Origin of the sequence: Klebsiella sp. 28 (assembly GCF_018223905.1) — a bacterium.
GTDB lineage: Bacteria > Pseudomonadota > Gammaproteobacteria > Enterobacterales > Enterobacteriaceae > Klebsiella > Klebsiella pneumoniae.
The window spans coordinates 1-53,255 of the sequence record NZ_JAGRQY010000006.1; the positions used below are offsets into that span (position 1 = coordinate 1).

70 protein-coding genes and 1 pseudogene (1 of these 71 running past the window's edge) are annotated in these 53,255 nt (G+C 51.6%); 57 read left to right on the forward strand and 14 right to left on the reverse strand.

Going from position 1 to position 53,255, the window contains the following annotated elements:
• Positions 1-33 precede the first annotated feature (33 nt).
• The 20 genes from KHQ28_RS29035 to KHQ28_RS00820 all read left to right on the forward strand — a co-directional run bounded on the left by KHQ28_RS29035 (position 34) and on the right by KHQ28_RS00820 (position 10,028).
• On the forward strand, positions 34-540 hold the full coding sequence (locus tag KHQ28_RS29035; RefSeq protein WP_015062812.1) for a hypothetical protein: 507 nt from the start codon (positions 34-36) through the stop codon (positions 538-540).
• Entirely contained in the window at positions 533-1,012 is a 480-nt protein-coding gene (locus KHQ28_RS00730; protein WP_052671754.1) for a hypothetical protein, read from the forward strand. Before KHQ28_RS29035 ends, KHQ28_RS00730 begins: the two co-directional genes overlap by 8 nt.
• A 28-nt stretch (positions 1,013-1,040) precedes the next feature.
• A complete protein-coding gene (locus KHQ28_RS00735) occupies positions 1,041-1,451 on the forward strand; it encodes a hypothetical protein (RefSeq protein WP_004206907.1) in 411 nt (136 codons plus the stop codon).
• Between the two features lie 117 nt (positions 1,452-1,568).
• Positions 1,569-1,832: a hypothetical protein gene (locus KHQ28_RS00740; RefSeq protein WP_011154453.1), complete on the forward strand. Its 264-nt coding sequence runs from the start codon at positions 1,569-1,571 to the stop codon at positions 1,830-1,832.
• A gap of 21 nt (positions 1,833-1,853) precedes the next feature.
• Positions 1,854-2,216, forward strand: a complete 363-nt coding sequence (locus tag KHQ28_RS00745; RefSeq protein WP_015062815.1) for a DUF3085 domain-containing protein — start codon at positions 1,854-1,856, stop codon at positions 2,214-2,216.
• A gap of 121 nt (positions 2,217-2,337) precedes the next feature.
• The gene (locus KHQ28_RS00750; protein ID WP_015062816.1) at positions 2,338-2,787 is read left to right on the forward strand and encodes a RadC family protein; all 450 of its coding nucleotides are present in this window, start codon (positions 2,338-2,340) and stop codon (positions 2,785-2,787) included.
• 44 nt (positions 2,788-2,831) lie between these two features.
• Positions 2,832-3,098: a DNA-binding transcriptional regulator gene (locus KHQ28_RS00755; protein ID WP_004187367.1), complete on the forward strand. Its 267-nt coding sequence runs from the start codon at positions 2,832-2,834 to the stop codon at positions 3,096-3,098.
• Between the two features lie 676 nt (positions 3,099-3,774).
• On the forward strand, positions 3,775-3,954 hold the full coding sequence (locus KHQ28_RS00760; protein ID WP_004187364.1) for a hypothetical protein: 180 nt from the start codon (positions 3,775-3,777) through the stop codon (positions 3,952-3,954).
• A gap of 72 nt (positions 3,955-4,026) precedes the next feature.
• Positions 4,027-4,887 carry a DUF4942 domain-containing protein gene (locus tag KHQ28_RS00765; RefSeq protein ID WP_004206911.1) on the forward strand — a complete coding sequence of 287 codons (861 nt, stop codon included), beginning with the start codon at positions 4,027-4,029 and terminating at the stop codon, positions 4,885-4,887.
• Between the two features lie 189 nt (positions 4,888-5,076).
• Positions 5,077-5,415 carry a hypothetical protein gene (locus tag KHQ28_RS00770; protein ID WP_004187354.1) on the forward strand — a complete coding sequence of 113 codons (339 nt, stop codon included), beginning with the start codon at positions 5,077-5,079 and terminating at the stop codon, positions 5,413-5,415.
• Positions 5,416-5,512: 97 nt separating this feature from the next.
• Positions 5,513-5,743, forward strand: coding sequence for an Hha/YmoA family nucleoid-associated regulatory protein (locus KHQ28_RS00775; RefSeq protein WP_004187345.1), 231 nt, complete (start codon positions 5,513-5,515; stop codon positions 5,741-5,743).
• 297 nt (positions 5,744-6,040) lie between these two features.
• A complete protein-coding gene (locus KHQ28_RS00780; RefSeq protein ID WP_011154457.1) occupies positions 6,041-6,277 on the forward strand; it encodes a hypothetical protein in 237 nt (78 codons plus the stop codon).
• 84 nt (positions 6,278-6,361) lie between these two features.
• Positions 6,362-6,772, forward strand: coding sequence for a DUF1380 family protein (locus KHQ28_RS00785; protein WP_015062819.1), 411 nt, complete (start codon positions 6,362-6,364; stop codon positions 6,770-6,772).
• A 61-nt stretch (positions 6,773-6,833) separates the two neighbouring features.
• On the forward strand, positions 6,834-7,139 hold the full coding sequence (locus KHQ28_RS00790; RefSeq protein ID WP_004187339.1) for a hypothetical protein: 306 nt from the start codon (positions 6,834-6,836) through the stop codon (positions 7,137-7,139).
• Between the two features lie 200 nt (positions 7,140-7,339).
• On the forward strand, positions 7,340-7,780 hold the full coding sequence (locus tag KHQ28_RS00795; RefSeq protein ID WP_015058932.1) for an antirestriction protein: 441 nt from the start codon (positions 7,340-7,342) through the stop codon (positions 7,778-7,780).
• 43 nt (positions 7,781-7,823) lie between these two features.
• The gene (locus KHQ28_RS00800; RefSeq protein WP_011091062.1) at positions 7,824-8,108 is read left to right on the forward strand and encodes a hypothetical protein; all 285 of its coding nucleotides are present in this window, start codon (positions 7,824-7,826) and stop codon (positions 8,106-8,108) included.
• Positions 8,109-8,261: 153 nt separating this feature from the next.
• Positions 8,262-8,483: a hypothetical protein gene (locus KHQ28_RS00805; RefSeq protein ID WP_004187336.1), complete on the forward strand. Its 222-nt coding sequence runs from the start codon at positions 8,262-8,264 to the stop codon at positions 8,481-8,483.
• Between the two features lie 71 nt (positions 8,484-8,554).
• A complete protein-coding gene (locus KHQ28_RS00810) occupies positions 8,555-8,989 on the forward strand; it encodes a single-stranded DNA-binding protein (RefSeq protein WP_011091064.1) in 435 nt (144 codons plus the stop codon).
• A gap of 58 nt (positions 8,990-9,047) precedes the next feature.
• A complete protein-coding gene (locus KHQ28_RS00815; RefSeq protein ID WP_015058934.1) occupies positions 9,048-9,359 on the forward strand; it encodes a hypothetical protein in 312 nt (103 codons plus the stop codon).
• A gap of 132 nt (positions 9,360-9,491) precedes the next feature.
• Positions 9,492-10,028, forward strand: coding sequence for a hypothetical protein (locus tag KHQ28_RS00820; protein WP_015062822.1), 537 nt, complete (start codon positions 9,492-9,494; stop codon positions 10,026-10,028).
• 500 nt (positions 10,029-10,528) lie between these two features.
• Here the strand turns inward: KHQ28_RS00820 and KHQ28_RS00825 are convergent, their stop codons facing one another.
• Complete coding sequence (locus tag KHQ28_RS00825) at positions 10,529-10,924, reverse strand: hypothetical protein (protein WP_019725163.1); 396 nt, start codon at positions 10,922-10,924, stop codon at positions 10,529-10,531.
• Between the two features lie 34 nt (positions 10,925-10,958).
• Between KHQ28_RS00825 and mobA the strand changes: the two genes are divergently transcribed.
• From mobA to KHQ28_RS00865, 8 genes are read left to right on the forward strand one after another with little or no spacing between them, the layout of a single operon-like run.
• Entirely contained in the window at positions 10,959-11,486 is a 528-nt protein-coding gene (mobA, locus tag KHQ28_RS29545; protein ID WP_228298259.1) for a plasmid mobilization protein MobA, read from the forward strand.
• Positions 11,473-13,452, forward strand: coding sequence for a TraI/MobA(P) family conjugative relaxase (gene traI, locus KHQ28_RS00835; protein WP_171279082.1), 1,980 nt, complete (start codon positions 11,473-11,475; stop codon positions 13,450-13,452). Before mobA ends, traI begins: the two co-directional genes overlap by 14 nt.
• 13 nt (positions 13,453-13,465) lie before the next feature.
• On the forward strand, positions 13,466-13,966 hold the full coding sequence (locus tag KHQ28_RS00840; protein ID WP_004187320.1) for a DotD/TraH family lipoprotein: 501 nt from the start codon (positions 13,466-13,468) through the stop codon (positions 13,964-13,966).
• A complete protein-coding gene (locus KHQ28_RS00845) occupies positions 13,963-14,742 on the forward strand; it encodes a type IV secretory system conjugative DNA transfer family protein (protein WP_004187315.1) in 780 nt (259 codons plus the stop codon). Before KHQ28_RS00840 ends, KHQ28_RS00845 begins: the two co-directional genes overlap by 4 nt.
• A 10-nt stretch (positions 14,743-14,752) precedes the next feature.
• On the forward strand, positions 14,753-15,916 hold the full coding sequence (gene traJ, locus KHQ28_RS00850) for a plasmid transfer ATPase TraJ (RefSeq protein WP_004187313.1): 1,164 nt from the start codon (positions 14,753-14,755) through the stop codon (positions 15,914-15,916).
• Positions 15,906-16,166, forward strand: a complete 261-nt coding sequence (icmT, locus tag KHQ28_RS00855; protein WP_004187310.1) for an IcmT/TraK family protein — start codon at positions 15,906-15,908, stop codon at positions 16,164-16,166. Before traJ ends, icmT begins: the two co-directional genes overlap by 11 nt.
• 24 nt (positions 16,167-16,190) lie before the next feature.
• Complete coding sequence (locus tag KHQ28_RS29045; protein WP_228298260.1) at positions 16,191-19,493, forward strand: LPD7 domain-containing protein; 3,303 nt, start codon at positions 16,191-16,193, stop codon at positions 19,491-19,493.
• Positions 19,459-19,971, forward strand: a complete 513-nt coding sequence (locus KHQ28_RS00865) for a hypothetical protein (protein WP_011091071.1) — start codon at positions 19,459-19,461, stop codon at positions 19,969-19,971. The genes KHQ28_RS29045 and KHQ28_RS00865 overlap by 35 nt, the downstream gene beginning before the upstream one ends.
• Here KHQ28_RS00865 and KHQ28_RS00870 read toward each other — a convergent pair whose 3' ends face one another.
• Positions 19,972-20,184 (reverse strand): Hha/YmoA family nucleoid-associated regulatory protein, encoded by a 213-nt coding sequence (locus KHQ28_RS00870; protein ID WP_305953721.1) that lies wholly within the window; start codon positions 20,182-20,184, stop codon positions 19,972-19,974. It abuts the gene before it with no gap.
• Positions 20,156-20,566, reverse strand: coding sequence for an H-NS family nucleoid-associated regulatory protein (locus KHQ28_RS00875; RefSeq protein WP_004187465.1), 411 nt, complete (start codon positions 20,564-20,566; stop codon positions 20,156-20,158). The genes KHQ28_RS00870 and KHQ28_RS00875 overlap by 29 nt, the downstream gene beginning before the upstream one ends.
• Positions 20,567-20,633: 67 nt before the next feature.
• Here KHQ28_RS00875 and KHQ28_RS00880 point away from each other — a divergent pair, with 67 nt between their 5' ends.
• The 16 genes from KHQ28_RS00880 (at position 20,634) to dqlB (ending at position 36,791) form a co-directional block, all read left to right on the forward strand.
• Positions 20,634-21,347, forward strand: a complete 714-nt coding sequence (locus KHQ28_RS00880) for a DotI/IcmL family type IV secretion protein (RefSeq protein ID WP_228298261.1) — start codon at positions 20,634-20,636, stop codon at positions 21,345-21,347.
• Positions 21,348-21,355: 8 nt separating this feature from the next.
• A complete protein-coding gene (locus KHQ28_RS00885) occupies positions 21,356-22,507 on the forward strand; it encodes a DotH/IcmK family type IV secretion protein (RefSeq protein WP_011091074.1) in 1,152 nt (383 codons plus the stop codon).
• Positions 22,508-22,518: 11 nt separating this feature from the next.
• On the forward strand, positions 22,519-23,868 hold the full coding sequence (gene traO / locus KHQ28_RS00890) for a conjugal transfer protein TraO (protein WP_015062830.1): 1,350 nt from the start codon (positions 22,519-22,521) through the stop codon (positions 23,866-23,868).
• A gap of 11 nt (positions 23,869-23,879) precedes the next feature.
• The gene (gene traP / locus KHQ28_RS00895; protein ID WP_045405147.1) at positions 23,880-24,584 is read left to right on the forward strand and encodes a conjugal transfer protein TraP; all 705 of its coding nucleotides are present in this window, start codon (positions 23,880-23,882) and stop codon (positions 24,582-24,584) included.
• A 23-nt stretch (positions 24,585-24,607) separates the two neighbouring features.
• Complete coding sequence (traQ, locus tag KHQ28_RS00900) at positions 24,608-25,138, forward strand: conjugal transfer protein TraQ (RefSeq protein ID WP_011091077.1); 531 nt, start codon at positions 24,608-24,610, stop codon at positions 25,136-25,138.
• 16 nt (positions 25,139-25,154) lie between these two features.
• The gene (locus KHQ28_RS00905) at positions 25,155-25,544 is read left to right on the forward strand and encodes a DUF6750 family protein (RefSeq protein WP_015062832.1); all 390 of its coding nucleotides are present in this window, start codon (positions 25,155-25,157) and stop codon (positions 25,542-25,544) included.
• Positions 25,545-25,589: 45 nt separating this feature from the next.
• Positions 25,590-26,084 carry a hypothetical protein gene (locus KHQ28_RS00910; protein WP_004187480.1) on the forward strand — a complete coding sequence of 165 codons (495 nt, stop codon included), beginning with the start codon at positions 25,590-25,592 and terminating at the stop codon, positions 26,082-26,084.
• Positions 26,081-29,131, forward strand: coding sequence for a conjugal transfer protein (locus KHQ28_RS00915; RefSeq protein WP_045405150.1), 3,051 nt, complete (start codon positions 26,081-26,083; stop codon positions 29,129-29,131). The genes KHQ28_RS00910 and KHQ28_RS00915 overlap by 4 nt, the downstream gene beginning before the upstream one ends.
• A complete protein-coding gene (gene traW / locus KHQ28_RS00920; RefSeq protein WP_211777551.1) occupies positions 29,128-30,336 on the forward strand; it encodes a conjugal transfer protein TraW in 1,209 nt (402 codons plus the stop codon). The genes KHQ28_RS00915 and traW overlap by 4 nt, the downstream gene beginning before the upstream one ends.
• Positions 30,333-30,983 (forward strand): hypothetical protein, encoded by a 651-nt coding sequence (locus KHQ28_RS00925; protein WP_004187488.1) that lies wholly within the window; start codon positions 30,333-30,335, stop codon positions 30,981-30,983. Before traW ends, KHQ28_RS00925 begins: the two co-directional genes overlap by 4 nt.
• A complete protein-coding gene (locus KHQ28_RS00930) occupies positions 30,976-33,156 on the forward strand; it encodes a DotA/TraY family protein (RefSeq protein WP_004187492.1) in 2,181 nt (726 codons plus the stop codon). The genes KHQ28_RS00925 and KHQ28_RS00930 overlap by 8 nt, the downstream gene beginning before the upstream one ends.
• Before the next feature lie 2 nt (positions 33,157-33,158).
• Positions 33,159-33,812 carry an ExcA gene (locus KHQ28_RS00935; RefSeq protein ID WP_211777552.1) on the forward strand — a complete coding sequence of 218 codons (654 nt, stop codon included), beginning with the start codon at positions 33,159-33,161 and terminating at the stop codon, positions 33,810-33,812.
• A 56-nt stretch (positions 33,813-33,868) separates the two neighbouring features.
• On the forward strand, positions 33,869-34,117 hold the full coding sequence (gene repC / locus KHQ28_RS00940) for an IncL/M type plasmid replication protein RepC (RefSeq protein WP_015062836.1): 249 nt from the start codon (positions 33,869-33,871) through the stop codon (positions 34,115-34,117).
• 250 nt (positions 34,118-34,367) lie between these two features.
• A complete protein-coding gene (gene repB / locus KHQ28_RS29665; RefSeq protein WP_349809140.1) occupies positions 34,368-34,418 on the forward strand; it encodes an IncL/M-type plasmid replication leader peptide RepB in 51 nt (16 codons plus the stop codon).
• Positions 34,415-35,470, forward strand: a complete 1,056-nt coding sequence (gene repA, locus KHQ28_RS00945; protein ID WP_159174305.1) for a plasmid replication initiator RepA — start codon at positions 34,415-34,417, stop codon at positions 35,468-35,470. The genes repB and repA overlap by 4 nt, the downstream gene beginning before the upstream one ends.
• 1,225 nt (positions 35,471-36,695) lie before the next feature.
• Positions 36,696-36,791, forward strand: a complete 96-nt coding sequence (gene dqlB / locus KHQ28_RS29550; protein ID WP_004206884.1) for a DinQ-like type I toxin DqlB — start codon at positions 36,696-36,698, stop codon at positions 36,789-36,791.
• Positions 36,792-36,841: 50 nt separating this feature from the next.
• On the opposite strand, the gene KHQ28_RS00950 is transcribed toward dqlB, so the two are convergent.
• From KHQ28_RS00950 to KHQ28_RS00970, 5 genes are all read right to left on the reverse strand, one after another.
• Positions 36,842-38,929 (reverse strand): conjugal transfer protein TrbC, encoded by a 2,088-nt coding sequence (locus KHQ28_RS00950; protein WP_171279081.1) that lies wholly within the window; start codon positions 38,927-38,929, stop codon positions 36,842-36,844.
• A 12-nt stretch (positions 38,930-38,941) separates the two neighbouring features.
• On the reverse strand, positions 38,942-39,892 hold the full coding sequence (locus KHQ28_RS00955; protein WP_004187441.1) for a DsbC family protein: 951 nt from the start codon (positions 39,890-39,892) through the stop codon (positions 38,942-38,944).
• Positions 39,893-39,902: 10 nt separating this feature from the next.
• A complete protein-coding gene (locus KHQ28_RS00960) occupies positions 39,903-41,210 on the reverse strand; it encodes a hypothetical protein (RefSeq protein WP_015062796.1) in 1,308 nt (435 codons plus the stop codon).
• Positions 41,210-41,605 carry a lytic transglycosylase domain-containing protein gene (locus KHQ28_RS00965; protein ID WP_004187436.1) on the reverse strand — a complete coding sequence of 132 codons (396 nt, stop codon included), beginning with the start codon at positions 41,603-41,605 and terminating at the stop codon, positions 41,210-41,212. The genes KHQ28_RS00960 and KHQ28_RS00965 overlap by 1 nt, the downstream gene beginning before the upstream one ends.
• A gap of 104 nt (positions 41,606-41,709) precedes the next feature.
• The gene (locus tag KHQ28_RS00970) at positions 41,710-42,093 is read right to left on the reverse strand and encodes a DUF1496 domain-containing protein (RefSeq protein ID WP_045405161.1); all 384 of its coding nucleotides are present in this window, start codon (positions 42,091-42,093) and stop codon (positions 41,710-41,712) included.
• Between the two features lie 79 nt (positions 42,094-42,172).
• Between KHQ28_RS00970 and KHQ28_RS00975 the strand changes: the two genes are divergently transcribed.
• The 5 genes from KHQ28_RS00975 to umuC all read left to right on the forward strand — a co-directional run bounded on the left by KHQ28_RS00975 (position 42,173) and on the right by umuC (position 45,542).
• The gene (locus KHQ28_RS00975; RefSeq protein WP_045405118.1) at positions 42,173-42,826 is read left to right on the forward strand and encodes a CPBP family intramembrane glutamic endopeptidase; all 654 of its coding nucleotides are present in this window, start codon (positions 42,173-42,175) and stop codon (positions 42,824-42,826) included.
• A gap of 92 nt (positions 42,827-42,918) precedes the next feature.
• On the forward strand, positions 42,919-43,176 hold the full coding sequence (pemI, locus tag KHQ28_RS00980) for a type II toxin-antitoxin system antitoxin PemI (protein WP_004187429.1): 258 nt from the start codon (positions 42,919-42,921) through the stop codon (positions 43,174-43,176).
• 1 nt (position 43,177) lies between these two features.
• The gene (pemK-mt, locus tag KHQ28_RS00985; RefSeq protein ID WP_011091027.1) at positions 43,178-43,510 is read left to right on the forward strand and encodes a type II toxin-antitoxin system toxin endoribonuclease PemK-mt; all 333 of its coding nucleotides are present in this window, start codon (positions 43,178-43,180) and stop codon (positions 43,508-43,510) included.
• A gap of 344 nt (positions 43,511-43,854) precedes the next feature.
• Complete coding sequence (locus KHQ28_RS00990; RefSeq protein ID WP_015062799.1) at positions 43,855-44,289, forward strand: LexA family transcriptional regulator; 435 nt, start codon at positions 43,855-43,857, stop codon at positions 44,287-44,289.
• Positions 44,277-45,542 carry a translesion error-prone DNA polymerase V subunit UmuC gene (gene umuC / locus KHQ28_RS00995; protein WP_040027898.1) on the forward strand — a complete coding sequence of 422 codons (1,266 nt, stop codon included), beginning with the start codon at positions 44,277-44,279 and terminating at the stop codon, positions 45,540-45,542. Before KHQ28_RS00990 ends, umuC begins: the two co-directional genes overlap by 13 nt.
• A 22-nt stretch (positions 45,543-45,564) precedes the next feature.
• On the opposite strand, the pseudogene KHQ28_RS01000 reads toward umuC, so the two are convergent.
• The 5 genes and pseudogenes from KHQ28_RS01000 to KHQ28_RS01020 all read right to left on the reverse strand — a co-directional run.
• Positions 45,565-45,771, reverse strand: a pseudogene (locus tag KHQ28_RS01000) (3'-5' exonuclease); the annotation flags it as partial.
• Positions 45,772-45,787: 16 nt separating this feature from the next.
• The gene (locus KHQ28_RS01005; RefSeq protein ID WP_045405123.1) at positions 45,788-46,207 is read right to left on the reverse strand and encodes a hypothetical protein; all 420 of its coding nucleotides are present in this window, start codon (positions 46,205-46,207) and stop codon (positions 45,788-45,790) included.
• Positions 46,208-46,505: 298 nt separating this feature from the next.
• Positions 46,506-46,724 (reverse strand): hypothetical protein, encoded by a 219-nt coding sequence (locus KHQ28_RS01010; RefSeq protein ID WP_015062804.1) that lies wholly within the window; start codon positions 46,722-46,724, stop codon positions 46,506-46,508.
• A 41-nt stretch (positions 46,725-46,765) separates the two neighbouring features.
• The gene (locus KHQ28_RS01015) at positions 46,766-47,449 is read right to left on the reverse strand and encodes a hypothetical protein (protein ID WP_015062805.1); all 684 of its coding nucleotides are present in this window, start codon (positions 47,447-47,449) and stop codon (positions 46,766-46,768) included.
• 14 nt (positions 47,450-47,463) lie between these two features.
• The gene (locus KHQ28_RS01020) at positions 47,464-48,381 is read right to left on the reverse strand and encodes a type II toxin-antitoxin system RelB/DinJ family antitoxin (RefSeq protein WP_045405128.1); all 918 of its coding nucleotides are present in this window, start codon (positions 48,379-48,381) and stop codon (positions 47,464-47,466) included.
• Between the two features lie 526 nt (positions 48,382-48,907).
• Between KHQ28_RS01020 and KHQ28_RS01025 the strand changes: the two genes are divergently transcribed.
• From KHQ28_RS01025 to KHQ28_RS01035, 3 genes are read left to right on the forward strand one after another with little or no spacing between them, the layout of a single operon-like run.
• Positions 48,908-49,264, forward strand: coding sequence for a hypothetical protein (locus KHQ28_RS01025; RefSeq protein WP_045405132.1), 357 nt, complete (start codon positions 48,908-48,910; stop codon positions 49,262-49,264).
• Positions 49,242-49,826, forward strand: a complete 585-nt coding sequence (locus KHQ28_RS01030) for a hypothetical protein (protein WP_015062808.1) — start codon at positions 49,242-49,244, stop codon at positions 49,824-49,826. The genes KHQ28_RS01025 and KHQ28_RS01030 overlap by 23 nt, the downstream gene beginning before the upstream one ends.
• Complete coding sequence (locus tag KHQ28_RS01035) at positions 49,823-50,542, forward strand: hypothetical protein (RefSeq protein ID WP_011091040.1); 720 nt, start codon at positions 49,823-49,825, stop codon at positions 50,540-50,542. The genes KHQ28_RS01030 and KHQ28_RS01035 overlap by 4 nt, the downstream gene beginning before the upstream one ends.
• A 161-nt stretch (positions 50,543-50,703) precedes the next feature.
• Here the strand turns inward: KHQ28_RS01035 and KHQ28_RS01040 are convergent, their stop codons facing one another.
• Complete coding sequence (locus KHQ28_RS01040) at positions 50,704-51,249, reverse strand: hypothetical protein (protein ID WP_015062809.1); 546 nt, start codon at positions 51,247-51,249, stop codon at positions 50,704-50,706.
• Between the two features lie 140 nt (positions 51,250-51,389).
• Between KHQ28_RS01040 and KHQ28_RS01045 the strand changes: the two genes are divergently transcribed.
• The 5 genes in view from KHQ28_RS01045 to KHQ28_RS01065 are tightly spaced (each overlapping or abutting the next) and all read left to right on the forward strand, a layout consistent with a single transcriptional unit that may run on beyond the window.
• Entirely contained in the window at positions 51,390-51,851 is a 462-nt protein-coding gene (locus tag KHQ28_RS01045) for a hypothetical protein (protein ID WP_011091042.1), read from the forward strand.
• Positions 51,848-52,096 carry a helix-turn-helix transcriptional regulator gene (locus KHQ28_RS01050; protein WP_004187394.1) on the forward strand — a complete coding sequence of 83 codons (249 nt, stop codon included), beginning with the start codon at positions 51,848-51,850 and terminating at the stop codon, positions 52,094-52,096. Before KHQ28_RS01045 ends, KHQ28_RS01050 begins: the two co-directional genes overlap by 4 nt.
• Positions 52,089-52,676, forward strand: a complete 588-nt coding sequence (locus tag KHQ28_RS01055; protein ID WP_011091043.1) for a restriction endonuclease — start codon at positions 52,089-52,091, stop codon at positions 52,674-52,676. The genes KHQ28_RS01050 and KHQ28_RS01055 overlap by 8 nt, the downstream gene beginning before the upstream one ends.
• On the forward strand, positions 52,673-53,158 hold the full coding sequence (locus KHQ28_RS01060; protein ID WP_011091044.1) for a hypothetical protein: 486 nt from the start codon (positions 52,673-52,675) through the stop codon (positions 53,156-53,158). Before KHQ28_RS01055 ends, KHQ28_RS01060 begins: the two co-directional genes overlap by 4 nt.
• On the forward strand, positions 53,155-53,255 hold the 5' end (the start) of the coding sequence (locus KHQ28_RS01065) for a hypothetical protein (protein WP_011091045.1). The gene runs 148 nt beyond the window's last position; the window shows 101 of its 249 coding nt (coding positions 1-101); its start codon is at positions 53,155-53,157; the stop codon falls past the right edge of the window. Before KHQ28_RS01060 ends, KHQ28_RS01065 begins: the two co-directional genes overlap by 4 nt.

Here is a 53,255-nt window from a genome sequence, read left to right on the forward strand (position 1 = left end):
CGGTAGCGCCCCGACTGGCGAAGGAGTAAAACCATGCAATCATTCCCCCTGTTCGTTTCCCGTGTCGTTCCTGTGATCACCCTGAGCCATTGTCTGCGGCAGCGGCGCTGGTCCCTGCACAACACGTCATGCCCGATTGACCTGAGATCAGGTTGTCACCTGCGCTCACAGCCTTTCGGCACGCTATCCAGACGGGAAATAAGCGACCGGCCACCGGCTATGCCCCGCGGTTACTGGTTCAGGCAATGCAGCCGGGATGTCATGTTTACGGGGCGCATCGATCAGGCAGATCCTATGAAACAGGTCTATTACAACGAAGGCTGGAGCGGTCCGAACAAGTATACGTTTGAAGTTTATCAGCTGGAGAACGGGCGTTACCGGGCGCTGGCCCGCAAATGGAATGGCAAAATCAACAAGGTGCAGCAGGAAACGCAGTACCTGTCTGACACGCGGGAGGGGCTGAAGCACCAGGACTATCCCCGCACACGCCAGGTGAAAATTTTTCTGAATTCAGACTTCTGGGAGAAGGGTAATGATTAAGATGGTTAGCGTCGTTCCGCAGCCGGAAACAGTGAAGGCGCTCCGGGAAAAAATGGGCATGACTGAAACCGCATTAGGGGCCGTCATGGGGTACGAACTGCGCGCCTGGCAGCGTAAGGAAGCTATCAGCGACGATCTCAGCCAGTACAACAAGACCAGTCTTCGCCCAGGCGAATATAACATGCTGATGCTGATCGCCGGCGTGCATCCTGATTACCGCCTGAACAGGGCATTCAGTCCGGATGATATGGTCAAAGATCCCGCCACGGCCGAAGACGTTCGCCGCCTGCGTCTGGCGCTGGGGCTGAAGCACGCTGAAATTGCAGCGCTGTTTGGCTATAAACCGGCGTCATGGCAGACCAAAGAAAAGGCTGCTCAGCGCGGCGTAAAGCTCAAGACCGGGGAATTCAATTTCCTGTTACTTCTGGCCGGTGAGCATCCGTCACTGCAGCTGGTTGAGAAGGCGAAATAAGGCCCGCGGCGACCAGAGAGGACCCTTTATGATCACCACACGCCGAATGTTAATGCTGTATGCCTGCCTTGTGCCCGTAGCCCTGACAGGGTGTGATCTGGCTGATTATTTCCCGAATGTGCCACAGCCCGTGCCCGTGATTTCGCCCGGCTATCAGGTTGATATCGATGGCCACCCGGTCCGAATATCAGGATTTGATGACTGCCCGCGGGAAAAAGATGAAGCCCGGCACGCAGCTGCACAAGATGAGAAAGGCTGCATTGTGCTGTCTGCAGAGCGTTCCGAGGTGAAGGTCAGACTGTATCAGCCAGCCGGCGCCGTCACCGAAACCTGGCGGATCATCCGGGAAAAAGACGCTCGCCAGAACGATATTATTCGCCTGCAGCGCCCGAACGGTGCGCTTGTGATGCAAAATTTACAGGGGAAAGAGTCTCCTTAAATCAGGAAAATAACAAAATTAACTTGATTTATATGGCTCATTAGACGTATAATAATTACATCGAAAGGCAATCCGGTCTTTCGACGGTAGCGCCCCGACCGGCGCAGGAGTCACCTTATGACTGCTCTCAATTCTCAGCAACAGGCTGATGTTGCCCGCTATATCCGGGAATATGGCAATAAAACCGTTATTTCCCCTGAATGGTCACTTATTTATTTCTCGCTGTGTCAGTGTGAATTACATCAATCGCATGAAGCCATTATTTTTCATAATGGCCGACCTGCAGGGCTATTTCTTCTGAATGAAACAGGCGAGCTCACCGAATTATATCTGCTGGGGTCGCTTTCTGACATTCTCACCGCCGCTGCGGTCAACAAATAGCTTTCAGGGAGTAAATACACTATGACCATGCAATCAGAACTTGTTTTTACTGATCCTATGCTCAACGTCGTTATTGCTGAAGTTAAGCGTTTTAATTGCCCGCTTCTATTTGTCAAAGATCATGGCGTGTATGTGATGGCGGCGAAAGGTGAGAAAAACAGTAATGGGATGCACAATGTCTGTTACGCCAATGGTTTCAATCCGGATACAACGGATTTTGACGAGCTCTGGGACCGGATGCGTGGTGCCTGTGGCGGAGATGATTTTTGCGAATCCCTGGAGCTCGATCCGAGGTCGATTGAACTTCTCAGCCGTACCAAACCCTGCCTGAAAATTATGCTTTCAGAGACGGAACTGGAAGTTATTGCAGGGGGACAGAAATAAACCATAAAAGCCCGTTAAATCGGGCTTTTTTATATATCACTGTATTTACATCTAGGACAAAATGTCCTATTATATATTTGTGGCCGGGCATGGTGCTCAGGTCCCCTAACGAGGGAAATATATGAAATTTTCAGCAGAAGAACTCAACATTATCCGCCAGGCGGACGCCATTATTGCCGGTAAAATTACCACAACGGATTTTATCACCGGCGCCGACGCCGCGCGTTCCTTACTGCGGTTTCGTCTTGCTGCAGAACCACGCGAATCATTCTGCGCGTTCTTTCTTAACTGCCACAACGGCGTGATTGCGTTTGAAGAACTGTTTAAGGGAACTATCAGCAGCGTCACCGTTCATCCGCGTATCGTCCTGCAACGCGCCCTGCATCATAATGCCGCCGCCGTGGTACTGGCGCATAACCATCCTTCCGCTAACACTGCACCCAGCCAGGCTGACAAGCTGATCACCGAGCGTCTGGTGCAGGTGCTGGGGATGGTTGATGTCAAAGTCCTCGATCACCTGATTGTGGGCGGCAGCGATATTTACTCTTTTGCTGAACATGGTCTGATTTGATAACCGCGGCCGCACAGTGGTGCGGCCGGCTCTGGAGGCTTGCTATGGGCAATAAATATACCGTGCCGCTTAACGTGGGCGCGATCCGCGAAAGCTGTTTCCGTCCCGCTGATAAATGGACCCCGCCGACGGGGGATGAACTCCGCTATCTGCTGGAAAATGTGCTCAACCTGAGTCAGGAGGGGCTGGCGCGACATGTTGGCGTGAACGGCAGAACGGTGCGCCGCTGGGTGAACGGAGAAAGTGACATCGCGTATTCCGTCTGGTGCGTCCTTTGCATCGATGCCGGCTTACCGCCGATCTGGAAATAGCAGCGCAAAACACCGACGCGCAAACGTGCTTCCTGTACGTATCGGATATCTGGCCGGGGCTGAAGGCTGACGCGGTGGTTGCCGCCTGCAGGGCAATACGGGCATCGAACCCGTATTGCCCTGAAACGCGCTGAGCCGCTCTCTGGGCGCGCATTTAAAAAAACTGTACCCATCATCGTTTTTATGACTTTGACGAGTCCTGCCCCCTATTCTGGCTCTTTCTGATGTGATCCCGCCCTGGTGTCTGCCAGTTACTTAATTTTGACGCCCGCACAGCGTGTCTTCCTTGTTCATTTCTGCTCAGTTGCCGGCGTTTTCTGGCAGGCCTGCCGTACTAAAACACCTCTGGGCCCCTTCGGCTCCTGCCCGTCGGGCAGTCGTCAGCCACACTCCGCTAGCCAGGCAAAGCCTGGCAGCTCCGCCGAACCCCCTGCGGGGTTTCGGGCTATCGCTAGTGTCTGATGCCTGAACCCCTGCACCATGCCGGCAAAGCACCTTCATCGGGCTGATGGGGATCTGAAAAGCAAAATTTACAGGGAAAGGAGTCCAGGAAAAAACAAAGAAAATTAATCAGATAACGCTTGATTGTTGTGGCTCATTAGACGTATAATAATCACATCGAAAGGCAATGAGGCTTTTCGCGGTAGCGCCCCGACTGGCGCAGGAGTAACAAATTATGAGTAAAGCACTGACCCCCTCCCAGCTTAAAGCTGAACTGGAAACGCAGAAAGATGCGCTGCTGAAGGCGTGCCTGTATGCCCTCAACGAAATCCCTAACCGTCGTTTAAGTGGCCCGTATGCGTCCACGTATGCGCTGGCCGAGCAGGTCAGTAAACTGCTTCAGCGCTGCAAATAATCATTGATGGGCTGGCATTGCCAGCCCTGTTCACCCCTTACGGTAGCGCCCCGCATGGCGCAGGAGTCTGAAATGTCATCTGAAAAAACTCTCCCGTCGGTCGATCTGATGTCCTGCCAGCATGGCGGTGAAGTGATCCCGTCCATTGCTATTGAGCGCATTATCTCGTTGCGGAATGAAGGTATTCGCGTCTATCTCGACGGCATAGACAAGCTGCGAAAAGCGCGCGATCTGATGCAGCAGGCCGGAGGCTGTCAGTACCTGTATGACTACGACAAAGCCGTAGAGAGCGCGATCAAATGGAGCGACACCAGACCAGACCAGGCCGAAACGGCTATTTCCCGCGTTATCGACGGAAAAATCTGGGATCGGCTGATGTCGGAAACCGGCATGTATACGCTGATGAGCAACAAACAACGTCAGGAATGGGATCGGCAGGTGGCAGGCGAAGAAATGCCGCCGATAACGCTGGAGAACGTTATGAGTACGTTCCGGCACCTGAACGCAAGCAAGGCCGATACTTTCACGCAAGGGCTGATTGATATCTTTAAATCCCTGTCGTGGGATTATAAAACCAATAACCCCTGCATGTTTGGCAAGCGTATCATCATCGCGCCGTTGCTCGATGTCTGGCGCAGTGGCTGGGTGCGCTTCAGCTCAGACGGGCACACCAAAATTGACGATCTGGCGCGGCCGTTCTACGTGCTGGACGGGCGTAACGTGCCTGATTACCGCGTTTCTGACGGTGCCAAACTGGATGCCTTTTTCAGTGAAAACCAGTTCAACGGTAAGGTGTTCGAGTGTGATTACTTCAGCGTGCGATATTACAAAAAGGGCAGCGCGCACATTACGTTTAAACGCCCGGAGCTGGTTGAGAAGATCAATAATCTGGTTGCCAGTCACTATCCCGGAATGTTACCCCCTCGCGTGTAATGCAGACGGCAGGCCGCATTTGCGGCCTGAAATATAAACAGGGAAAGGAAGTATTCCCCGGCCTGAGAAAATCATGCCGGGCATGTATTTATTGCTTGATTAATATGGCTCATTAGACGTATAATAATTACATCGAAAGGCAATGAGGCTTTTCGCGGTAGCGCCCCGACTGGCGCAGGAGTAATAAACATGGCTATTCAATCCCTTCAGTTCCGTAACGGCTCCGTTTCTCTTGGTGATGTTTTTGTTTCCAGCTGGGGTTATGAGCAGACAAATACCTGTTTTTATCAGGTGATCGCCCTGCGCGGTAAGAAAACCGCCGTACTGCGCCGTATCGCTGCGCAGCAGGTGAAAGCAGACAGTGCAATGTCTGGCGAATTAAAGCCGGTACTGAACGACTTTAAAGGCGAACCCGTGACCCGTCGTATCTGTGAAAACCATGAGCATCCGTCTGTCAGCATTGACGAGTACGAACAGGCTTATAAGACCGATCCTAACGAAAGCCATTTTTACAGCACCTGGGGCTGACCGCCTGCTACGCCCCGCAAGGGGCGTATAGTCGAAGACTTATTCAACCAAAACGTGAATACTATGCGAAATAACAAGGCGCTCAGGACGCAGATACATGGCGGAAACAGTTTATCAGGCGCGGAGGCGTTTTTACCTTCTCCGTTTTCGGCGCAGTCGTAACCCGGACACACTGGAAAAAATGTACGAATCCATGCGGGATCGTGGACAGGTGCCGCCGGAGGACACCGAGGCTTTTGAGGCTGCCGCCGACCATCGCCGCGCAGAGCTGGCATCGGGACGCATCTGGGATAAGATCCCGCCGCATGTCTGGCAGTATGTAAAATAATCACAGCGCCCCTACGAGGGGCGTTTTTTTGCTTGCATATATGGCTCGTTAGACGTATAATGTTTTTACTGATTCAAATCAGTACCTTCCTAAACAGCCTTACAGGTGCATTATGACCTCTTCTGAAATCCTCCATAACCTCCCTCAGATTATCACGGCCGTGGCCGCCCTCATTACAGCCATTACCGGGCTGATTAAAGTCATGAAGGATAAGGGTAAGGACTGAACCGCCGCAGGGGGCGACAGCCCCCTGCATCGCTAACCGGCAGCGCCCCGACTGGCGCAGGAGTAAAAAAAGTGACAACGCTGCATATTCGAGAAATTCCCACTGATGGCGCGCCGCCTATCTGTGCAGGCCGCTCAATCTCAGATGATGACCTTTGCGCCTCATGCCAGCATCTCGACTATCGCCCTGGGCACCTCAGCGCCTGCCTGCTGTCAGGTTGCGGGCGTGACGACTGGCCTTCAGAACTGGATGCAAACGGCTACAGCGTTGCCTGTAGCAGCTATGAGCGTGAAAAATCGCTTGATTGATATGGCTCATTAGACGTATAATAATCACATCGAAAGGCATCCGGTCTTTCGCGGCAGCGCCCCGACTGGCGCAGGAGTTTTAAAATGCACGGTAACGTAAATGAAATTTGCGCAAGGCTTCTCGATAGTTTTGAACCACAGCAGCGGATCAGCCTTCTGATCTGGACTGCTGAAGATGTCCATGACTGCACCAGTGATATGGACCTCACTGACGATGAGGCCGAAGCCGTTCTGGCAGAAATCGCGGAATGCAGTTCACACAGCCGTTATGGCGTCGGAAAAGATACCGTCTGGAGCCTGGCAAAGCAGGTGCGCGAAGATGCCGCCCGCGATCGAAAGATAGAGGTCAATGCCGAGGCGCTGCAAAAAGTCGTGGCGCTGGCGGCGCAGTTTATCCGGCTGGAAGAAATCCAGTCTGGTGAAGGAGCTGCACGCCGACTTTATCCGCAGGAGTCTGAGGCGCTGGAGTGCATCACGAAGGTGATTAACGGCTAATTCATGCAGTAACGCAGCGAACTTTCACGGTAGCGCCCCGACTGGCGCAGGAGGAAAAAACATGTCCCAGAATGAAGCCTATTACGACACGCTGGCCCTGATTGAAAAGGGGCAATGGTGTTTCGGCAGTATGGACGAAGAAAACGAAGAGCGGGCAATCAAGGCCGCTAAGGCGCTGGCGCTGTTTGCGCGCCTGAATGAGCAGGACTGCGACGGACACCCGGTTTCCGAAATCATCGTTGATTTTATCGCTAACCTGATGCACCTGGGGGAAGCGATAAATTTTCGTGTGCTCGATGAGGAAAGCGCGGTGATCCCGTTGGTCAGGATCGCAGCCGTACACTTTAACGCTGAAACAAAGTCATAGTAATCATGTGAATCAGAAGGGGGCAGGCGTGATCCTGCCCCCAAAAATGGACAGGGGAAAGAGTTCTACCGCCTGAAAATATTCAGGCAGGCGGGAATATTTTGCTTGATTGATATGGCTCATTAGACGTATAATAATCACATCGAAAGGCAATCCGGTCTTTCGACGGTAGCGCCCCGACTGGCGCAGGAGTACAGAAAATGTCTACTGAACTGAATCAACCCGCCATCACTGCACGCATTATCCCCAATAACCGCCGCATGGCCTTTCTGCCACGCCTGTTCGGCGCCTGGTATCTCACAGGTGAGGCCGGTGTCTACAACCACGCACGTTCTCTCTGCGCCGATTATCAAGGCGGTTCCTGGGAGTTCGTCGAACTGTCTTGCGGTAGCGGCTTCATGTACCCACTGAGCGCAGAGCGCTTCACGGTATCGGTTAGCGGTAACTGGTTCGAAGGGGAATTGTCCGCAGAAGCTACCGGTATCGTGCTGACCCTGTTCACCCTGAACCGCATGATCTGGCACGCACATGAAGAAGGCTATCAGCACATCTGCGACATGCTGATCACCCAGCAGGAAAAACTCAAATTATATGCCGACCAGCACGCCGAAGCCGGTTTGATTTACCGCGCGATTGACTGAAACGGCGGCCCCCGCGAGGGGGCCAATACTGACAGGGGGAAAAATGTTAACACTAACTGATATTCGCGCCAGCAATACGGTGCTGGTTACGGAATTTGGCGGCGTGCGTGCTGTGCATTTCTGTCTGCATGAAAAATTAAGCGGTAGCGACAACGATCTGTGGTTTCCGCTTGCCAATGGGGCCGACCTGTTCGAGGCGCTGGAAAGCATTATGTGCATCAATTTTGCCGCTGCTAACGTTGTCTCGCTGGAGTTCCTGCGGCAGAACGGGAAGTGCAAAGACTACCGGATCACCTACAACAAGGCCAAATTCAAGCCATTATGTTAGATATTTAGCATCAATAAATGTTCATATTTGAACAAAATTAAATAAAAAAATACGCCTGATGAGTTGATAAAATGGCTCATTAGACGTATAATTATTACATCGAAAGGCAGTTGAGTCTTTCGCGGTAGCGCCCCGACTGGCGAAGGAGTTGAAATGAAAGAAGCAGACCAAAAAAAAGTGAATGCCGTAATGGCAATTGCTGATTATCTCGGTGTAAAAAATCAAATCGAGGTGATTGAATACTCAGCCGAATCAGTGCAGGTTGAGTGGCGAAATCCTAAAACAAAACAGCTTATTCATCGTGATTACACTTTTGCAAATTCCTTTGTAAAAGACTTTGAAAAAGCCCTGAAATCGAACGTGAAGTTTTACTGATAAAGAGGGGGAGAAATCCCCCTTAATCCTCCCATTTTTTACTGATAAACATCAAATATATGAGGTGTATTATGTGGAAACGTGGCGAAAACAAAGTGATTCTGATGGGGCGTGCTGGCAAAGATGCAGAAGTGCGTTACACCCCAAACGGAACGGCCATTGCGAGCCTGACGCTGGCTACAGAAATCAGCTACAGCGACAACGAAGGGAAGGAGCAAAAAGAAACGGAATGGCATGATATTGTCATTTTTGGAAAGAAGGCCGAAGCAGCTGGGAAGTACTTCAAAAAGGGTATGATGCTGTATTTTGTCGGGCGCATTCGTAATAACAAATGGCAAGGGACAGACGGCAAAATGCGCAGTAACAAGGAAATTGTGATCGATAATAACGGCGAAATGCAGATGCTGCCGGGAGCTGGGCCACGTAACACCAGTGCTGAAGGTCTGGGAGGCACTGAAAATCATGATGAACCGCCGTTCCCGGATATGAATGATTACCCGCAGTGAGTATTTGAGTTAGAACGGCCCGCAGGGCGCGGGCAGCCAACCCTGAAGGGGGGGGAGTATGAATATCAGTGAACAATATCGGGTGGCTGTCGTCAGTACCGGCCATGTAAAAAAAGAAGACGCGGAGCTACTGGATAAGGTCTGTAACGATGACTTGTCCGGTCAAGGTTTGTTCTGGATCGAGAAAAATCGCTATGGGTGGATATTGCGTATTTCTGCTACTGAACAATGGCGTGTGGAATTAGCCAGGGCGGGGATCAGTGCAAGTGCTTTGGATAATATAGCCGCGTTAAATGGTGCCGGGTTCGACTGGATTTGGTTTGACCGGGATGCAGAACAGGTGCCAGAACTGACCGTTTGGGAGTGGTAAACCGGTTAAAAATATGCCTCGAAAAGGGGCATTTTTTTCTTGCCTGCAATGGCTCATTAGACGTATAATAATCGTGAAGTTTAAAAGTGGATATTGATTAAAACGCTCTGTAAATAACGTGGAGAGAATATTATGGCGACCTTATACCCTTATGAGGTTTATACCCTTATTGTGTCAGAATTAATCGTAAGCCATTTTAATGATGTCGCTATGGTATATCCGGGAAGCGAAGAAATTAAAAAGAACTACGACAGTGAATTAAGTGCTGTACAGGTTGTTAATGGCATCAGAGAAAAACTGATTAAAGATGGTGTTATACAGTGCGAACAGTGCCCACTGCTATCCGAGTGGGATGAGAACAAGGTTATCAACCAGCTAATTAAAGATTACCGCCTGATTCTCAATCGTGACTATGAACTAAACCGTGTTCGTCAGCAGCTGGCCCCGGAGCTGATCGCACAGATAGAAAACTGGAAAGAGCAGAAGTATTCCGATTCTGCGAAGGAATACGAGGTGCTCTATGAAACCATCAACATCAACGGAAAGGAGGTTACAGGCAAACTAAACGTAGTTGCAGTAAGTCGCTTTGATGCTGTTTTCATCGTAGGGCAGCGTCACGCTAACGATAACTTTTTGGTTCTGGATGTGAAGGAGGTGATGAATCATTGAAATCCAGAAAAGGTGCCGGATTGCGCCAACAATCCGGCTGGGTAGGCAATTTAAATTGTGAGGTTCAAAATGCCGTTGTGGATTATACACTATGCTGAAGATGTCGCAAACGGAGTGCAAACAAAGTCGCATCCGATGAACGCAGCGCAATGGGATCACTTCCGTTTCTGGTTGGCAGTGTTCCGGCGGATTAAAGAAGCCGCGATGTAATCTGTAACTGTCTCAGGGGCGCTGTAAGCGCCCCTTTTTAATATCCGTGCCCGGACTCCTTTCCCTGTAAATTTATCGGGATCTAAGGCGGATCGTGGTCCTGAACGTGCGCACCATTGAGCGCTGCATCGCAGCGGAACCGGAAATTTTTTTCCGGCCAATGAGTGCCCTTGTCACCGGAACGGTGACAAGTATGCACGCTCAATTACACGAACAGGCAGCACCCATGCCCGGCCTGTCAGGCCGGGAGCTATATCATAATGTTGGATGCTATATGCGAAAGGTGAAGGTTAATACTGCGGACCTGAAGCGTCAGGATTCTGAGCGGTAGAGCTATTTTGTGTGCGCTGCTCTTCGTCAACTCCAGTGATTTTTTTTCGGCTGTTGCTGGTTCTTTTTTTTCCAACTCGTCCGGCAGTAATGTCCTTGATATCACGTAATGTAACGTCTGAAAAACCCGCATCGTTGAGGAATTTCAGTATCTCTTTATCTTCATATCCTTTCGAATCTTTCAGCTTCTTGATGTCAGACTTAAGCTCGTCGAGTACGTGCTTTTTCTCAAGCCTTTCTGACGTCACATCAGGCAAGTCGTCGAGAATGCTTTTGAATTTTCCGATGTCCTCACTGCTATAAAATGCTTTCTTTTTTGCAGGCATATGCCCTCCCAATAATGTCAAAATCGCCATGCCGAACCGGAGAAAATCGACCCAGGCTATTCGGGTGATTTTACATGATGCCCGGCACGATTCAATTGCTCTGCCTGCCAGGCCTTTCGCTGCTGGCTTTCAAACCTCGCCGATGGTAGAATTCAATCAGGTATTTAAGTACGGGACAAGATGTGTTTTTGGAGTACCGCCGACACGCGGCGGCCGTCCAAAAACGTCTTGGTCAGGGCAAGCCCCGACACCCCCTAACGAGGTTAGCTATCTGATGAGCCGTAGCGAGAGCAGAAAAACAGACGATCGAATCCAGGTGAGATGTTCCACAGAAGTGAAAGCTAAACTCACCGAAAAGGCCCATGAAGCAGGGCTTAGTCTTAGTCAATATCTTATCAAATCTGGGCTTGGAAAGCGCATTCAATCGAAAGGCAATTACAATGCACTTGCCGCTCTTGTAAAGATAACAGCCCTTCAAAAACATCTGTTTAACGAAGGTTCCGGAGTTCATAGCAAGGAGTATTCAGAGATTCTGATCGAGGTCAAAAAGGCCGCACAGAAACTGCAACAGGAGATGGATGGTGATACCTAAAATCATTGAGGGCCGAAGGGACAAAAAGTCCAGCTTTGGTCAGCTGATTAAGTACATGGCAGACAAGCCGTCTCAGGAGTTGACTGATACAGTTCAGCCTACTCCTGAGACGGCTTTGGCTGTTAAATCAGATATGTTCGAAGGGTTAAACAATTACCTGACCCGTAAGCAGAAAGTGATCAGCACACCGGTGGATGTTGAGCCAGGTGTACAGCGTGTTGTGGTTGGTGATGTTACCTGCCAGTACAATACCTTCTCGCTCGATGGTGCAGCACAGGAAATGAATTCAGTTTCTCAGCAAAGCACACGCTGTAAAGATCCAGTTATGCACTATGTTCTCTCATGGCCTGACTATGAAAAGCCGAATGATGATCAGGTTTTCGATTCGGTGAAGTTTACACTGGCATCGATGGGCATGTCCGATCACCAGTATGTTGCTGCCATCCACCGGGATACAGATAACCTGCATGTGCATGTTGCTGTTAACCGCATCAATCCCCAGACATATAAAGCAGCCTCATCGAGCTTTACCAAAGACACTCTTCATCAGGCGTGCCGCTTACTGGAATTGAAGAATGGTTGGTCCCATTCAAACGGTGCATATGTGGTTAATGACCGTCAACAGATTGTCCGGAACCCTCACAGCAAGAAAGAGCGGGGCAACTGGCGCTCACTCGATCGCATCAACAAGATGGAGAATAAAGAGGGGGTTGAAACGCTCTATCGCTATATCGTTGGTGATGAACAGGTAGGCGGTAGTCGTCAAAACTTGATCCATGTTTCAGCTGGGCTTCGTGAAGCCAAAAGCTGGGATGATGTGCATAAGACATTTGCAGACATCGGTCTTCGTGTCGAAAAAGCACAGGGGAAAAAGGGCTACGTCATTACCCACGAACATCAAAACCAGAAGACGGCTGTTAAGGCGAGTCTGGTATTTAACAAGGCGCAATATACCCTGAAGTCGATGGAAGAGCGCTTTGGTGAATACCAGCCTTCACATATTGAACCGGCCAAAGTATCGGTATTTAAAACCGCATATACCCCTGGTGCTTATCGTCGAGATGCCAATAAACGTCTGCAGCGTAAAATTGAGCGTGCAGAAGAAAGAATGCTGCTCAAGGGTCGCTATCGCGCCTACCGAAACAATTTACCGATATATTCTCCGGATAAGGATCGCATCGCCGATGAATACCGGAAAATTGCCCAACATACCCGGTTGGTGAAAAATAACGTCCGGCATTCTGTTTCAGATCCTCATACCAGAAAGCTGATGTACAACCTGGCTGAGTTCAAACGCCTGCAGGCGGTTGCCAATCTGCGTCTTAGCTTGCGTGAAGAACGCAACGGCTTCAGGGCGGCTAACCCACGGCTTTCTTACCGGGAGTGGGTCGAACAGGAAGCACTGAAGGGTGATAAGGCAGCGCTCAGCCAAATGAGGGGCTTTGCCTATTCCTCCAGGAAGAAGGAGAAGTATAAACAGCAACTGGTTGAGCAGATCGGGTTCAACCGTACCTTTAACGCCATCACCAGTCATGATCGTGATGATGTGGCCGTAATGGCCTCAGCACGTCATGGTGTCAAGCCACGGCTTTTGAAAGACGGTACTGTTATCTTTGAGCACGACGGTAAACCGGTAGCGGCTGATCGTGGTCATATTGTGCTGACAGAAAGTAATGGAATCGACAAAGAGAAAACGGCTGACCTTGCAATTGCATTAACGATTGCTGGTAAAGCCAAATCTGTTCGTGTTGATGGTGACGGCGAGTTTAAGGAACTGTGCTGTAATCGTATCGTCGATGCAGCTGTGAACCACAATCACCCTGTCGCGCAGGGCATTACCTTCACAGATGCCGCTCAGCAGGCGTATGCTCAAAACGAGAAACATCGTTTGATTCGTGAGCAAAATAATAGTAAAAATGAAATGCAATTCAGAAGTGAAAGCGACGACAAATTCAATCCGAAGTAAAATGGAGTAAGAAATGAAAATCAAAATGCAAACGGTCCTCGCGGCCGTTTCTGTGTTAGCTCTTGCCGGGTGTGCCTCTCAAAGCGAAAAGGAAAAACAAATCTCTGCACAGCAGCTGGTAGATCAGGAATTGCGTGAGCAAGCCATTAAGATAAAACTCGCACAGGATGAGCTTTACCAGGCTGGAGCCATTAACAGGACCCGTTACAAATTCCCTACCATTATCAATGCAAACAGTCAGTATGTTCGTGTGAGCTGGCAGGGTGATGCTTACGAATTACTGGAGCAACTGGCTAAACAGCGTGGCCTTCAATTCACCAGTCAGGGGATCAAGTTACCGCTTCCACTCAATATCGATGTTGGTGGTTCGAAGGTTACGTTTGAACAGTTGCTGACCCTGATCCGACAACAAACGCAGTACCGTGCCACCATCAACCAGAAACCCGGTGAACTGCAGCTGCTTTACCTCACACCATCGAAGAAAGGTTCATTCCTCAGAGGGACCCGCCCATGAAACTTAAACTGATCGTGCTTCTGACGTTACCGCTGCTTGCTGCGAACGTTGCACGCGCGGACGACTCCGATGTTAAAGGCCTGGATTACTACATGGACCCGCCAAGCCAAAGTGACGATGAGGCCGATGTTACTGGCAGTATGCTAAACGACGCAGCGCACACCATTGGATTTCGCGGCGGAAAGGCAGAACGCGCTAAAGAAATTCGCGCCGCGCTGGAAAATCAGCGCAGCAACCTTGATTACATGTATTCGTTCCAGCCGCTGATCTCTTCTGAAGGCTACCTGCCTCCGGTCATTGCTGAAGCTAAAGACGTTGCACACATTACCAATGAGCAAATCCGAACGGCCAACCGTGCCTATGACATTGTGGTGCCGGCACGCTTTGTCAGTAACCCACCGACCTGGAAAAGCTATCTTCTGACCGGGCTGATGGCGCAGCGGATCGAATTGCCTGAACCGGCTGCAATGCCGAAGGACGGGAAACAACGTGATATCTGGAAAAAAGCTGTCGCGCTGGGCTGGTCTGACGGTCGCCAAAAAGCTGATGAGATATTCACTGCTAATTTCAATCGCCTCACACGGGATTACACCGGCATGTTGCGCTACAGCACGCTACTGCAGCAGGGCATGATTAAGGCTCCAGTCATCACACAGCAGCAGCAAACAGTTACAGGGGATAAAAACCGCCTCATGCTGGGCGATAAAACGAAACGTATGAAGCAGCAAGCTGAGTTTGACATCAACAAACGCAGCTGGAAACCGACCATACGTTAAGGGGCAGTAGATGGAAGCATTCAATTTTGGTCCAACGCTGACGCCCCAGACGCTGGAACGTTTTCTCGTACACTGCTCAAACAATGAAGTGTCCGATATTCTGTTGCAGGGCGGAGATAAAATCTGGGTAGAACGTCATGGGCGCCAGTTGCCCATGACATCTTACCCGCTCGACAACCTGGAGCTGGAACGTACCGTTGATAAGGTGTTCGGTCAGGAGATCAAAGGGACGCTGAAAAGTGCTGCGGTCGTTAATACCGCTATCCAGCTAAGAGGTGATGAAGCGGGCACGATTGGACTCGGCCGCGGCGAAACCCGCCGGTTCCGCGCGAACTTTACTCAGGCCGATATTTATAAAACAGAAGCGGCAATGTCTCTGACACTCCGTGTTCTGAATGAGGTTATTCCTCAGCTTAAACAAATGGGTATTGAGCCGGACCTGTTTAATTCTCTGTTGCCGGCTGCCGGCCTCGGACTGATATGCGGCGAGACGGGATCGGGCAAGTCAACCCTGATGGCCAGCATCTTCCAGTATTGCGGTGAAACGTACCAGGACCGGAAAATCATCACGGTTGAAGATCCCATCGAGTATCGCCTGGGAAGTCGAGACTGGATTGCTCCGGCGCCGGCACAGTCACAGATTGGGCGCGATATTGATTCCTTCCACAATTTTATCACTCTCTCCGGGCTCCGTCGTTCTCCGAAGATTATGGGGGTTGGTGAGCTCCTTAACCGCCTGTCATTTGAAGCTGCTGTACTGGCAGGTAAATCCGGCCACTTTTGTCTTGGCACACTGCACGTCAAAACGGTCGGAGAAGCCATTTCCCGATCATTGCAGAACTATCCGCCGGAAATGCGTGAAGCTGCCGCCTTTGACCTGCTGAGTATCCTTTCTTACATCATCGTGCAACGCTTGCTTAAAACAAAAGACGGCCGGCGCAAGGCTGTCCGTGAATATCTCGTCATTGATAACAGCCTGCGCCGCAAACTCTATGACGTTGATTACAGCAAGTGGGGCCGCTACATCGACGACCTGTTGATCGCTGAAAACCGCAGTCTGATTCAGAACGCCTGGGCAATGCACCAGGAAGGTTTGATCGACGAAGCGGAAGTCATCGAGGTCGCAGGATATATGGACTATCTGGCGTTAAAAGAGGGCAAGTATGGACATTAACAAATGGCGTTATGCCGGCCGGCCACTGACGGTTTTTGGTGTGCCTGTTATCTCGTTTCTTGTGTACTTCATCTGGTTTCCGTTCCCGTCAGTAAAAACCTTTGTTATCTGCACCTGTGTGGTTCTCTTTTACTTTCTGCTGGCCATGATGGGCTACACGTTACCGGTGCTGTACCAGGTCATTCTCCGGGTTATCCGCGGGAAAAAACTTACCGGGCGGCCGTGGTGGTACCGGCGCTCTCAGCGATAACACATAACTACAGGGGTAGACAGTATGGCGAAACCTGAAATTGCAACTGAAAGAACCCGTCTGAGTATTCCCTTTGACGATCGCCAACGTGCAATACGTGCGGCCGGCAAACTGGCTGATGGCAGTAATGCTCTGGACTACGTGAAGGAAGAAAAGGTGTGGTATGCACAGCCGGGGGCCAACCTGAGCCGGCTGAAAGAGTGGATTTTTGACCCCAATAAAGTGATCGAAGAACCGCCCCTGGATATTCAAGCCATTGAAGATGAATTTACGGCGTGGCTTGAAGAGCGCGGTGCCATTATCAAAGACCCCATAGAGTTCGATGGCCAGAAGCATTATGTCGATACCGTGGACGGTAAAGCTGGTTCAAGAAAGGGGGTGTATGCCGCCTTTCTGGATGGCCGACCTGCAGGGTGGTACAGGGACTATAAGAACGGTGGTGAAATTCAGAAATGGGTATCTACCGGCGCAGCCCCTAACCCTGAACAAATGGCCATGCTCCGTGCTGATGCTGCGGCAAGGCGTGAACAAAGAGCTGCAGCGCAAGCGGATAAGTTTGATCAGACCGCTAACCGGTTGATGGAAGAATATAACCGGCTTCCGGATGCCACGGGAGATCTGGCATACCTGAAAAACAAACAGGTCATTGCCGCTAACGGCCTTAAAGCTGATGAGCGGGGCAACGTTGTGATCCCTCTGTTTAATGCTGATGGCGAGTTCAGGACCCTTGAGCGCATCTGGTCCGACGGTAGTAAACACCTTGAAAAAGACGGCCAGGCATGGGGGAGTTTTTTCGTTGTGGGTGGTCAACTGAAGGATGGTGACAACCTGCTTTATGCCGAGGGATATGCGACAGCAGCCAGTATCAGCGAAGCCATCAATCAGCCTGTGATCATGACGGTTAATGCCGGCAACATGGTGGAAGTTGCTGGCCGCCTGAAAGACACCTTTCCAAACAGCACTCATTACTTCCTTGCTGACAATGACATTTATAAAGACGAGAACGTTGGGCTAGAAAAAGCGACAGAAGCTGCAGAGCTGACTGCCGGCCATGTTCTGGTCCCTGCCTTTAGCAACCCGAAAGAAGGGCTTACTGACTACAACGATTTGCATGTCTCTGAAGGGCTGGAGCAAGTCAGATTGCAGGTAGAAGGAGCCATTAATCAAATGAACAGGGTAGACACTATGCCGACTGATAACCCGAACATTACTGACGTTAATCACAGCTCGACTGACAGCGCTGCCGTTGCAGATCCTGAAAAAGCCGCGCCGGTGGCCAGCGCCCCTGCAGCTGCCGAACCGGAGGAAACCGCGCCGGTGGCAAGCGCCCCTGCAGCTGCTGAAGCGGTGGAAGCCGCGCCGGTGGCCAGCGCCCCTGCAGCTGCTGAACCGGTGGAAGTCGCGCCGGTGGCCAGCGCCCCTGCAGCTGCCGAACCGGAGGAAGCTGTGCCGGTGTCCAGCACCCCTGCAGCTGCTGAACCGGAGGAAACCGCGCCGGTGGCCAGCGCCCCTGCAGCTGCCGAACCGGAGGAAGCTGTGCCGGTGTCCAGCACCCCTGCAGCTGCTGAACCGGAATACACCGCACCAACAGATCGAGACGGCGATGATGAAGAGAGTAATAGCGCCAGTGATCTTGAGGCGTATGCCGCTATGATGGCCTTTGGCGGTGAAACAACTGACTCCGCTCAGCAAAAGCCTGAAAGGATAGCGCCCAGCGAATCTGTAGCTAATACCGCCCCGGCTGAAAATGAAACCGAGGAGAAGAAAAAAACAAACGAAGAACTGGAAAACGGCATACGCTGGGCAACCAACGATAATGCAGAAACGCCCCCAAAAGAACGTATAGACCTGGAAGGGTTAATTGCCCGGTTTGGGTACAGAGCAGAGAAAGACTATACGGCGTATACGCTTGATGGACAGGATGCGTTTTACGATTACGGCTCACATCTGCGTATGGCTACCCCTGAAGCCAGCCAGAGTGACGAGATGATCCTGGCGGCCGTTCTAACCGCGGATAAGCAACATCATCGTGGTATTGAAATCACCGGCAGTGACGAATTTAAAGAGCGAGTGTTTAACCTTATCAGTGAATACAACATTGAGGTGAAACTGACTAACCCAGAACAAAGGGTTAAATTGCTCGAACTCAAAAAAGCAAATGAAACAGCAAAAGAAACGGTAAAAGAAAATGTTGCTGATTCAAATGCGAATAAGCAGGAAGGGGCAAACGAAAAGACAAATTCATCAGTTCAGCAGAATGGAATGCGCTGGGAAGAATCGGCCTCTGTGCAGCCGAAGAAGCAGAATGCATCTGATACTCAAAAGGAAGATAAAGCTGCAGGTGAACCCTGGGAGAAAGGCGTTATCGTCGCGCATGGGCGTGCTAAGTATGAGTGGAAAGAAGATGAATCCATGAACTACTTTGTCACCCTCAAAAATGAACATGGAGAGAAGACACTCTGGGGGAAAGACCTTGAGAGAGCGGTTAAAGATGCTGGTGTAGACACAGAACGTCTTGTTACAGTCAGAAAGCTGGGATTTGTGGATGTTGAGGTGAATGCACCTGTCCGTGATGAAAGCAACAAGATCGTTCGTTATGAAACTATCCAGACCAAACGTAATGAGTGGGAAGTAAAGCCAGTATACCCACAGCCAGCAGCTGGGAATGAACAGGCCTATAAGCCTTCTGAACTGGTTCCGTATGATGCTGCAACCTTCCAGAAGCTCCGCACAACAATTCAGCAGATTACCGGTGTTGATCTCAGCCGTGAGGCCGTGCCTGAAAAAGAACTGTACTGGTTCCTGCCTAATGGTAAGCCAGCTCCAGAAAGCATGACAAAGCCCACAGGCTATAAACTCCCTCAAGAGTCAAAAACCGCGGGTACACCTTTGCTGATCGCACCGCATAAAAAAGGCGAACGCCCGGATTATTTCCTTGTTGAGTCGCGTAAAGGATTCATGCAGGGGATCGCAAAGGATAAGGAGTCCGGTGAGTACCATAGCGTGATTGGAAAAGTGAACAAGCGTATTGATAAAGACGGAAACTGGAAAACGTATATGACTCTTTCAGCAATCAATAAAAATGCCGAAAGTGGAATTGTTTTGCATGGTTATGGACATGTAGATCAGGGGGGTAAAAATTTGCTTTACAAAAACACAATTGCAAATGAAAAACAGCCTCAGCATTTACAAGCGGCCTCAGATGAGGTAAAAAACAAAACAGTAATGAAGCAGCTTTTTCATCCTTCAAATGCTGCAAAAAGAAAAGATGATGAAAGGAGAGAACAGACTCATGCACCAGTCGCAAAGTCAGCGCCTCGGCCATAAAACAAAAACCCTACTCGTTGCAGTAGGGTTTTCCTGCATTTCTGTGAGCTCATTTGCGGCAACACAGACCTGTGCAGCATACGAACTGGCAAAAGCTGGTGCAGATGCTGCCTATAAGCAGGAAGTGGAAAGGATTAACAACGCCGCAAAAAGCGAATCCAGTACGTCTGATTCTCTCGGACAGTGCCTGGGGTCGCTATCGGTATCACTTAAAATCCCACAGTTTCCGTCTATCAGCGACATTATTGATAAGGTGAAGGATGAGGTATGCAATACGGTTAAATCGAAGATTAATGAGAAGTGGGGGAGCCTGACTAATACGACGCTGGACCCGTGGTCAACGATTTCATCCCGACTGCCAGATACGTCAGGTATCCTACCCAACGCATCTTCTAAAAATGTGCAATTAAACAATCCGGCAGCTGCGAGTGGAAGTGGTGAGGATGCAAACAGTGATGCATTCCCGTTCCATTTGTAACTACCGGAAGAGTCCTTTCGGGATTTTATCGAATAGCTTGCCGGTTCGTATTTCAACGCGGCGGTGTTCCGCCGCGGTTAGTAAACGCATAAATTCTGTGGCAGGTAGAACATCACGTTTTGAGTCTACATACGTATCAAGCGAATCTTCATTCATGAAACGTCTGACAGTATGCAGCCAGTCTTCAGCTGATTTCATATTTTTTGAGCTCATCGTCGCTCATCTCGGCAAACGCTGCAGGTCGGCGACCTTTTCCTGTCCAGGTTATGGACTTTCCATCAACTTCTATCCGGTACTTCACTTTTCCAAAAGTGGATTTACTTTTCGTGGACGGACCAAAGAGATTTTCGAAGATCTGGAGAGCTTCATCAGCCGTAATATTGTGTTCTTCCATGAACCGCTTTGTGGCTGCGGCTTTCTCTTCAGTGGCCTTCTGTTCTTCCTTAAATTTCTCGATCATTCCCTGTGCAATGTCGGACCACATATTAATGAGTTGTTCAAGGTTTTCTGGCGGAATTTTGCGCAAAACGGCGGTGGCTTTTCGTCGTTCGCACATGATAACTGCACAGGATTCGTAATCATTATGTTCGCTCATGTATACCTCATTGTTCATTAACGATCTGCGTGATTTTCTAACACAAACTTTTGAAAAGAGAAACTCTATGAAAACACAAAATGGTGAAAAAATTATGGATCAAACTGACTCGGATCAAAACTCAGTCGTTGATGATGACAGCAACGCCCTTGCTCCAGCTCTTGCTGAAGAGAGTAACCGAACGGTGCAAGAAATCGTATCGAAACATGGTTTAAAAGTAATTTTGATTCAGACGCTAATCATATTAGTCGCAATCATTATCATCGGTCTTCAGGGTTACTGGCTTCACCAGAAAAAAACCAAATATATTGCAACGAATGGGGGCATGATCACAGAAGTTCATCCAACCGATGAACCCGCTTACACGGCGGAAGAGGTGATGGACTTTGCCAACCGTACAATGATCAAATCGCTTTCACTGAACTTTGTGAATTACGAAAACCAATTAACCAGCGTCCGCGGCGATTTTAGCGCTGAAGGGTACGTTAGTTTCCGTAAAGCGCTGTCCGATAGTGGGCTGCTGAAAGATATCAGTGAAAAACGTCTGAACGTAAAACTTTCCACAACTCCTGGAACCCTGATCACGGAAGGTCTTATCCGTGGCACCAAAACCTATGCCTGGCAATACCGTATTCCGGTGACTGTTCAGCTTGTTGGGCAGGCTCAGGACTACAGACCGCAACCTTACGATTTGATGGTTCAGGTACGCCGCGTAAAAGAAGACGAAGATCCACGGGGTATTCAAGTAGCACAGGCCATTCTCAAACCCCGGAACTACTGAGGTCAATCATGAAGATTAAACTGTTAACTGTACTTATGGCCGCACTGTTTTCGGCAAATTCTGTATCTGCAGCTGATGCGCCGACTGGTAATGGAGCGCCGCAGCAAACGGCGCCAGCTGTGCCTGGTGGTGATATTGCTCAATGGCAGCAGGCCAGTTCCGGGTTGCCCGTAAATCAGCAGTCACAGGTGCAACAGCCTCCACAGCAAACAGCACAGGAACAAGGTCAGCAGCAGGCGCAAGGCCAACAACCACAGGCACAGGCCCAACAGCGGCCAACGACTGCACTGCCTCCTGCACCCATGCCGCAGATTCCTCCACCACAGCAGCAGGTGACTCATGTTAATCCGCAGACACTGGAAGAGTTACCTGCACCTGTTCTGCAGCAGATCCAGCCTATTACCCCTGGTCAGGTGCGGTCGGCCCGCAGCGCAATGGAAGATATGAGCGCGGCGGCCAAAACCTCACCATTAACGCCGATCCCACGAATTTCAAGCCAGACGGTATCACTGTCAGCTGGCGCATCCATTCCGCAGGTACGGGTATTTCCAAACCAGGCAACGACAGTGACGTTTTCAGATGCAACCGGACACCCCTGGGTATTAGGTGCCCCTCCATATAATTCGAGTCCCTGTGCTTCAGGTGGTGAACTGTGTGTTGGCTATATTCCAGGATCGGCGGTATTCACAATCCAGCCGACCAATGCCTATGCCAGCGGGAACATCACAGTGCTTCTGAAGGGGCTGGCCACGCCGGTCATTATTAACGTGAAGGGGGCAGAACCCTCCGTTAAATCAAAAACCGTTGATGTTGATTATCGTCTGGATCTCCGTATCCCGAAGCGCAGTCCTGACACACCGGTTTATACCGCTACGCCTGAGAAAAAAATCTCACTGTATGACAAGCAGCTGCAGAGCGTGCTCGATGGCATCCCGCCTGAAGATGCTCAGCGGTTGAAACTTAAAAACGCGCCAGGGAGTACCAAAGTCTGGCAGATCGGTGATGAGCTCTACGTCAGAAGTAACATGCAGCTGCAGGATGAGTTTGAAAAAACGCTTTCCGCTATCGATGGCACACATGTTTACGTGCTGCCGGCAACACCAGTGCTGACTTTTTCTGTTAATGGTCAGGCGCGTGACGTTGAAGTTGAGCTGAATTAAGGGGAACGACGATGGCTACAGATAAAGGTAAAGAAACCAGAAAAATGATGCTCTACGTCGGTGGTGCTGCTGCAGTGGTGGCGCTTCTGGGAGGGTACTGGTTGTTTGGCTCATCAGATGAGCCGGCAACGGGTGGGTCGCAGGTGAAAGCCCAGGGGCTGGAAGGGAAAACTGGCAGGGAAAAAGCTAATGATCCCCAATACAACAAGCTGCTGAATGAGTGGAATGTTGATAATTCAGATAAAGCGGCTCTCACAGGGGATAGCTTCATCTCCACGTTGTCAGCCAGTAATCCGGTGGCCGTTGATTACGGCACCAAAGCACCGCCACCAAAATATTCGTGGGAATCGTCAGCAAAGCCGTCGGGCGATAACAGTAAGGCGAATGATGCTGAGCAGAAAGAGCGTGAGCGTCAGGCTAAAGCGGTGGCTACGTTACTGCAGAAAATAGACCAGGCCAGAACACCAGTTGTCACGGGTGTTGCTCTTGCAACCCCTCTGGGAGCAGAAGGAAATGACAAGAACGGCGGTACCTTCTCAGGGTGGACCGATTCGGTCTATCCGCAGAACAAAAAGCCGGATGCTGAAAAACAACAGGGGGCGAAGAATAAGGCCAAAGATAAAGGAGCCCGACTTGTATCGGCTTACACGCTTGTGCCGGCAGTAATGGATACGGCGATGGACAGTGACGATCAGAACAGTATTGCTATTGCCCATGTTCCAACTGGAGCGCAGGCCGGCGCCAAATTCTATTCTGGCCAAAACCGTCTTGCCGGCGATGGTATTCGAATTCACTTCACCGGCATGGAGCTGAACGGAGTGCAGTGTAAGGTCGATGCGTATGGCGTGGCTTCCGACTCGTTGCGCGCGGCCGTTTCCTCAAATGTAAATAACCGCTGGTTCAGCCGTATTATTCTGCCGGCTGTCGCTAACGGATTAGGCCGAACTGGTCAGCTGTATGCGGACAGCAATTCGCAGATGATTATCACTGACGGCGGGAACGCATACCGCTCAACTGGCACACCGAACGGGAAGGCTGTAGCCGGTACCATTATTGGCGGGATGGGTGAACAGGCAGGGCGTGTCCTGGCTGACGATGCAGCCCGTCTGCCGGTGAAGCAGGTTACGGTTGACCGTAATCAGCTCATAGGCATCCAGTTTGTCGCGCCGGTGTATGAAAGCGACTGTGGCGAGAATATGGAAAATGCTTCTGCAGAGCAGGCGCAGCAGCAAGCTACTCCGACACTCACCAGTGTGCCGCCTCAGCAGATGCCACAACCACCGGCTCCAAATTACCCTCAGCAAAACTTTCCCAGCTACCCCGGCTACGGGTATGGCTCCAGTAACCCGTATTACCGTTAAGGAGATTGATAATGAATCTGTTTGAAGAAGACAATAAAAACGAAGCAGCTCCTGCCCAGGAACCGGTGTCTGCCAAGCCTGCTGAAAAGCCAAAACCAACAGTGACGCCAGCAGCAAAAGCAAACAAAAAGCCGCTTAAGATTAGTGACTATGCATGGATTGGTGGTATCGCTGTCATAGCTATCCTGCTTTTAGTCTGGTTGTTTGGGGGCTCCGATAGTGACACTGCGCCTGCGGCCGGGAATGGCACGATCCAGTCTTCAGGGCAACGTCAGAACGTACAGGCTGCCCCTGCCGGGCAGGATTCTGGTGACTTCCGCGAGCAAATTTCCGGGATTTTGCTGCAGCAAAAGGAACGGCTGGACGCGATAGAATCAACTTCTAAAAATGGAATGATGATCCTTTCCAGTCAGTTACAAAGCGCTAATGAACAAATCAAAAATCTGAACAATCAGGTTCAGGAACTGAAAATGAAAGCCGCTGGTTATGGGCCTTCATTTGGTAATCAGAGTGGAACAATTTCGGGGGCAACGTCGCAGGCATTACCTTTGTTGAGAGGTTTTTCAATTAATGATTTATCTGGCGATATTGCTTGGGTAAAATACAAAAACCAGACGTATGCTGTGAAGGTCGGTAGTCAACTTGGCGGAGTCACCATTACGGGTATCGATACTGAAAATAGAATCGTTACTACAAGTAAAGGCCTTATCCGCTAAACAGGACCCAAAAAGGCGAAACTATGGATTTAGAATCGGTATTAATTCAGGTTGCTAACGGTGGTCAGGAACCGCTGACAAGGCTAATCATAGGTGTCGCTGCAGTCGTTGGGATCATTGGTGTTATTGGATATCTGATGAGCCTGCGGAAGCAGGCCAGGCATTCAACAAAAGGTGTGGAAGTTGGCAGAATTTTTGCCGGTATCATCTTCTGTGTATGCCTCATCACGTTGAAGGCACAGATGAACTCAGGCGGTGCCACTTTAGGATTTGGCGATGTTAGCTTCGGACCCGTCAGTTATGCGAGCGAATCTACGTTTGGCATGGGAGCCGCAGCAGTCAACGCAGTGCTGGGGATTGTTAGAATTCTCGGCGCATACTTTTTTTATAGGGGTATAAAGGGGTTGAAAGACTCTTACCTTGAGGGCCATACGGAGCTGTCAGCTTCGGGTACGAGAGGGGCATCCATTGTGAAAATTGTATGTGGACTACTTCTGATGTTCGATACACAAACGCTCGATGCGTTGCAGAGCACATTAAACATTCACTGGTAATCAAAAAGGATACTTTATGAAAATTGTTAAACTTATCAAAGACAAGGCATTATCTGCATCCATCGCAGCGTATCAGCTGCGCGGAACGGTGGCAAAATCGTTAGTGGTATTGCCGCTGGCATTACTGAGCAAAGAGGCTGCGGCTGAAACGACTATCTGGGAGAAAATCAATACCTTCACGGAAGGTCTTGCCAGTACCCAGCCTGGTCTGATTACCGGCGGTAAAGTCATTGGTGTTGTGTTCTTTATTGTCGGGCTTGTTTCTCTTTTCCTTAAAAACAAACGCGGGAAAGATATCAGTGGCAGCTTCATCTTCTGGTCAATGGTTGTTGGTGCCTGCCTGGTCGGCCTGACCGCATGGATCTCTTCTGTTGGTTCAACTGTTGGCGTTGACGCAACCCTGTAATGTCCCTTCGGCCCCGCCTTGCGGGGCCAATATCGGAGTTCCCTCATGAAAGATTTTAAGCTCACCAGGAATGAACAACCTGCCAGATGCCATGTGTGCGGGATAAAGAGCAAAGATGTTTTCTCCCTCGCAGAAGATGGACAGAAAGAGAGAATGCTTTGCTCTGTATGCCTGTCGCTCGAACATCCGGAGAAAATGAAACTAGAGACTCAAACCGGACTTCTGCTGAAGAGAAATACAAACCGAAAACTCTACAGCCTGCTGTTTCGTTCAATTGCAAAGGCGGAAAAGTCAACGGACGATTCTTACCGAGAAAAGGCGCAGAAACTTAAACAGATATTGCTCAGCACAACTGACGTAGTTCTAAACGAAACCGGCAGTGATGATGGATACGATTTACTGCACCTGATAAAAAAACACCATCAGTTACTTCCCATGAATTTTGACGATGAGTTTGTCACTTCTGTTGCAGAGTCAGACGAATTGCCGGATGTAAGTGACTGGAATGAAATTTACAAGGGTAAGAGAGGTTTTAAATGATTTCTTTCTTTGAGGATGTGATCGAAGGTATCTCACGCAATCTGACATCAAATGACTCGTTAAAATACTGTGATTTGACAACGGTTGTAGGGCTTACGTCGCAGGATCGCATTGAGCATCCTGAAATCAGGGCTCCGTACATTCTGACCACTAAGAACAACGATTTTCTTACCGTTATTGAGGTTCAGGGCGCTAAATCATCGTTTGACGAGAAGTCGTTTAATGACTTCATCATGCACCTTTCAAACTCCTTGTCGAATTCCTTTATTAACAGCGGCCATAAGTTGTCTGTGGTGTTCGAACGCGACTTTACCAAGAACCAGGAAGAGCTGAATAATGTTTATAAACCGCAGGTAGCAGCAATAGAGCGTCTGCAGATAGACATTAAAGACCTGATCGCCGATGACGCAAAAAAAATCGCCGCTCATTACAGCCGTGAACGCGCTTACATCGTGCTGTATACCTCGAAGGGGATGATTGCGAAGGATGAACTTAAAAACGAACAGGCAAAAGCTGCCGGCGTACTGAAGGATATCCCGCAGACGCGCTTCAGTCAGAACCCAATCGAATTTCAGCTTGAAGGTTTGAAGATCACGCATGACGCGATGCTGTGGCGCCTGATTGGTATGCTTCAGGGGGATGATGAATCGGGAATGGGGCTTCTGGTTGATGTCCTTGATGTCAAACACGCTGGCGCAATGATGCGTCAGATGCTGTTCCGGAATTCAACATCAGAAAACTGGTACCCTCGCACGCCGTTTGACCAAAATCTGCGAATTTATGGCGCCCCACGGAAAGACAATATCGACTCCGTGCTGCCGCCGCGGCTGAATATCCAGATCATGGAAGGGGAACTGGAAGAAGATGGTGGCCTGATTTACTGTGATGGTAAGTATTACGGCTCTGTTGCCCTTGAGTTACCACCACTTCACCCTGTCAAATTTAAGCAGTTATTCAACGCGATTAACCGGAAAATCCCGTACCGGATAAAATATGACTTTATAGGCGGGGGCAAAAAAGCACTGTTCTGGCCATCAGTAATCATATCTTTCCTTCGTTTCATTCCCTCACTCGGTAATATCGCGCGTGATATGGATTATGTCCGGGCCCAGAGCGAAACCGATCCAACGGCTATCATGGCCATCAACTTTGCCACCTGGGGCGACACTAAGGATGAAGCCAAACGCAACCTGGCGGCTTTAACTAAGGCGATTGAAGGCTGGGGTGTATCAGGTGTGTCCAAGACATATGGCAATCCAGGTAGCGCACTGATTGCATCCGTTCCGGGGCTGACCACGGCCACACCTGGCTCATTGCATTATCCGCCGTTGAGTGAAGGCTTGCGGATGTTACCTTTTGAACGTCCGGCCAGTCCCTGGCATGGTAAAGGCAATATCAACTTCATCACGCTCGATGGCAAGCTGTTCCCCTATCAAATCGCCAGTCCCCTGCAGGAGAAATTTACCGATGTCATCACCGGTGTTCCAGGTTCCGGTAAAAGCGTGCTGGCCAACCGCCTTAACCTGAGTTCGATTTACCGGGCTGATAAAAAACTGCCTTATCTGACCATCATTGATAAGGGCTACAGTGCAAAAGGTATCGCCGATCTGATTAGCGCTGAGCTGCCGGCAGAGAAACGTCACCAGATTGCCAGTATCACCCTGAACAATGACGAATCGCACTGTATTAACATCTGCGATACGCAGTTAGGCTCAAGGTATCTGACGCAGTTTGAGGAAGTATTCTTAAAACAGATGCTTAACGCATTCTGTATTGACCCGGCAATTGGCCAGCCGCCAGATGCAATGAGCGTTGGCCAAATAGTCAGTAAAGTTGTATCAAACGTATACAAAGCAAAAGCTCATACCAATGCAAATCCGTTTAAGTATAACGACCCGGTTGTTAATGAAGCATTGAAAGAATCCGGACTGGATAAAGAACTCGGTGAAGACTGGTTTGAAAAAGCTAAATGGTGGGAAGTCGTTGATAAGCTGTTTGCCAAAAAATATCTTCATGCTGCGACGGTTGCTCAGCGTTATGCTGTACCAACCATTCACGACTTTATTGCGGAACTACAAAAACAAGAATTTAAAAGCCAATACGATGACGTAAAAGTCAATGGGAGCGAGCCTGTTGTAGGCTTCGTTACACGTTGTTTCCGGGCTGCTGCTGCTGAGTATGCTATTTTCTCTGGGATCACGGTTTACGATTTCAGCCCGGAGACTCGCATTGCGATCCTGGATATGCAAAACGTCCTCGGTGACAGAACGACACCTGCAGGTAAGCTCAAATCCGGCATTATGTATCTTTTTGCGCGCCAGATGGCTGTGCGTAACTACTACCTGCCTCAGTCCGCAGAAACCTTCATTCCAGCTTTACCGGAGCAGTACAGGGCTTATCACCTGGCGCGCATCAGGGAACTCTCAGAAGAGGTTAAACATACCTTTTATGATGAGTGTCATAACTTTGCCGGCATCGACTTCATTCAAAATGCGCTGAATACCGCTGACCTTGAAGATCGTAAGTTCAACGTTCGTACCGCGTTCTCGTCTCAGTATCTGAGCCATATGCCTTCGAGCGTGCTTAAAACCATGAACAGCCTGTTTATGATGCGCCTGACGGAAGGCGATGAAGAGTATCTGAAGCAATTAGAGATCAACATACCTGCCGATATCCTGCGTCGTTTCAGACAACTTCCGCAAGGGGTTTATCCGGACGGAAGTGGTACTGCATTCCTCGGTATTTTTAAAACAAAACGTGGTCTTATTTGCCACATTCTGAAAAACACATTAGGACCAAAACTGCTTTGGGCTTTGAACTCATCTGCAAAAGACAGAGCGCTCAGAGATGTGCTTTATGAAGAGCTGGGAACGAAAAAAGCAAGGGAAGAATTAGCAAATAGATTCCCTATGGGAAGTGCATCAAGTATCATTGATGAAATGGTGGTCAATCAGGGTGGTGAGCGTGATTCTGAAGAAGAATCACAAACTATGGCGATGAAGCTCGCTAAAGAAATCATTTCTGATGTGAGAAGGGGATTCAGATGATAAAAATCGGAAACGCAAAACGGTCAGTGATGGCCGTTTCAATTCTGGCCTTCAGCGTACAGTCAGCATTTGCCTATACGGTCAACGTTAACAGCAGCATTCCCATCTCAACGCAGGTTATGCCGGCGTTGAGCACAGCTAATGGCCTGTTAGGTAATATCCAGGCCACGCTGATTAACATTGGTACGGCAATCAGCCAGCAGGGCGATCGCCAGGCAGCATTAATGCAGCAGGTGGCTGAAACTAACCGACAGTTCGAAGTCGAGCAAAAACGTAATGACCGGCTGCTGCAGGCACAGGATAAGTACCGTGTTCCGGATGATATCTGTGCGCAGTCTATTGGCGGTGGCGCCGCGGGGGTATCCTATGCGGCCGCTGGCGGTCAGCGAACGCTGGGAAGCGCCAGTTCTGCGAAAGATGTTAAGGCTATTTTTGAAGTGCCGGCACGCGCAACCGACGTGGATGCATCTTCAACGGCCGAAGTTCACAGCCAGTACTGCGACAGTTCGGATTATGCTGCATTTGGCGGGACTTCATTCTGCCCAAGTGTATCTGACATGCCGCGGGCAGATACGTCGCTGAGCTCGTTACTTTATGGCGCCGGCAAAGAAGGCAAGGCACCTGATCTGACGTTTACAGATGAGCAGACAGATGCGGCGCTGCGCTATATGAAAAATACCGCGTTGCGCAGTGCTGGTCGTCAGCTGAGTCGTGGGGAAGTTAAAGGCGCCAGCGGGCGAATTTACCTGGGCATGATTCAGCAATACCAGGCGCTCACCGACGCGGCCGCACAACCTCAGATGGAAATGATCGCCAACTCCAAACCGAACCCGGCCACTGATGCCGCGCTTGCAGATGCGCGCAAAGTGCCGGAAGTCGAATCCTATTTCCAGGCGACGGCCAGTAACAGGGCGAAACAGCTTAACCGTATGTCTGCCAGAGAGTTTGAGGAATTCGAAGTAGGTCGCCGTTACAGCAACCCTGCTTACCAGGCGACGTTGACCAACAAGAACACCGAAGATTTGATGCGTGAGCAAATCAATATCGCCAATCTGAACAACTGGTTAGTGCTGAAAACCAAACAGCAGCTGGAGAAACAAAATGTGCTGCTTGGCCAGATCCTGGCGAACGATGCATATCAAACATACAAACCGATGCTGGCAGCACAGCTGGAGAGTGTGAACGCAGGAGTATCCAGAAAATGACCGACGAAAATAAAACAGGGGATAAAGACACAGCTAAATCAGGGAAATTAAAAAAAGGGCTTGATGTTGTAACAGGAGTCAATGACCTCCCGGAAGGGAAGGCTAAACGAACGATATATTATATAACTGGCATCAGCGATATATATTTCATTATCGCGTCAGTAAAGCAAACATTCAGCCTGCTCTTTCAGCGGGCTTCATTCGTTAAGAAGCAAATAAAAAACCTTGATGGTCCACCTGTTGATTCTGATGCAAATCAGCCGTTCGCCGAAGTTATGAAACGGAGCAATAGACCTATATCAGAATTGTTGGATAAGGCCAGTTTATACAAGAAATACTGGCTTTGTTGTTTTTTTGCATTAGTCCTCATTCTGCTTTTTTTAACGTCTGGTTATGCCAGATTGCTTCTAAATGGCTCACCAAACATGAGCTTGTTAAGAGCAACTCTCACCTGTGGCGTCCTGTTTGCTGCGGGGATCTTTGCTTTCATTAAGGCTCTCACATGTGAGTTCATGGGGTGGCAGTTACGAAACCAGGCTCACTCCGATGCAGAGCAAGGTACGTTACGTTATTTCCTTAATGATGGGGGAGTGCGTAATACATTTAATTTTTCGCAGGCTGGTCAAGAGCGGGGGCCACATGAGTAAATTAAAAAGGTTGCTTCTATCTCTTTTCGTTGTGGCGTCGCCTTCGTATTCAGCGGATTTGGGGATTGATGGCATAACTGAAGCGGCTAAACGTTCAGGTGACCTATCGCGCCAAATGTTACATACCGTTTTTGGTGAGGTAGTTAATAATCCGTTTAGCCCTTCCGGCGATGGCTTGCTTAATAACGTTTTCTTCACTGTCAACGAAGTTATAGCGATTCTTGCCCTCGTCTATATGGGGATAATCAGCATTAAGAAACTTCACCAGGCAGGTCAGTTGGGAAGTTTTATTGAGGGTGATGGCAACAACGCATTCAAAATTGTTAAAACGACTTTTGGGTGGTTGTTGCTTGTACCTACCGTTGTCGGTTGGTCTGTGGCGCAGCTGCTTTTTCTATGGTGCGGTTCAATCATTGGCGTAGGATCTGCCAATGTTATTGCAGACAAAACGGCTTCGGAATTAGCGAGTGGTAAAGCTGTCTATATAGCCCCTGTTATGCCAGAAATGGCGTCTGTTGCAAAAGGGATGTTTGAAACAAACCTTTGTGCTTTGGGTGTAAATCAGGGGATTGCTCAAATGGAGGCTTCTGGCCAACATTATGAGAATAATGCCAGAATGCAATACCAAACAGGTGATAGCACATATTCGATATCTGTAAACAACGGCTCAGCTGTATGTGGGACCGTTTCGCTCCCACAACGTCCAGCAGGATGGACTTCTATCTTCGCTAGCGGTTATGCGGATTCCGTCTACAGCGTTCAGCAACAAGCTACGGACACGTTGTGGGGAAAAATGAAGACTGCTGCAGAACAGTTTAATGCAGCATATATGGCAAAAATGCGTTCCGGGGACGGTGAGCTGCCTGATGTTGAAAGCGCGATCCAGACTGCTGCGCGTGATTATCAACTTCAGGTTCAACACGCTGCTAATTCAGCAGCCGGTGATGACGAAATTGTTCAAAAAATGGAGTCGGATATCAAAGAGAAAGGGTGGCTATATCTTGGTGTGTACTATCACACATTAGCTACTGCGAATACCGAGATGAAAGATGTTGCTAACCTGAAGCCGGTAGTTTCAGGAATGAGTAATGATGGCGATATCGGCTCTATCGATTACTTTAAAGGCTTGTTCCAGGCTTACCATTCTCAACTGAAAAATAGTAATTATACGCCGCCTCTTGGCACCGAATCTAACGCACTTGCAAGGAACATTGATCAAAAAAGCCTTGAAAATGCCGCCACAACTGGAGACGGAACGTCCCTTATTACAAAAATTTTCGACTTCAACGTTACAAACTGGCTTGCAACGAGTAACTACGGCACTGGTGATGGTTACAGTGACGTGACCAACCCTTTACTCAAAATGAAAGCTATCGGCGATTACACGTTAGGTGTAGCTGAGGTTGGACTCGCCAGTTGGACCGCTATCAATGTTGCAGTGAAGGTTTCAGAAGGGAAGAGTCTACCCGGTTTTGCTGCGGGAATGATGAACAAACTTACAGGGATTCGAGATGCTATTGCAGGCGTATTAGAATCGGTTTCGTTCTTGGTTTACCCGCTGTTTTATAGCCTCTTTGGTATCGGTCTTGCGCTGTCTATCTGGCTGCCGTTTATACCGATGATTTATTGGTTTGTAGCTATGGCAGATTGGCTGGTTACGCTTATGACAGGTGTATTGGCGTCTTCCCTGTGGGCAGCTACCCATATCAATATTGGCCAGAGTAATGATGAGCGGAGTACATATGGTTATGTGTTCCTTATCGATGTAATGATTCGGCCGATGCTCATGGTAATGGGGTTTATTTTTGCTTCACTGGCCATCGTAGCTTTGGGAACGGCGTTAAACATGATGTTTAAATTCGCTATGGAACAGGTCCAGTCTGACTCTTTCACTGGCCTGCTGTCATCGATCGGATTTTTGATGTTATATGCAAGGCTTTGCACAGGTATGGTGGCTCGCGTATTTGCACTTCCTGCGAGGATGCCGAACTATGTTATAAACTGGATTGGACAGAAGATGAACGATTCAGTGTTGGGTGATATGCAGAACCATGTTCATGACATCTTTGCTGCGTTCGGTCGTGGAGCCAAAAATATGAACCGTAACAACCCTAAGCAATTTAATCCTGACGCAGGTGTAGATAAGAGCAAGGACGGCATCAAAGGAGCTTAAATATGAATGCGTTATCAAACACTGACTTTAAGAAAATTAGTAACAATGCGCGTCCTAAAAGGCTTGGATACTACGCATCATGGCTCTGGATGATGTTTGTATTCCTCTTTCTGTTCGTTAGCGCTTTCGTGTTTCTGAGCGGCTTATACTGGACGATTAGAGACGGTTCAATTCAGGAGCACTGGTTTAGTACAGTCAGTATCTTTGTTATCGATGCAGTGCTGATCTGGATGTTGAAAAAGGACTTCAGGAGCCGCAAGCTCTACCAGGTAACTGCTTCAATGAAAAACTCTGGTTTCTTTGAGCCTCATAAGGACTGCGAGCACTATGACCTGGCCCGGAGGACTTACATAGGCTTTGACTTCAGTACTGGAATCATAGGAGTAGCATCTCTGTATGCCACATCCAGTATTAAACGTGAGCGGCTATTTTTTGAAGCCGAAACAGTCGAGTCATGGGAGTCAGTCGGCAGGGAGTTAATCATAAACCTGCGAAATACGGGGCTTACGACGATAACGATCATAGCTCCAAATATCAATAAAGCGTACAGGGATATGGAAATCATCTGTAGAACGCATAAAAATAGGGATGAAAACTATCAGCATCTGAAGAGTAAACTGACAGACGCTGGATGGTTCATAAACAGCAATTATTGAGTTTAACCCGCCGAATATGGCGGGTTTTTTGTGTATACTCAGGTGGTTATAGTCGTATGCTGTGGGAGGAAGTAGTGAACAGAGTTACTGAGCGCCAGGAACAGAAGAGTAACCCGGAGTTCCAGAGAGAGTACCGGAACCGTATCCGGGAAACACACGACCAGTTAAACCTTTATCTCCCCAAAGATGCAAAAAGAATGTTGATAGAGATCACAAAAGTGAAAAAGCTCACTCAGGCTGAAGTTATTGAATTTCTTGTTAAAAGCTATTATGACGGATTAAAATTTGACGATTCGGAAGAGTGATCTTACTATGTAAAAGCGGGTTCGCAGGTATTGCCCCGCTTAGAAACGCATGATATGTTAAGCGGCGTTTACATAACCTTACGGGGTTATTACAGAATTTAGCACGGGAAGAGCGGCCCGGAGATGTACCGCTTGGGGAGTGGCAGGAGCCACAAAAAGTAAAACCCCCTGATCCTATCTCAGAACTTTGGCCGGCTCAGAATAGAATCAGGGGGTGCAAACTGCCCACTGGCAGAAAGGATTATAGCAAATGCATACCCTATTGCAATACAGCCCGGCCAATATGTGCAGGGGCTGGTGAATCAAAAGAATCCATACCTACAGCTTTCTGACATTGAGTCAGTAGAAGGTCTTTCGCCGGAGTTCATCTCCTGGCTTGAAAGCCAGTCCCCTAAAGAATCACCCCAGCAGCTGCTTCTTGATGAAGCCACCAAACCCGTGCGCAAAACCCGCCGTCGTCGCGGTACGCACTCAACGGCGTGTCTCTGCCCGGAACCCAGCTGGTACCGACCGGACAATTTCAAAAAGCTCCCTGGCCAGCTTGGCCATGCCTACAACCGCCTTGTTCGCCGCGATCGCAAAACCGGCGCGTTAAGTCTGCGGATGCGGATCAGCCGCCACCCGTATTTTGTGCAGCTGCGCGAGCAGGCCGGCCGGAAGCGGGACTTCCGCCCGGAGCGGGAGAATCTGCTTGATGCCATCGTGCCGCTTATGGTCAGCACGGTTGACCGGGCAACTCATATAGACACTATCAACCTCAGCAAAATGGCGTGGCAGCTCAGCGAAAAGGACAGTGAAGGGAACGTGATCCGGAAGGTGACGGTTCCGCGGGTTTGCCGGCTGCTGCAGCACATGATGGAGTACGGGTTACTGGAGCTGCCCGAAGGCGTCACATGGGACCCGTTTAACCGCAAGTGGTTCCCCAAGCATGTCGTGCTGACGGAACGGCTCTGGAAGATAATTGGCGTTGATCTCGATAAGCTGTATGCGGAGCAGGCCGAACAGGTGGCCGCTGAAGCGGCAGGCTGGATAACCCGCGATGAGCATGGTCAGGCGGAAGAAATCTCTGTCAAAGCGGCGCGCCGGCGCTGGTATGAGAATATGATGCACGCCACACTGGTTCGCCGGCGTGAAGCCGCTCAGAAGGCTAAGCGCGAGAAGAAGCTGAAAGCACTGGCAGAAATGCCCTATGACGACCGGGCTTACGCCATGTCCGTTCATCTGATACGGACGCTGCCGAAAGACGAACTGCACGCGCTGTCGCCTGATCAGTTTACCCAGCGAGTACGCAGCCACCTGTATCAGCTCGATCTGGGGCTGGAGAGGGAAGCAGGCCCCCCTGCTTATCACTGATTTTCTCCCCCTGTAATTTTCTAACCGCCGCCAGGCGGTTTTCGTGCTGGCCTTCCGGCGCGACCTGCTCAAATTTTCTCCAGTTTTAACGTGTGGCCATCGTGATTTTTTGACGTTCTGGCGCCGCCGGTGGATAACCGGCAGCGAAATCACCACTATCCACAGTTATCCGCAAAGGAGGAAATAAAGTCACCTGCAATCGTGGTCAAAGCAAGCTGCAATACACTCTTAACTTCTTTAAAAAGATGTTTATTCAATAAAGAGATCACTGTTATTCAGGCTCAATTTTCTGTGGATTATGGGAATATGCCTGGCCTTTCAGCGCCGCTATGCGGCACGACGGCCAGAATGGTCGCTATGCTCCCAGGTTAGCACCCGGCAAATGCCGGGCAGGGTGGCCAGCAGAAACCTCCAGTGCGGATTCTTCTTTGGCCCACCGTGCTTTTCCCCGCCGAGCCAACGGCTCGGCAGAAAAAAGCATGATGGATGATGTAACTAAGAACACCCCCGTAAGACGGCAGGGCTGCGACACGCACCCCTGACGTCAACGCTACTACCCACGCGCCCGGTGCGCCGCTAACGTCACACCGCCCGCTCGCAGTAGCCAGGGGGTAATGTGGCCACAGAGCCATCTGCAAGGCAGTCAGGCAGGAAAATCATCTGCTATGGCGTGCAATGCCTTTCAGGCAATCAACGCCAGTGTCTGCTGTCAGTTTTAAAATTAACAGGGAAAAGAGGATAGATTTAGCCGCGGTTATCCACGTCAGCCGCTTGCAGGCGCGTTAAAAAGGGTGAAGACAGGGGAATGTTGCTCTTTTTGAAGTGAAGGCCACAGAGAGCGTTTTAGGCGCTTATTTGAGGAAATGCGATTTCTGCCAGGATGGAGGCACAAAAAAACCCGACTGGTGAGATCGGGTTTTTATGTTTTGCCCCGGATGGAGGCGGGAACAACCAAAACAATTGACGGTTAAATATTACGCCATGAGTTCAGTAAATGCAAACCACCCGGAATAGGGTATACTGCGCGGGTCAATCTGTTGACGTTCTTCTCCAGCCCCCCGCTTACGCGGCGTGAACGGATTAAAGCCCTGGTTGAAAAACAGGTGGTGCTGTTTCAATGCCCTGGCTGGAGTGGGAACGGCCAAAACAATTGACGTGAGGTAGCCGCTGTGACAGGCAGTGTAAGGGCGATCAGCGGTGTTCCTGCTCTGTATGGAGCAAACGGATGATTAACTTGTTAATCGTCGTTCTGCGGGCGGTTGTTGCAGTGTCTAACGCTGTGATAGCGGTCCTGGAGCTGATCCGGCAGTATTTTGACTGACCGGAAACGTAACTAAAGGCGGGGGGACCACTCCCCGCCTTTTAACAGGGTTACATCTCGATCATCGGGAACAGATCGTCTTCCTGGTGGTAAAGCACGTCGTCCGTTTCCGTTCCATCAAGCCATTCAGCGAACAGTTCAAACAGGCACACCGACATTTCCTCCGGTGAAATTGCGCCACACTGCAGCTCGTAGAAGACCTCAATTTTTTCCAGCAGGCTGTTGGCCGCTTTGTCGTACCCGAACAGCTTGATTGGCGGGAAGTGCATTGCATCCGGGTTCGTTTCCGCCAGTTCATCATCCTTGCGTTCCGGATAGATGCTGTACAGCGTCGCCGGCGATGGCGGTAATACCTCGATAAAGCGGTTTATCCGCATCGGCAGCTCGCTGGAAAACTTCTCATTGTCCGGAATGTAAAACGCGGCGCTGCGTACCAGGGCATCCTGGAAAGAAATTACCCCCTGACCTTCGGTCTGCTTACGCAGCTCACGAATGTTCACGCGGTCCTTTTCACGGATTTGGTACAGATCCCCTTCCCGGACCGTTTTGGAAAACGTGCCGTGTTCCGCTTCCTGCCCGGAGAGCTCTGAATAATAGTCCTGGCCGACGGTTTCGCGCAGTATTTCAAAGGTTTTCCGGTCTTCAATCGACTCAAAATATTTCACGCGGGTGTTGGCGATCAGCGAATCCACCTCGCCGTTCGCGCCGCGGGCGAGTGACGGGTGATCCTGGGAGGAAAATACGCCCATTTTTTCCAGTGAACGCATCTGCGCACTCAGCGTATCCATACCGCTGGTGAAATACTGGCCCAGCTCGTCATAAATAAGCCCGTATGGCGCCTGATTATTCAGCGCGTGAGTGAGCAGGACTTCCTCTTTTTTCCCTTCCAGCTGGTAGCCCAGGTCCTTACTGATGGTCATTCGCTGCAGCGTCACATATAAACGGCCAAGCGTGGCCGCTTCACCGCGTGACAGCTCCAGCGACGGGATCATGACGATGAGAATGCGGTCATTGTGGAAAATATCGTCCATCCGGATATCGCCGCTGTCTTCCGGAAAAACATGGCCATAAGTTTCATTGAACAGGGAGAGCGTCTTCAGGAACTGACGGCTCATGTAGTTATGCTGTTCGAAGGCGCGGGCTTCCCACGTTTCCGGGTATTCCGCGTTGGCCAGCAGGAAGCCTGGTGTATTTTCCAGATAACTTTCCAGCGCGGCGTAACCCTCGCTGTGCCAGCCGTTTTTCTTTGCCTCAACGTACAGCGCGGCCATTGCCGGCAGCGACATGTTTTTCTGAATAGTGCGCTGTGACAAAAGCAGTTCGCCGCGGGCGCGCTTATAACACAGGGCATTGATCAGCGCCGACATCATGGCTTTTGCCGTATCCTGCCACTGTGCCGAATCCCCGCCCACCTGGGGGAGCATGGATTCCATCAACTGGATGATGAAGGTCGGCGGGGCAACGCTGAAGAGGTTGACTGAGTTGGATTGCGCGGGGATGCTTTCCTGCTTCACCAGGTTCACGAACCTGTCAATACTGCCGGTCAGCAGGTTGAGGACGTAATAATCATCCTCACGGCCGAAACGGCGCGCCAGCGACCAGGTGGCGAAGGCCAGCTTGTTATCTGCTTTACCGTCTGAGAGGCAGTAGCCACGGCACCACAGCAGGAAGTTAACGATAAACCCATAGAAGGTTTCGGTTTTACCCGACCCGGTGGTACCAAAAAATACCATGTGGCGCAGCAGGTCCGTCATGTTCAGCCACAGCTCGCGGCCGAACAGGCGTCCCCGCTCATACCCGACATATAAAATTCCCTTCGCTTTCTTTCGCTCCCGGACCTTATGCGGGATGCGAATGGGCCCCAGACGGTATTCCGCCTGGGTTTCCGTGGTCAGGGTGTCGTCGAACATTTCGCAGTCTTTCGGCATTCGCAGCGGTGGCCGGAATTTACGATCCGTGAATGACACCATCAGCGGCGGTAGGATGAGGATGCTCAGCAGCATGGTAAAGGGGAGAAACAGACCCAGCACGGTCAGTATGGCCAGCAGGCCAAACTGTACGTTCGGAGTGAGGAACCACTCCATGAACGAACCATCCGGGCGGATGACTTTTTTACTGTCTACAGATTCCTGTTGCATAGCGGCTCCGGGTTATTCTCCTATCGCCTGCTGCAGGCGGGCATCGTCTTTGACGACGGAAACCGGGATCACATCACCCGAATCGGCAACGATGGACGGGGTGCCGATAAACCCGAATTTCGCAAATGCCATATTGTTCGCGTCAACCAGGCGGGCGCCGGTGGTATCCGGGGCTGTTTTCGGATCGTCAATTTTCGGGTTCATGGTGGTGTATCCCATGTTAATCGTGTCTTCCCAGCTTTTCAGTCGGGTATCTTTCCCGGTATCAAGTACAGGAGCGGCGCGGACCATCGAGCGCAGGTCGCCATAAACGGACACGGGGAAAATCTCGACGTTATAGCGTTTGCTCAGTTCCTGCAGTCGGGGTTCCAGCGCGCGGCAGTGCGGGCACATCGGATCGGAAAACACATACAGGGTGTGTTTATGCCCGGTTGAAAGCGAGATCGTAAAGCGTCCGCTGGTGACGGCATCTTTCAGTGACAGCAAGTCGTTATCAGTCAGTTTTTTAGGGGCTTCAGGTGCTGCCTGAACCTGCAGCTGCTCCGGCGCAGTGGCAGGCTGCTGCAGACCCGGCGCGGGAGCATACGAGTTTGCCTGCAGTGGCTGTGCCGGCTGATGCATATTCATCAACGCGCCGTTGATGGAGACGATAAAGCCCAGCGCGGCAACTGGCCAGAAGATAAAGTTAGACAGCCGGCGCACGGCATTGAGTCCGCGCTGCTGTTTCAGCTTTTTACGGATATTGTTCAGCGCCTCGATGGCCTGATATTCGTTTTCAAAGCGGAACAGCTGCACCGCTTCACCAGAAAACGTATTGTGCGTCAGGATGTGGCCGCTGCCGGCATCATGGCCAAGTCCAAAATGACAGGCTGACAGGGGGAAGGAGTGCAGGGCTTGTTCCTGGTAGTTTCCGTCAGCGGAAAGATAAAGTGTGTTGCGATCGGTTTTTACGGTGAGTTTCATACTTCCTCGCTTAGAGTTCCAGGTGATCGGGACGGGTTGCCGGCTGAGGTTTAGCCGGCGTCGGTTCATCGTCTGTCAGTCGCAGACTGTTGTTCGGGGTGTCGTGCGGAGCTGCAGGCGGCGTAGCCGGCTCGTCTTCCGCTTCAGCGTCAGATTCAAATGCAAATGGCGGTATAACATCTTCCTGCCAGTGAGCGACCGGAATGGCGGGATCGCGGCGGTCAATATGGCGGTAATGGAGCAGATCCAGCTCAAGGCCCAGCACGGCCGCCCGCACGGTCGGCGGGAATTTCGCCGCCTTTTCTTCATCGAGCGTCAGCCGGTAACTTTCGCACTGACTCCAGGCAATAACGCCACCGCCCTCAATGAAGAACTTCCCGCGGCCGGCGCTTGAAAGTGCATACCATAACGTGCGGTCCACGCCTTTCAGCCACCGGAAATTTGCGGATGGCAGCTGCAGGTCATCATCGAACAGCGCGTAGAGTAGCGAACGGGAGCTGCGGCGCCCCTTTGCAAATTCTCTGAACGCTTCGCACTGGCTGGCGACGGTCCAGAGCCCGGCGGCCAGCGAATAATCAGGGAAGCCGTCTTTGGTCCGCAGGCAGGAACGGTTGAGATCGTCGAGAATGGATTTAGCCGTTGGCCGGTCGCCCATAAACCGCAGATGTACAAACGAGGCAGCGAGTGCTTTTTCCCAGGGCGCCAGGGAAAGGGCCGCCCCTTCGGGAGCCAGGTTTACCTGTGACAGGAAGACCTTATGTGCGGCTTTTTTACGGAGGCGGCGTTTAGCGGTATCAATCAGGTTATGTTCCTGGGCAAACTCAACAGGTGACTGCGCGCTGCGTGCTTCTTCCGGATCTTCATTCAGCAGCAGCTGATCGAGGTGGCCAAACCGGGCGAGGATATGGGCGATCCCCGGATAGTTTTTTACCATCACCCAGGGCAGGTTCCGGATGGTCAGTTTACGGGTCAGACGGTAGTAAGGATTGCGTGAGATAACCCAGACGAACAGCCCGATGATTAAAATGAACAGGGGAAAGAGCACGCTGGCCGTGTCGTTCATCACGCTGATAAAGTCCCACAGCGAAACCTGGTGGTTATACCGCGCCGCCGACAGCAGCATGTCCCGGCGCTCGGCCGCATTACCCGGTGTAATGGCGTCCGGCAGTACACCGTAGATCCAGTAAAGCAGGCGACAGGCTCCGTAAATAACATAATCACGAAAGCCAAACCACATCACTGTGATCATGATGAGAAGGGCCCCGATAATCATCAGGCCATCATCCCCTCCCCCTTTCCGTTGTGGCTGGTTTTGCATCAGAACCTCAGAGAATTTTGGTAAACCTTCCCGATATACCAGGCCTTACGCGCCGGCGTGTTGGAGTGATAGCGGCCGACACCCTGCCAGAAATCCCCCCCTTCGAGAATGATGTTGTATTTGAGGATGTAGGCACTGGCCATTGCAGAGGCGCAGAAGTCATGCTGCAGCTGCTCCGCTTTTACGCCAAAATCGGACGCCAGCTTATTCGCCCAGATGGTGTTTATCTGGAATGCGCCGTAATCGTAAGTGCCGTTTTTGTTTTTATTTTTCATTCCCGGTTTTCCGCCTTCAGTCAGCCACAAGGCGAGGAATCCACGGAGAGGAATGTGATAAATCTGTGCTGCTTCAACCATGCAGGTTGGCAGCGGGATTGAGGGCGGGGCATCAACCATAACAATCTCCTAATGATTTCTATTTCGAGTAAAAAATATACCATCAAAAGGAGATTTTTTTAAATCATTTTGGTACGGATAATTGAGAGGCTGTCAAAGGGATTTTATTTGCCTTCGACAGAGACAATATTGCCCTCGTTCGCATTTTCCCATGTCGGGATTTCGCCACTCAGCGTGCAGCGGAGTGTTTCTTTTCCGACGGTAAGTAGTGCGCCACTGCTGTAGTAATGACTTTCATACAGGCAAGAGGTTTTCTTTTGTTCCGGGGTCAGTGTAATACCGGCATCCTGATCCTTTGCCAGCAGTTGTACAAGATGTTGGTTTGTCTGTACCTGCTCACCCAGAATGCTGCTCAGTAAAGAATCGGTTTTCGGCGCGGATACGCTCTGAGCAAAGGCACTGCAACTGATTACGGATGCAGCCAGAATAAGAGCAATCTTCGTGTTGAATTTCATTTCACTTTCTCCATTAAAAAAATCGGCAATCATTTTCTGGATCATTTAAATTAAGTCTGAAAACCGGCCTGAGTGTCAAGCCGATTCTGTTTAAAAATTAACAGGGGATAAAATGATTCAGTCACGTAATAAATATCTGCAGTTTATGCTGGTTCTGCTGGCAGCCTGGGCCATAGCCTGGGGAGCCCTGTTTGTCATGGGGCAAACCGTTCTGCTCTATGGGCTGGGGAAAAATACGCTGTTCTTCATTCATGGTGCTGTTCTGGTGTACCTGCTGTGTGTGTTCCTGGTTTACCGTCGCTGGGTCGCACCGCTACCGGTTGTTGGCCAGCTGCGTAACGTTGGCGCGCCGTGGCTGGTCGGTGCGATGGCCGTGGTGTATGTCGGAGAATTTCTGCTGGGTAAAGTGCTGGACCTGCCCGCTGAGCCGTTTATGACGAAACTTTTTGCCGATAAATCCATACCCGACGTGATCCTGACGTTGCTGGCCATCTTTATCCTTGCACCGCTGAATGAGGAAACGCTGTTCCGGGGGATCATGCTGAACGTCTTCCGTTCACGGTACCGCTGGACGATGTGGCTGGGGGCACTGATAACGTCATTGCTGTTCGTCGCCGCGCACAGCCAGTATCAGAACCTGCTGACCCTGGCAGAACTGTTCCTGGTGGGGTTGATTACATCAGCTGCCCGGATCAGAAGCGGCGGCCTGCTGCTGTCGGTATTGCTGCATATGGAAGCAACCGCGCTGGGTTTACTGTTTGGCTGAAAGTTATATTTTTATTAAACATTGCGCGTTAAAGCCTGGTATGTTTTTTTAGTGGATGTTATATTTAAATATAACTTTTATGGAGGTAAAAAATGCATACCACCCGACTGAAGAAGGTTGGCGGCTCAGTTATGCTGACCGTTCCACCGGCACTGCTGAATGCGCTGTCGCTGGGTACAGATAATGAAGTTGGCATGGTCATTGATAATGGCCGGCTGATTGTGGAGCCGCACAGACGCCCGCAGTATTCACTGGCTGAGCTACTGGCGCAGTGCGATCCGAATGCTGAAATCTCGGCTGAAGAACGTGAATGGCTGGATGCGCCGGCGGCTGGTCAGGAGGAAATCTGACATGGAAAGAGGGGAAATCTGGCTTGTCTCGCTTGACCCTACCGCAGGTCATGAGCAGCAGGGAACGCGGCCGGTGCTGATTGTCACGCCGGCTGCTTTTAACCGCGTGACCCGTCTGCCTGTTGTTGTGCCCGTGACCAGCGGAGGCAATTTTGCCCGCACTGCTGGCTTTGCGGTGTCGCTGGACGGCGCCGGCATACGTACCACCGGCGTTGTGCGTTGCGATCAACCCCGGACGATCGATATGAAAGCCCGCGGCGGCAAACGACTCGAACGGGTGCCAGAGGCTATCATGGATGACGTTCTTGGTCGTCTGGCCACGATTCTGACTTGACCCATTGTTTCGACAGAGAACCATCATGATGAAATCAGGAAATTTGATAAGGTATTTGTGGTTTTTTATCTGCGTTGTCACATGCCTGGTGATGGCGTATTTATGCAGCATGGTTAATCCATATGATGACAGAACTTTGTCCTCCGCCTTTACCAGCTTTCTGAGGCCAATCGGGGCCGGGTTTGGTACGGCGATTGTCCTTATCCTGGTCACTCGCATTGCGCAGGAGCTGCGGTGTTTCTGCAATAAATAAAAGTGTGCCGGCCCGATATTTATGCTGGCATTGCCTGTTTCCTGAAGCCTGCAATATACTGTATATAAAAACAGTTATTGGAGGCTGAATTATGGCGCTGGATCTCGTTTATCCCCGGCCTTCAGTGGAAGGCGACGCACTCCCTTTTTTTGCCGAACCCGTTGCGGCCGGCTTTCCCAGCCCGGCAGCAGGCTATGAGGCCAATGAACTTAACCTGCATGATTACTGTGTGCGGCATCCGGCCGCGACGTACTTCTTGCGTGTGTCCGGCGATTCCATGCGTGATGCGCGCATTCATGATGGCGATGTGCTGGTCGTCGATCGGGCAGAAGAACCCCGGCACGGCAGCATCGTGATTGCCAGCATCGATAATGAATTTACGGTCAAGCAGCTGCAGCTCCGCCCTTACCCCTGCCTGATGCCGCTGAATCCGGCTTTTCCGCCAATCAGGTTTGATCCGGAGGCGCTGCAGATATGGGGTGTGGTTACGTTCACTGTCATGAGACACCGCCCGTGTACGCCTTAATCGATGTCAATTCGATGTACTGCAGCTGCGAAGAAGCGTTCCGCCCTGATTTACGAGGGCGCCCTGTGGTCGTTCTCAGCAACAACGACGGGGCGCTTGTTGCGGTCAATCGCGCGGCGAAAGCGCTGGGCGTGCGCCGCGGGGAGCCCTATTTCCGCTGCCGCCGCCTGCTGGAACAGCATAACGTCGCCGTATTCAGTTCCAACTACACCCTTTACGCCTCATTCTCCGCCCGATTTGCAACCGTAGTGGAAAGTCTGGCGCCGCGGACGTTTGTTTACTCAATTGATGAGCTCTTTGCTGATGCGTCTCACATGGAGGGCGTGATGTCGCCGCAGGCGTTTGGCCAGCTTTTGCGGGCTGAAGTGCTGCGCCAGACAACGCTCACCTGTGGAGTGGGCGTCGCGCCAACGAAGACGCTGGCCAAGCTGTGCAACCACGCCGCAAAGACGTGGCCTGCCACCGGGGGGGTTGTGGCGCTCAGTGATCCTGTGAGACTGAAAAGGCTGATGAGCCTGGTGTCGGCCGGCGATGTGTGGGGGGTTGGCCATCGTACCGAAAAAGGGCTGGCGACAATGGGGATCAAAACGGCGCTGGCGCTCGCAGAGATGGATATCCGACTTGCACGCCGGCTGTACGGTGTGACGCTGGAACGGACCATCCGTGAGCTGCGTGGCGAGGCCTGCTTTGCCCTGGAAGAAGGTACCGGCGCGAAACAGCAGCTTGTTGTATCCCGCTCGTTTGGATCGCGGGTCACGCAACTGGCGCAGATGCAGCAGGCGGTGACTAAATATGCCACACGGGCAGGGGAAAAGTTGCGCCAGGAAAACCGTCTGGCGAAGGTGGTAACGGTCTTTATCCGCAGCAGTGCTTATGACGCCGGCGGTGTGCCCTACAGTAACCAGGCTACGGAAGTGCTTTCCGTGCCAAGCCAGGATACACGCGACATCATCGCCGCGGCGCAGCTGGGGCTGTCGCGTATCTGGCGTGAGGGTGTGCGGTATGCAAAAGCCGGCGTGATGCTCAGCGATCTGCAGGGACATGAAACCCAGCTGGATCTGTTTGCGCCGGCTGCAGTGCGGCCGGGCAGCGAAAAACTGATGGCCACCATCGACAAAATAAACAGGGAAGGAAGGTCAAGGGTCTTCTTCGCCGGGGAAGGTATTGATCCGGAATATGCCATGCGCCGTGAAATGTTGTCTCCGGCCTACACCACGCAGTGGAAGGATATTCCCGCGGCGTTTATGCGATAACAGCGATGTGCAGGCCAGTCTGTCAGGCCTGCAGCCGTTCCTGCTCCTGCAGCAATGCCAGATGGTATGCGGCAATGGCGTTCACCACCCCGGCCGTCATCCGTGCATCGGCGATCGCCGAGTGTGCCTCCCCTTCCCAGGTCAATGCTGCCTGACTGGCCGCGCTGGCCAGCGAAATGGTGCCATAGCGATTGGTGGCCCCAAAATACCCTGCAGCCAAAGTAACTGCGTCGGTAATAATGAATTTAAGGCTGCGCGCGTAGCAGTCGAAAAAAGTGACGAGCCAGCAGGGCTATAGTCGTTATGGTCAGCACGATATTGGCGATGGTCAGCAGCAGATGCAGCAGCGGCCAGGGTTTTGAATACGCCACCAGGCGGATAATGAACTGGCTGGCCAGTGTAGTTCCGAAGAAACTGGCGACACAGTGCATGATGCGCAGCTGACGCCGATCGGACAGTACCGGCAGCACCGCCCGGTACAGGCGGTAGTATAAAAGTACAGGGAAAAGAATATAAAAAAACAGACCACTGACCACGCGCTGCCACTGCGGTGCCCCGGACACCGCGACCTGAAGATCGACCATCTGGCCGACCGTAAGCAGGAACAATGAGACAAAGAGCAGGCTCTTAGGTGAGTTGAGTACCGTAGGTATAAGGTTTTTCATGGTGGTTTTCCTGCTGAAATCGTTGGAACCGGCCGTTACCAGTTTTTTACTATTCTGCGCCAGCAGAAAATGATGCTGCCAATACCCTAAACGATCATGGCTATGTTGACTACCGGGAGGCTGGCAAACGCCACGAAATCATCATGAGTGACCGGTGATATTAAGTTGCTAATGGCCGAAATGATGAGCAACACACTCACGACGAGTAAGCAAACCAGCCAAAAAGACCTAACCAATCGCAGTAAAAATAATTGAATCATTCATTACATTCCTCTTTGCTTTTCATTGGGTTACAAATCTAACCTTCATTTCGGTGTGAACGTAATATGTACCAGGCTTCTTTTGCCTGGACAACGGCCCAGATCCAGACGAGAGAGGACACAATGCACAGCCCTGTCATGTTCCAGAAATGACCTGTAGTATATTCATGGCCATGAAGCAGGAGGCCGGCGCCGGCCGCCAGGCTCATGACCAGGAAAAGGATGGCTGCGCCGGCGTGAAAAATGATGCTGAACATGTAAAACCCCCTTGTGGCGACGGTATCGCCAGTCTCTGTTATTAAATGGTAGCCGCCTGCAGGTCGTCTGCCTGCATCATGGTGTCAATCAGGGCGCCGGCGCAGGCAATATTCAGGCACGTCATGTTCGATTTCAGGGCTGTCATCATGTTCGCGCTGCTTCTTTTCAGAAACGGCTGCAGCGGACCACGATAGCCCTGTGAGGTCACGATAATCAGCTGAGCGGCCGCATCACGCAGTGCCGGCACGCCGGCCAGAATATCTTCCTCAGCTGCGCTGATATACACGGGTGAACCGGCGATCACAAAGCGATCGTCCGGGCAGCGTTGCATCAGCTCAGCCAGGGAAGCGCAGCGGCCCGCCAGCGGGGGCCGTGCCGTCAGTGAGCCCCAGACGGTCGCCGGCGCGAAGGGCATGGCGTGAAACGTTGCTTCATACGCGACCGCCGGATCGGTATGGTGGCGCAGCCCCAGACCGGCCGACATGGCCCACAGCTCGATGCCCGGCCACCGCGCCGCGATACCGCGGGCGCGCAGCCAGTGTGCGCCCCGGTAAAGATCTCCCGTTTCCAGCACCCTGCCAGGACGGCGGGCGGCCTGGGCGATCAGCCTGTACCAGCCGCCAAAGGCGTCATTAAGGGAAGCGTCGCCCGGAAAAACGGTATCCTCCACGCTGCCCGCCTTGCGCCGGGTACAGGTGGTGATGAGGTGAAGATGTTTGTTCATTCAGGCTCCCGGCCCTAATCCTGCCCCGGCCGTGCCGGCTGGATTTGACGCAGTATTGTTGTTGCCTGCCATCCCGTAAACCCGAAGGTATCGGCCAGTTCGCCGGGCAGTGACGCGGCCAGGCGTGGCAGTTCGTCCGGGGATTCATTATGAAAGACAAAACTGACCCCCTCATCCCTGATGCGCGACATCAACATCGCAATAAGCCGGTGCAGCCCCTCATGGCTGGCGTGTTCAGTGACCTTTTCAGTAAACCGCCGGGGATTGCTGCAGCTGATGCCCCGGTCGGCCAGGAACGCCAGAAAGCGCTGCAGGAAACCGGGGAGATCCCTGGCGGCCAGGGCGGGTTTCAGCACCGCTTCTGCCTGGGCCTGTGTGAAGCCAAACGCGGCCGCCAGCTCAGGGGAAAAGTCCGGCGTGTCAGCGCTGGCCTCAAAAATGACGCCATCGTTTATGGCCTGCTGCATGTCCGGGGGCATATTCCCGATCATATCTTCACGCTCGCCCCATGCACGGCCGGCGCTTTCGGTCAGTCTCTGTGGATCGCTGCAGCTGACGCCTCGCTCCGCCAGGAACGTCAGGAAACGCTGCAGGACGGTGGCGCCGATCTTGCCGGAGACGGGCGTTTCCCCGGAGGGATAGAAGACCCTGGCGTTGGTGTTGTCCAGTATGGTTTGTATCCCGGCTCCATACAGGGGGTGATGGTGCCTGTCGGGGATGACCGGCTGCGGCGCATCCTCCGTCACCACCCGGATCTGCAGCGGCATCCGGCCGTGTTCGGCGATGAAGCGGTAAAGCTGCTCCACCGCTTCCGTGGCGGTCATGCTCATCGCCTCCAGACGCAGTTCGGCCCGTTTCTTCAGCTGCTCATCGAGACGCACGGTCAGCTGGGCGCTTTTGGCCCGCTTTTTACGTTCAAACAACCCGGTCATGCTCCTTCCTTTTTGTACAGTCATCTGGCTTTACATAATGTACAGCCATTTGTACCGCACTTTTACGCGCGGGACCACATTTTTTCACCGTTGCGGTTTAGCGGTATTCTCCGCAGCGCCGCCACTTATCCCCAGTTTCTGTGGATAACGCTATATGTAGTGGCTCAGTCAGCTGGAAACGGCACAAGATATGGTGTCCGCGCCGGCAGCCGTGCGGCCGTTCCCCTGCCTTCCCTTCCCTGTTGATTTCGCTTTTTCCGGTATTTACGTTTTTTCCGCAATCACGGTGCCGGCGAAAAGGTATTTTCCGGTGGTTGCGGGCGCAAAAGTCACAGGGTGAAAAGATAAGGGCGCGAAGCATTCCGCAATATAAACCGCGTGACAGTCACGCCAGGTGATGGCTACCCGCGGGCGATTCTGTCGATTTAGCTTTTAGTGCTAAATCTAAATATTTATAATTTACGCATGAAACCTAATTTATTAGAGTTTGGTTATTCAGTAAACAACAGAAAACGGAGTGAACGAGATGGAATATGAAGCGTACAAGGTTCGCGGTTACGGCTTCGGACTGAAAAAAGAGATCACCGGCGTGCTGGGGCGTTACCCCACCCTGGAAGAGGCGCAGAAGGTCGCGGATGACTACACGCAGGCCTGCCTGCCGGATAACCTGCCGGACCGCTACGATATGGGCATGGTCCGGCCGGTCGCTGCCGGCGAACCTGCCGCCCTCGATCCGGACGTGTTTCGCGGTCCGGGCGCGCCGTTCCTGATGGATGCCGGCCAGATAACCACGGGTCACACGGTATGCCTGGGCAAAGCGGCGGATGGAAAACGGTTTTATTTTGGCGGGGAGCATTCCGATGGCCACCAAACATATAAATGATGAGCTCTGGAATCGCATTGAGGCGCTGACCGTCAAAGCTAACGCCAGGCATGGGTTGTTACGGCCGATTAAAGAGGCTGAAGTACTGCATCTTGTCCTTCAGCGTGGCCTGGAACTGCTTACGGACGACGATCTGCTGCAGCTGGGCAAGTACCGGCGGCCGATAGGATTTGTGCTGCGTCGTCCGGGCGTGGAAATGGTGAAGCTGGATATGCTGAATATGGCAGATGCGGCAACCGTTCTTCTGCGCAGTGGACCCGCAACGCTGTGCATCTGGAGCCGCGACGATATCCTGCGCGAGGCCAGTGAAGCGGTGCTCCGCGAACGGCTGCCGGATGCAGCCCTGCTGTCGGAGGGGGATGACCGGGCCCGGTTCCAGACGCTGCTGCCCGGATTCTGGAACGCCGCGCACCGGGGCGAAACGGCCGTGATTTCCCTGCGTGCTGACAATGCGGATCTCGCTATTGCACGCATCACTGACCTGATGTGCGAATCCCTGCTGGGTTATAAGGGGCAGCGGGCATACCGGGCGGGTGAAAACGAACAGGGAGAAGAGTCATGAACATGCGAGGCATTCTTTTTGTCCTGCCGCTGTGCGCCGGGCTCCTGGCGGGCTGTGATAACAAACAGGAAGCGCTGCAGTTTGAAGCCGCCCGCACGGCGGCGCTGAAGGCCGATGATCCGTTTCTGGCGCTGGACTCGTTCGAACAGCAGTCCGGCGACTACGGCCGGGACTGCGACTCGCTGGGGGCATTTCTGTTTGGTAATTTTGCTTCCACGGATAAAGCATGTCGGGCGCGGGATGAGGCCACGCGGGATATGGTCCTGAAAGCCGTAGAAAAGGGTTCCGTGCCGGCACTGGTGTTCCTGTTTGACCCAGGCAGCAAGACGCCGGATGTGTATCCGCGCGATATTGACCCACAGAAGGCCGGGCAGGCGGCTGAGCGGCTTGTTGCACTGGCAGAGTCGGCGCCGGTGGACAGCAAAAATCAGGCGCTGCTGATGCGTGCCGGCGATGTACTGCAGGCGGGCCAGTACGTTCTGCAGGATTCCCGGAGAGCGGCGGCCCTGTACGTCAAAGCCTGGCAGGCAGGGGATCAGCGTGCCGCGGACGAGCTGGTCAATGTCTATCACTTTCTCAAGGACAGCCGGCGTACCTACTTCTGGGCGGTCCGGAGCAAAGACGTGCAGCAGCTGGACAATCGGGCTGAGCTGACCGGAGATGAGATCATTGCTATTCAGAAACTGGCTGCGGACAGTTCACGGACCGACATTTGATGAAATGAATAAGGATATACAAAAGGCGTCCAACTGGTGAGGAAGGGCGCCTTTTAATTACTAGACATTTTTACTACTTAACTTTCTGTCGGAGTAAACGGAAAATTAATCTGTTAATCACTGCGAGTATAAATCCCCGCTAAGCGTGGTGCAACTCAGTATCAGAAATGACCGCCGGTGGTTGAATCCAGTGCCCTGAACAGGCTTTCCTGGGCTGCTTCCAGCAGACAACCTGGCAGACGGAGTTCATTTACGCGGTAACTCTGCCCGGTCTGTGTGGTCACGGTGAGATAATACTGATCGTCAAACTGCTGACCAGCACCGATATGCACGATGGTGGCCGTGTCGATCCAGCAGAGGTTTGTGCCTTCCGCGTCCTCAAGTGGTTTGATTCGGCCTTTCAGCCACTTCTGCGGGCGACCCGGCCGGCATTTGATCGTGATGCCGTGCTTATAGCCGCGGGTTCTGGCCACAAAGGCCGCTATTTTATCTTTATCCAGTTCCTGCGCCGGGGTGAGCTTACTGAAACTGGACGGAGAGAAGTTATACTGCAGTTCTTCAAACAGGTTCAGGTACGTGGCTTCATCATCCAGGTTGTCCCCGCGTACTTTCAGCATGGAGCCCCAGATCCTCTCCATTTCGCCCCTCAGCGCCAGTTTAACCGCCTCAAATTCTTCCTGATGTTCATCGTAGTAGTTGATATCCATCGCGTCTCCTGTTGTGTTTATGGCGAATTTGCGGAATTAATATACATAAAAAATGTTCAAATATGAACATTTTCAGGCTATAAATACAGGCAGATTATAACAGGCCAGTCCACCAAGATTCGGCCAGGAGCTGAGTACGCATGATAAAGAAACCACTTATTGCCGGCATCATGCTGGCTGTGGCGCACACCGCCGGCGCTGCGCAGGGTGATGATACCGATCTGCAGCAGATTTATACCGAGGCGGGCATTCAGGGGATATGCAGCGCCGGGATGCTGGCTGTGCCGGAAGGGGCCAGGGATGAAGCTGTCCCGCAGAACGTCAGACACCTCCTGGTTCAGTGTGCCTATTTCGACGAGCAGCAGTTGCGCCGGCGTGCCGGCCTGCCGGCTCAGACATTTAGCCACTGGCGTGACCGCAATGCGGTCCTTAATCTGTCGTCTGACCAGGCATCTGATGCGCTCTGGCTGTCAGCGTGGCGTGATTTCCGGGCACAACTGGCCTCGGCCTACCCGGCCCCGGCGGAAAAAAAGGCACAGGGGAAAGAGGCCGTACCCGCCGGCACGAAGCCCGGCACTGAGCATGGGAGTGCGGCGGATTGACCGGTTTTGACTTGATCCTGTGGCGACGGGGCCTGAACTGGACCCAGGAGCGCGCCGCGGCTGAGCTCGGTATCAGCCGTACCAGCCTGGTAAAATATGAGGACGGTGAGACAGTACCCCGGACCATACAACTTGCCACCGTCGCGCTGACGCTGAAAGCGGAATGGCCCACCCTGAAAACCATGAGCAAAGACAGGCTGCTGCGGCAGCTGAAGTATGAAGTGCTGAGGATCGATAATGAATGAGTTTATCCATGTTGTCGGCTCATTTATCCTTGCGGGTATCCTGCTGTATGGCCTCTGGCAGGGTACACGGCGACGCCGGCGCCGGCATGAACGGAAACAGGCCAGTGCGGTGCGTGTGATCGATAAAATTAATACGTTCCCGCATTTCGGGCAGAAAATTGCCTATCTGCGCAAGATTGACCCGTTTGTGTTCGAAGAGCTGCTGCTTGAAGGCTTTGAACGCCGGGGCTTTGAAGTGATCCGTAACCGCCGGTATACCGGTGACGGCGGGATTGATGGCCGCGTGAAGATTGATGGCCAGACCTGGCTTATCCAGGCCAAACGCTATACCAGCTATATTGCCGTTGGCCACGTCCGTGACTTCAGCGACCTGCTGAACGCCACCGGTGCCCGCGGTTTTTTCTGCCATACCGGCAAAACGCGCGAAGGCACCAAATCGCTCATTCGCGGAGACAGCCGCATGATCCTGGTCAGTGGCCAGAAGCTGCTAGACCTTATTGCCACCGATGCGCCGTTTATCCCGTATCCGGGATACCGGCCACCGGCCGAAATGGTTCATCCTGAACAGGAGACAACATGAAACTGAAAGGATACGTCGCCGCCCTGCCGGCACTGCTGCTGACAGGGTGCGCCATGCTCCCCGGACAGCCCACCGATTATGACCGCTTCTGTAACGTCTCAGGCATCGCCAGCCACGGCGAAACCTACCGTGTCAGTGACAGTCAGGATTTCTGGTTAACCCCGAACGGCCGCTATCTCAGCCAGGCTGAGTACAGCAGTCCGGCAGATACGCTTCAGAAACTGACGGGCGTGGTCAGTGGTGAAGATCCTGACCAGGTGCGGAAGAACGCCGTCAGGGTAAGGGTGTTCCGTGTTGAAAGTGAGAGCGCCAGTAAAGGGGCGTGCCTGCCCGTGCGTTATGACGATAAAAACGCGCGGCGGAAAATGGATTCGCTGACTAACGGCCGCCGTATGATGGTGTACAGTGAAGATGAAGGCCAGTCTGGCCAGCAGATTTACAATAACAGCCGCGGTGCCGGCTTCAGTTACAGGTTGCTATGAGTGGATTGAAAGGCCGCCGTATCAGTGCGGATATGTTTGCCATAATGCTGAAGATATCTGCCGGGCAGCTGGTTTTTGCAGCACGGCATGACAAGCC

What these genes read in the sequence shown, in the direction of transcription:
- KHQ28_RS29035 (WP_015062812.1), top strand. Translation starts at nt 34, where the DNA reads ATGCAATCATTCCCCCTGTTCGTTTCCCGTGTCGTTCCTGTGATCACC.
- KHQ28_RS00730 (WP_052671754.1), top strand. Translation starts at nt 533, where the DNA reads ATGATTAAGATGGTTAGCGTCGTTCCGCAGCCGGAAACAGTGAAGGCG.
- KHQ28_RS00735 (WP_004206907.1), top strand. Translation starts at nt 1,041, where the DNA reads ATGATCACCACACGCCGAATGTTAATGCTGTATGCCTGCCTTGTGCCC.
- KHQ28_RS00740 (WP_011154453.1), top strand. Translation starts at nt 1,569, where the DNA reads ATGACTGCTCTCAATTCTCAGCAACAGGCTGATGTTGCCCGCTATATC.
- KHQ28_RS00745 (WP_015062815.1), top strand. Translation starts at nt 1,854, where the DNA reads ATGACCATGCAATCAGAACTTGTTTTTACTGATCCTATGCTCAACGTC.
- KHQ28_RS00750 (WP_015062816.1), top strand. Translation starts at nt 2,338, where the DNA reads ATGAAATTTTCAGCAGAAGAACTCAACATTATCCGCCAGGCGGACGCC.
- KHQ28_RS00755 (WP_004187367.1), top strand. Translation starts at nt 2,832, where the DNA reads ATGGGCAATAAATATACCGTGCCGCTTAACGTGGGCGCGATCCGCGAA.
- KHQ28_RS00760 (WP_004187364.1), top strand. Translation starts at nt 3,775, where the DNA reads ATGAGTAAAGCACTGACCCCCTCCCAGCTTAAAGCTGAACTGGAAACG.
- KHQ28_RS00765 (WP_004206911.1), top strand. Translation starts at nt 4,027, where the DNA reads ATGTCATCTGAAAAAACTCTCCCGTCGGTCGATCTGATGTCCTGCCAG.
- KHQ28_RS00770 (WP_004187354.1), top strand. Translation starts at nt 5,077, where the DNA reads ATGGCTATTCAATCCCTTCAGTTCCGTAACGGCTCCGTTTCTCTTGGT.
- KHQ28_RS00775 (WP_004187345.1), top strand. Translation starts at nt 5,513, where the DNA reads ATGGCGGAAACAGTTTATCAGGCGCGGAGGCGTTTTTACCTTCTCCGT.
- KHQ28_RS00785 (WP_015062819.1), top strand. Translation starts at nt 6,362, where the DNA reads ATGCACGGTAACGTAAATGAAATTTGCGCAAGGCTTCTCGATAGTTTT.
- KHQ28_RS00790 (WP_004187339.1), top strand. Translation starts at nt 6,834, where the DNA reads ATGTCCCAGAATGAAGCCTATTACGACACGCTGGCCCTGATTGAAAAG.
- KHQ28_RS00795 (WP_015058932.1), top strand. Translation starts at nt 7,340, where the DNA reads ATGTCTACTGAACTGAATCAACCCGCCATCACTGCACGCATTATCCCC.
- KHQ28_RS00800 (WP_011091062.1), top strand. Translation starts at nt 7,824, where the DNA reads ATGTTAACACTAACTGATATTCGCGCCAGCAATACGGTGCTGGTTACG.
- KHQ28_RS00805 (WP_004187336.1), top strand. Translation starts at nt 8,262, where the DNA reads ATGAAAGAAGCAGACCAAAAAAAAGTGAATGCCGTAATGGCAATTGCT.
- KHQ28_RS00810 (WP_011091064.1), top strand. Translation starts at nt 8,555, where the DNA reads ATGTGGAAACGTGGCGAAAACAAAGTGATTCTGATGGGGCGTGCTGGC.
- KHQ28_RS00815 (WP_015058934.1), top strand. Translation starts at nt 9,048, where the DNA reads ATGAATATCAGTGAACAATATCGGGTGGCTGTCGTCAGTACCGGCCAT.
- KHQ28_RS00820 (WP_015062822.1), top strand. Translation starts at nt 9,492, where the DNA reads ATGGCGACCTTATACCCTTATGAGGTTTATACCCTTATTGTGTCAGAA.
- KHQ28_RS00825 (WP_019725163.1), bottom strand. Translation starts at nt 10,924, where the DNA reads ATGGCGATTTTGACATTATTGGGAGGGCATATGCCTGCAAAAAAGAAA.
- traI (WP_171279082.1), top strand. Translation starts at nt 11,473, where the DNA reads ATGGTGATACCTAAAATCATTGAGGGCCGAAGGGACAAAAAGTCCAGC.
- KHQ28_RS00840 (WP_004187320.1), top strand. Translation starts at nt 13,466, where the DNA reads ATGAAAATCAAAATGCAAACGGTCCTCGCGGCCGTTTCTGTGTTAGCT.
- KHQ28_RS00845 (WP_004187315.1), top strand. Translation starts at nt 13,963, where the DNA reads ATGAAACTTAAACTGATCGTGCTTCTGACGTTACCGCTGCTTGCTGCG.
- traJ (WP_004187313.1), top strand. Translation starts at nt 14,753, where the DNA reads ATGGAAGCATTCAATTTTGGTCCAACGCTGACGCCCCAGACGCTGGAA.
- icmT (WP_004187310.1), top strand. Translation starts at nt 15,906, where the DNA reads ATGGACATTAACAAATGGCGTTATGCCGGCCGGCCACTGACGGTTTTT.
- KHQ28_RS29045 (WP_228298260.1), top strand. Translation starts at nt 16,191, where the DNA reads ATGGCGAAACCTGAAATTGCAACTGAAAGAACCCGTCTGAGTATTCCC.
- KHQ28_RS00865 (WP_011091071.1), top strand. Translation starts at nt 19,459, where the DNA reads ATGCACCAGTCGCAAAGTCAGCGCCTCGGCCATAAAACAAAAACCCTA.
- KHQ28_RS00870 (WP_305953721.1), bottom strand. Translation starts at nt 20,184, where the DNA reads ATGAGCTCAAAAAATATGAAATCAGCTGAAGACTGGCTGCATACTGTC.
- KHQ28_RS00875 (WP_004187465.1), bottom strand. Translation starts at nt 20,566, where the DNA reads ATGAGCGAACATAATGATTACGAATCCTGTGCAGTTATCATGTGCGAA.
- KHQ28_RS00880 (WP_228298261.1), top strand. Translation starts at nt 20,634, where the DNA reads ATGAAAACACAAAATGGTGAAAAAATTATGGATCAAACTGACTCGGAT.
- KHQ28_RS00885 (WP_011091074.1), top strand. Translation starts at nt 21,356, where the DNA reads ATGAAGATTAAACTGTTAACTGTACTTATGGCCGCACTGTTTTCGGCA.
- traO (WP_015062830.1), top strand. Translation starts at nt 22,519, where the DNA reads ATGGCTACAGATAAAGGTAAAGAAACCAGAAAAATGATGCTCTACGTC.
- traP (WP_045405147.1), top strand. Translation starts at nt 23,880, where the DNA reads ATGAATCTGTTTGAAGAAGACAATAAAAACGAAGCAGCTCCTGCCCAG.
- traQ (WP_011091077.1), top strand. Translation starts at nt 24,608, where the DNA reads ATGGATTTAGAATCGGTATTAATTCAGGTTGCTAACGGTGGTCAGGAA.
- KHQ28_RS00905 (WP_015062832.1), top strand. Translation starts at nt 25,155, where the DNA reads ATGAAAATTGTTAAACTTATCAAAGACAAGGCATTATCTGCATCCATC.
- KHQ28_RS00910 (WP_004187480.1), top strand. Translation starts at nt 25,590, where the DNA reads ATGAAAGATTTTAAGCTCACCAGGAATGAACAACCTGCCAGATGCCAT.
- KHQ28_RS00915 (WP_045405150.1), top strand. Translation starts at nt 26,081, where the DNA reads ATGATTTCTTTCTTTGAGGATGTGATCGAAGGTATCTCACGCAATCTG.
- traW (WP_211777551.1), top strand. Translation starts at nt 29,128, where the DNA reads ATGATAAAAATCGGAAACGCAAAACGGTCAGTGATGGCCGTTTCAATT.
- KHQ28_RS00925 (WP_004187488.1), top strand. Translation starts at nt 30,333, where the DNA reads ATGACCGACGAAAATAAAACAGGGGATAAAGACACAGCTAAATCAGGG.
- KHQ28_RS00930 (WP_004187492.1), top strand. Translation starts at nt 30,976, where the DNA reads ATGAGTAAATTAAAAAGGTTGCTTCTATCTCTTTTCGTTGTGGCGTCG.
- KHQ28_RS00935 (WP_211777552.1), top strand. Translation starts at nt 33,159, where the DNA reads ATGAATGCGTTATCAAACACTGACTTTAAGAAAATTAGTAACAATGCG.
- repC (WP_015062836.1), top strand. Translation starts at nt 33,869, where the DNA reads ATGCTGTGGGAGGAAGTAGTGAACAGAGTTACTGAGCGCCAGGAACAG.
- dqlB (WP_004206884.1), top strand. Translation starts at nt 36,696, where the DNA reads ATGATTAACTTGTTAATCGTCGTTCTGCGGGCGGTTGTTGCAGTGTCT.
- KHQ28_RS00950 (WP_171279081.1), bottom strand. Translation starts at nt 38,929, where the DNA reads ATGCAACAGGAATCTGTAGACAGTAAAAAAGTCATCCGCCCGGATGGT.
- KHQ28_RS00955 (WP_004187441.1), bottom strand. Translation starts at nt 39,892, where the DNA reads ATGAAACTCACCGTAAAAACCGATCGCAACACACTTTATCTTTCCGCT.
- KHQ28_RS00960 (WP_015062796.1), bottom strand. Translation starts at nt 41,210, where the DNA reads ATGCAAAACCAGCCACAACGGAAAGGGGGAGGGGATGATGGCCTGATG.
- KHQ28_RS00965 (WP_004187436.1), bottom strand. Translation starts at nt 41,605, where the DNA reads ATGGTTGATGCCCCGCCCTCAATCCCGCTGCCAACCTGCATGGTTGAA.
- KHQ28_RS00970 (WP_045405161.1), bottom strand. Translation starts at nt 42,093, where the DNA reads ATGATTGCCGATTTTTTTAATGGAGAAAGTGAAATGAAATTCAACACG.
- KHQ28_RS00975 (WP_045405118.1), top strand. Translation starts at nt 42,173, where the DNA reads ATGATTCAGTCACGTAATAAATATCTGCAGTTTATGCTGGTTCTGCTG.
- pemI (WP_004187429.1), top strand. Translation starts at nt 42,919, where the DNA reads ATGCATACCACCCGACTGAAGAAGGTTGGCGGCTCAGTTATGCTGACC.
- pemK-mt (WP_011091027.1), top strand. Translation starts at nt 43,178, where the DNA reads ATGGAAAGAGGGGAAATCTGGCTTGTCTCGCTTGACCCTACCGCAGGT.
- KHQ28_RS00990 (WP_015062799.1), top strand. Translation starts at nt 43,855, where the DNA reads ATGGCGCTGGATCTCGTTTATCCCCGGCCTTCAGTGGAAGGCGACGCA.
- KHQ28_RS01005 (WP_045405123.1), bottom strand. Translation starts at nt 46,207, where the DNA reads ATGAAAAACCTTATACCTACGGTACTCAACTCACCTAAGAGCCTGCTC.
- KHQ28_RS01010 (WP_015062804.1), bottom strand. Translation starts at nt 46,724, where the DNA reads ATGTTCAGCATCATTTTTCACGCCGGCGCAGCCATCCTTTTCCTGGTC.
- KHQ28_RS01015 (WP_015062805.1), bottom strand. Translation starts at nt 47,449, where the DNA reads ATGAACAAACATCTTCACCTCATCACCACCTGTACCCGGCGCAAGGCG.
- KHQ28_RS01020 (WP_045405128.1), bottom strand. Translation starts at nt 48,381, where the DNA reads ATGACCGGGTTGTTTGAACGTAAAAAGCGGGCCAAAAGCGCCCAGCTG.
- KHQ28_RS01025 (WP_045405132.1), top strand. Translation starts at nt 48,908, where the DNA reads ATGGAATATGAAGCGTACAAGGTTCGCGGTTACGGCTTCGGACTGAAA.
- KHQ28_RS01030 (WP_015062808.1), top strand. Translation starts at nt 49,242, where the DNA reads ATGGCCACCAAACATATAAATGATGAGCTCTGGAATCGCATTGAGGCG.
- KHQ28_RS01035 (WP_011091040.1), top strand. Translation starts at nt 49,823, where the DNA reads ATGAACATGCGAGGCATTCTTTTTGTCCTGCCGCTGTGCGCCGGGCTC.
- KHQ28_RS01040 (WP_015062809.1), bottom strand. Translation starts at nt 51,249, where the DNA reads ATGGATATCAACTACTACGATGAACATCAGGAAGAATTTGAGGCGGTT.
- KHQ28_RS01045 (WP_011091042.1), top strand. Translation starts at nt 51,390, where the DNA reads ATGATAAAGAAACCACTTATTGCCGGCATCATGCTGGCTGTGGCGCAC.
- KHQ28_RS01055 (WP_011091043.1), top strand. Translation starts at nt 52,089, where the DNA reads ATGAATGAGTTTATCCATGTTGTCGGCTCATTTATCCTTGCGGGTATC.
- KHQ28_RS01060 (WP_011091044.1), top strand. Translation starts at nt 52,673, where the DNA reads ATGAAACTGAAAGGATACGTCGCCGCCCTGCCGGCACTGCTGCTGACA.